The sequence below is a fragment of the Pseudomonas sp. DF5 genome, assembly GCF_058148225.1.
Map to the genome: position 1 here is coordinate 57,672 of NZ_JBYVYM010000003.1, position 56,538 is coordinate 114,209.

51 protein-coding genes and 1 pseudogene (2 of these 52 running past the window's edge) are annotated in these 56,538 nt (G+C 58.5%); 20 read left to right on the top strand and 32 right to left on the bottom strand.

Annotation, left to right across the window (positions count from 1 at the left end; translation table 11 throughout):
- The 3 genes in view from AC30D7_RS03680 to AC30D7_RS03690 are tightly spaced (at most 36 nt apart) and all read right to left on the bottom strand, a layout consistent with a single transcriptional unit that may run on beyond the window.
- Window positions 1-570 carry the 5' portion of a D-2-hydroxyacid dehydrogenase family protein gene (locus AC30D7_RS03680; protein WP_490133097.1) on the bottom strand. It extends 384 nt beyond the left edge of the window, so only the first 570 of its 954 coding nucleotides appear in the window; the start codon lies at window positions 568-570; its stop codon lies off the left edge, out of view.
- Between the two features lie 36 nt (window positions 571-606).
- Entirely contained in the window at window positions 607-1,053 is a 447-nt protein-coding gene (locus tag AC30D7_RS03685; RefSeq protein ID WP_028940491.1) for a YqaA family protein, read from the bottom strand.
- Window positions 1,053-1,499 (bottom strand): DUF411 domain-containing protein, encoded by a 447-nt coding sequence (locus AC30D7_RS03690; protein ID WP_123722935.1) that lies wholly within the window; start codon window positions 1,497-1,499, stop codon window positions 1,053-1,055. The genes AC30D7_RS03685 and AC30D7_RS03690 overlap by 1 nt, the downstream gene beginning before the upstream one ends.
- Window positions 1,500-2,061: 562 nt before the next feature.
- On the opposite strand from AC30D7_RS03690, the gene AC30D7_RS03695 reads away from it, so the two are divergent.
- On the top strand, window positions 2,062-2,595 hold the full coding sequence (locus AC30D7_RS03695; protein ID WP_019579250.1) for a hypothetical protein: 534 nt from the start codon (window positions 2,062-2,064) through the stop codon (window positions 2,593-2,595).
- A gap of 49 nt (window positions 2,596-2,644) precedes the next feature.
- Here the strand turns inward: AC30D7_RS03695 and AC30D7_RS03700 are convergent, their stop codons facing one another.
- On the bottom strand, window positions 2,645-3,640 hold the full coding sequence (locus tag AC30D7_RS03700) for an aldo/keto reductase (protein ID WP_490133098.1): 996 nt from the start codon (window positions 3,638-3,640) through the stop codon (window positions 2,645-2,647).
- A gap of 115 nt (window positions 3,641-3,755) precedes the next feature.
- Here AC30D7_RS03700 and AC30D7_RS03705 point away from each other — a divergent pair, with 115 nt between their 5' ends.
- Window positions 3,756-4,682, top strand: coding sequence for a LysR family transcriptional regulator (locus tag AC30D7_RS03705; protein WP_490133099.1), 927 nt, complete (start codon window positions 3,756-3,758; stop codon window positions 4,680-4,682).
- On the opposite strand, the gene AC30D7_RS03710 is transcribed toward AC30D7_RS03705, so the two are convergent.
- The 6 genes from AC30D7_RS03710 to AC30D7_RS03735 form a co-directional block, all read right to left on the bottom strand.
- Window positions 4,671-5,633 (bottom strand): GNAT family N-acetyltransferase, encoded by a 963-nt coding sequence (locus AC30D7_RS03710; protein WP_490133100.1) that lies wholly within the window; start codon window positions 5,631-5,633, stop codon window positions 4,671-4,673. The genes AC30D7_RS03705 and AC30D7_RS03710 overlap by 12 nt on opposite strands.
- Window positions 5,633-6,922 (bottom strand): phenylacetate--CoA ligase family protein, encoded by a 1,290-nt coding sequence (locus AC30D7_RS03715; protein ID WP_490133101.1) that lies wholly within the window; start codon window positions 6,920-6,922, stop codon window positions 5,633-5,635. Before AC30D7_RS03715 ends, AC30D7_RS03710 begins: the two co-directional genes overlap by 1 nt.
- Before the next feature lie 45 nt (window positions 6,923-6,967).
- Window positions 6,968-9,385, bottom strand: coding sequence for an aldehyde dehydrogenase family protein (locus AC30D7_RS03720; RefSeq protein ID WP_490133102.1), 2,418 nt, complete (start codon window positions 9,383-9,385; stop codon window positions 6,968-6,970).
- Window position 9,386: 1 nt separating this feature from the next.
- The gene (locus AC30D7_RS03725; RefSeq protein ID WP_490133103.1) at window positions 9,387-10,517 is read right to left on the bottom strand and encodes a LuxE/PaaK family acyltransferase; all 1,131 of its coding nucleotides are present in this window, start codon (window positions 10,515-10,517) and stop codon (window positions 9,387-9,389) included.
- Window positions 10,518-10,538: 21 nt separating this feature from the next.
- Entirely contained in the window at window positions 10,539-11,780 is a 1,242-nt protein-coding gene (locus AC30D7_RS03730; protein WP_490133104.1) for an MFS transporter, read from the bottom strand.
- Between the two features lie 298 nt (window positions 11,781-12,078).
- The gene (locus AC30D7_RS03735; protein WP_305412597.1) at window positions 12,079-12,216 is read right to left on the bottom strand and encodes a hypothetical protein; all 138 of its coding nucleotides are present in this window, start codon (window positions 12,214-12,216) and stop codon (window positions 12,079-12,081) included.
- Window positions 12,217-12,373: 157 nt separating this feature from the next.
- Between AC30D7_RS03735 and AC30D7_RS03740 the strand changes: the two genes are divergently transcribed.
- Window positions 12,374-12,562, top strand: a complete 189-nt coding sequence (locus AC30D7_RS03740) for a hypothetical protein (RefSeq protein WP_018926107.1) — start codon at window positions 12,374-12,376, stop codon at window positions 12,560-12,562.
- Here the strand turns inward: AC30D7_RS03740 and AC30D7_RS03745 are convergent.
- A complete protein-coding gene (locus AC30D7_RS03745; protein WP_490133105.1) occupies window positions 12,552-12,953 on the bottom strand; it encodes a fe2+ zn2+ uptake regulation protein in 402 nt (133 codons plus the stop codon). The genes AC30D7_RS03740 and AC30D7_RS03745 overlap by 11 nt on opposite strands.
- Before the next feature lie 234 nt (window positions 12,954-13,187).
- Between AC30D7_RS03745 and pvdQ the strand changes: the two genes are divergently transcribed.
- A complete protein-coding gene (gene pvdQ / locus AC30D7_RS03750; RefSeq protein ID WP_490133106.1) occupies window positions 13,188-15,524 on the top strand; it encodes a bifunctional acylase PvdQ in 2,337 nt (778 codons plus the stop codon).
- Window positions 15,525-15,581: 57 nt separating this feature from the next.
- Here pvdQ and AC30D7_RS03755 read toward each other — a convergent pair whose 3' ends face one another.
- Both AC30D7_RS03755 and AC30D7_RS03760 read right to left on the bottom strand, forming a co-directional pair.
- Window positions 15,582-16,583 (bottom strand): FecR family protein, encoded by a 1,002-nt coding sequence (locus AC30D7_RS03755; RefSeq protein WP_490133107.1) that lies wholly within the window; start codon window positions 16,581-16,583, stop codon window positions 15,582-15,584.
- 97 nt (window positions 16,584-16,680) lie between these two features.
- The gene (locus AC30D7_RS03760; protein ID WP_490133108.1) at window positions 16,681-21,504 is read right to left on the bottom strand and encodes a dermonecrotic toxin domain-containing protein; all 4,824 of its coding nucleotides are present in this window, start codon (window positions 21,502-21,504) and stop codon (window positions 16,681-16,683) included.
- 229 nt (window positions 21,505-21,733) lie between these two features.
- Here AC30D7_RS03760 and AC30D7_RS03765 point away from each other — a divergent pair, with 229 nt between their 5' ends.
- Window positions 21,734-22,774 (top strand): Ldh family oxidoreductase, encoded by a 1,041-nt coding sequence (locus AC30D7_RS03765; protein ID WP_490133109.1) that lies wholly within the window; start codon window positions 21,734-21,736, stop codon window positions 22,772-22,774.
- Between the two features lie 100 nt (window positions 22,775-22,874).
- Here AC30D7_RS03765 and AC30D7_RS03770 read toward each other — a convergent pair whose 3' ends face one another.
- Window positions 22,875-23,192, bottom strand: a complete 318-nt coding sequence (locus tag AC30D7_RS03770) for an ElaB/YgaM/YqjD family protein (RefSeq protein ID WP_019579237.1) — start codon at window positions 23,190-23,192, stop codon at window positions 22,875-22,877.
- Between the two features lie 166 nt (window positions 23,193-23,358).
- Here AC30D7_RS03770 and AC30D7_RS03775 point away from each other — a divergent pair, with 166 nt between their 5' ends.
- The gene (locus tag AC30D7_RS03775; RefSeq protein WP_007937833.1) at window positions 23,359-23,610 is read left to right on the top strand and encodes a hypothetical protein; all 252 of its coding nucleotides are present in this window, start codon (window positions 23,359-23,361) and stop codon (window positions 23,608-23,610) included.
- On the opposite strand, the gene AC30D7_RS03780 is transcribed toward AC30D7_RS03775, so the two are convergent.
- Entirely contained in the window at window positions 23,603-24,523 is a 921-nt protein-coding gene (locus AC30D7_RS03780) for a LysR family transcriptional regulator (protein WP_490133110.1), read from the bottom strand. The genes AC30D7_RS03775 and AC30D7_RS03780 overlap by 8 nt on opposite strands.
- Window positions 24,524-24,608: 85 nt before the next feature.
- On the opposite strand from AC30D7_RS03780, the gene AC30D7_RS03785 reads away from it, so the two are divergent.
- A complete protein-coding gene (locus AC30D7_RS03785) occupies window positions 24,609-25,532 on the top strand; it encodes a carbon-nitrogen hydrolase family protein (protein WP_490133111.1) in 924 nt (307 codons plus the stop codon).
- A gap of 248 nt (window positions 25,533-25,780) precedes the next feature.
- Window positions 25,781-27,343, top strand: a complete 1,563-nt coding sequence (locus AC30D7_RS03790) for an alkaline phosphatase D family protein (RefSeq protein WP_490133112.1) — start codon at window positions 25,781-25,783, stop codon at window positions 27,341-27,343.
- Between the two features lie 235 nt (window positions 27,344-27,578).
- Here the strand turns inward: AC30D7_RS03790 and AC30D7_RS03795 are convergent, their stop codons facing one another.
- From AC30D7_RS03795 to AC30D7_RS03805, 3 genes are all read right to left on the bottom strand, one after another.
- The gene (locus AC30D7_RS03795; RefSeq protein WP_026331693.1) at window positions 27,579-28,052 is read right to left on the bottom strand and encodes an LEA/WHy family protein; all 474 of its coding nucleotides are present in this window, start codon (window positions 28,050-28,052) and stop codon (window positions 27,579-27,581) included.
- Between the two features lie 55 nt (window positions 28,053-28,107).
- Entirely contained in the window at window positions 28,108-29,583 is a 1,476-nt protein-coding gene (locus tag AC30D7_RS03800; protein WP_490133113.1) for a nucleobase:cation symporter-2 family protein, read from the bottom strand.
- 212 nt (window positions 29,584-29,795) lie between these two features.
- Entirely contained in the window at window positions 29,796-30,689 is an 894-nt protein-coding gene (locus AC30D7_RS03805) for a LysR family transcriptional regulator (RefSeq protein WP_490133114.1), read from the bottom strand.
- 101 nt (window positions 30,690-30,790) lie between these two features.
- Between AC30D7_RS03805 and AC30D7_RS03810 the strand changes: the two genes are divergently transcribed.
- The 7 genes and pseudogenes from AC30D7_RS03810 (at window position 30,791) to AC30D7_RS03840 (ending at window position 36,331) form a co-directional block, all read left to right on the top strand.
- Complete coding sequence (locus AC30D7_RS03810) at window positions 30,791-31,882, top strand: polyamine ABC transporter substrate-binding protein (protein WP_490133115.1); 1,092 nt, start codon at window positions 30,791-30,793, stop codon at window positions 31,880-31,882.
- Between the two features lie 22 nt (window positions 31,883-31,904).
- Entirely contained in the window at window positions 31,905-32,864 is a 960-nt protein-coding gene (gene speB, locus AC30D7_RS03815) for an agmatinase (protein ID WP_490133116.1), read from the top strand.
- 197 nt (window positions 32,865-33,061) lie between these two features.
- Window positions 33,062-33,778, top strand: a complete 717-nt coding sequence (locus AC30D7_RS03820) for a helix-turn-helix transcriptional regulator (protein WP_490133117.1) — start codon at window positions 33,062-33,064, stop codon at window positions 33,776-33,778.
- A gap of 52 nt (window positions 33,779-33,830) precedes the next feature.
- The gene (locus AC30D7_RS03825) at window positions 33,831-34,172 is read left to right on the top strand and encodes a nuclear transport factor 2 family protein (protein WP_007897370.1); all 342 of its coding nucleotides are present in this window, start codon (window positions 33,831-33,833) and stop codon (window positions 34,170-34,172) included.
- Window positions 34,173-34,411: 239 nt separating this feature from the next.
- On the top strand, window positions 34,412-35,530 hold the full coding sequence (gene zapE, locus AC30D7_RS03830) for a cell division protein ZapE (protein ID WP_490133118.1): 1,119 nt from the start codon (window positions 34,412-34,414) through the stop codon (window positions 35,528-35,530).
- Between the two features lie 18 nt (window positions 35,531-35,548).
- Window positions 35,549-35,737, top strand: a pseudogene (locus AC30D7_RS03835) (DinB family protein); the annotation flags it as partial.
- Between the two features lie 102 nt (window positions 35,738-35,839).
- A complete protein-coding gene (locus tag AC30D7_RS03840; protein WP_490133275.1) occupies window positions 35,840-36,331 on the top strand; it encodes a GNAT family N-acetyltransferase in 492 nt (163 codons plus the stop codon).
- Window positions 36,332-36,554: 223 nt separating this feature from the next.
- Here the strand turns inward: AC30D7_RS03840 and AC30D7_RS03845 are convergent, their stop codons facing one another.
- Together AC30D7_RS03845 and AC30D7_RS03850 are read right to left on the bottom strand one after the other, a co-directional pair.
- Entirely contained in the window at window positions 36,555-38,300 is a 1,746-nt protein-coding gene (locus AC30D7_RS03845; protein ID WP_490133119.1) for a phosphoethanolamine transferase CptA, read from the bottom strand.
- A gap of 192 nt (window positions 38,301-38,492) precedes the next feature.
- Complete coding sequence (locus AC30D7_RS03850) at window positions 38,493-38,675, bottom strand: DUF6026 family protein (protein ID WP_490133120.1); 183 nt, start codon at window positions 38,673-38,675, stop codon at window positions 38,493-38,495.
- A gap of 271 nt (window positions 38,676-38,946) precedes the next feature.
- On the opposite strand from AC30D7_RS03850, the gene gnd reads away from it, so the two are divergent.
- Genes gnd through AC30D7_RS03865 form a run of 3 tightly spaced genes read left to right on the top strand, consistent with a single transcriptional unit; the run spans window position 38,947 to window position 42,268 of the window.
- Window positions 38,947-39,927, top strand: a complete 981-nt coding sequence (gnd, locus tag AC30D7_RS03855) for a phosphogluconate dehydrogenase (NAD(+)-dependent, decarboxylating) (RefSeq protein WP_490133121.1) — start codon at window positions 38,947-38,949, stop codon at window positions 39,925-39,927.
- Window positions 39,924-41,447, top strand: a complete 1,524-nt coding sequence (gene zwf / locus AC30D7_RS03860) for a glucose-6-phosphate dehydrogenase (protein ID WP_490133122.1) — start codon at window positions 39,924-39,926, stop codon at window positions 41,445-41,447. The genes gnd and zwf overlap by 4 nt, the downstream gene beginning before the upstream one ends.
- On the top strand, window positions 41,444-42,268 hold the full coding sequence (locus tag AC30D7_RS03865) for a Cof-type HAD-IIB family hydrolase (protein WP_490133123.1): 825 nt from the start codon (window positions 41,444-41,446) through the stop codon (window positions 42,266-42,268). The genes zwf and AC30D7_RS03865 overlap by 4 nt, the downstream gene beginning before the upstream one ends.
- Before the next feature lie 97 nt (window positions 42,269-42,365).
- Here AC30D7_RS03865 and nhaB read toward each other — a convergent pair whose 3' ends face one another.
- The 3 genes from nhaB to AC30D7_RS03880 all read right to left on the bottom strand — a co-directional run bounded on the left by nhaB (window position 42,366) and on the right by AC30D7_RS03880 (window position 45,775).
- Complete coding sequence (gene nhaB / locus AC30D7_RS03870; protein ID WP_490133124.1) at window positions 42,366-43,868, bottom strand: sodium/proton antiporter NhaB; 1,503 nt, start codon at window positions 43,866-43,868, stop codon at window positions 42,366-42,368.
- Window positions 43,869-43,935: 67 nt separating this feature from the next.
- Window positions 43,936-45,225 carry a hypothetical protein gene (locus tag AC30D7_RS03875; protein ID WP_490133125.1) on the bottom strand — a complete coding sequence of 430 codons (1,290 nt, stop codon included), beginning with the start codon at window positions 45,223-45,225 and terminating at the stop codon, window positions 43,936-43,938.
- A gap of 283 nt (window positions 45,226-45,508) precedes the next feature.
- On the bottom strand, window positions 45,509-45,775 hold the full coding sequence (locus AC30D7_RS03880; RefSeq protein WP_007937803.1) for a hypothetical protein: 267 nt from the start codon (window positions 45,773-45,775) through the stop codon (window positions 45,509-45,511).
- A 343-nt stretch (window positions 45,776-46,118) separates the two neighbouring features.
- On the opposite strand from AC30D7_RS03880, the gene AC30D7_RS03885 reads away from it, so the two are divergent.
- On the top strand, window positions 46,119-47,444 hold the full coding sequence (locus AC30D7_RS03885; protein ID WP_490133126.1) for a sigma-54 dependent transcriptional regulator: 1,326 nt from the start codon (window positions 46,119-46,121) through the stop codon (window positions 47,442-47,444).
- A 68-nt stretch (window positions 47,445-47,512) separates the two neighbouring features.
- Here the strand turns inward: AC30D7_RS03885 and fapF are convergent, their stop codons facing one another.
- The 9 genes from fapF to AC30D7_RS03930 all read right to left on the bottom strand — a co-directional run bounded on the left by fapF (window position 47,513) and on the right by AC30D7_RS03930 (window position 55,789).
- Window positions 47,513-48,817 (bottom strand): fibril amyloid transporter FapF, encoded by a 1,305-nt coding sequence (gene fapF / locus AC30D7_RS03890; RefSeq protein ID WP_490133127.1) that lies wholly within the window; start codon window positions 48,815-48,817, stop codon window positions 47,513-47,515.
- A 46-nt stretch (window positions 48,818-48,863) separates the two neighbouring features.
- The gene (gene fapE / locus AC30D7_RS03895) at window positions 48,864-49,610 is read right to left on the bottom strand and encodes a fibril amyloid subunit FapE (protein WP_490133128.1); all 747 of its coding nucleotides are present in this window, start codon (window positions 49,608-49,610) and stop codon (window positions 48,864-48,866) included.
- A 45-nt stretch (window positions 49,611-49,655) separates the two neighbouring features.
- On the bottom strand, window positions 49,656-50,336 hold the full coding sequence (gene fapD, locus AC30D7_RS03900; RefSeq protein ID WP_490133129.1) for a fibril amyloid maturation endopeptidase FapD: 681 nt from the start codon (window positions 50,334-50,336) through the stop codon (window positions 49,656-49,658).
- A 67-nt stretch (window positions 50,337-50,403) separates the two neighbouring features.
- Window positions 50,404-51,351 carry an amyloid-like fimbrin subunit FapC gene (gene fapC / locus AC30D7_RS03905; protein WP_028940514.1) on the bottom strand — a complete coding sequence of 316 codons (948 nt, stop codon included), beginning with the start codon at window positions 51,349-51,351 and terminating at the stop codon, window positions 50,404-50,406.
- Between the two features lie 64 nt (window positions 51,352-51,415).
- Window positions 51,416-52,006 (bottom strand): fibril amyloid subunit FapB, encoded by a 591-nt coding sequence (fapB, locus tag AC30D7_RS03910; protein WP_490133130.1) that lies wholly within the window; start codon window positions 52,004-52,006, stop codon window positions 51,416-51,418.
- 1 nt (window position 52,007) lies between these two features.
- On the bottom strand, window positions 52,008-52,460 hold the full coding sequence (fapA, locus tag AC30D7_RS03915) for a functional amyloid chaperone FapA (protein WP_490133131.1): 453 nt from the start codon (window positions 52,458-52,460) through the stop codon (window positions 52,008-52,010).
- Between the two features lie 362 nt (window positions 52,461-52,822).
- Window positions 52,823-53,347 carry an AAA family ATPase gene (locus AC30D7_RS03920; RefSeq protein WP_490133132.1) on the bottom strand — a complete coding sequence of 175 codons (525 nt, stop codon included), beginning with the start codon at window positions 53,345-53,347 and terminating at the stop codon, window positions 52,823-52,825.
- Window positions 53,344-53,907 carry a nicotinamide riboside transporter PnuC gene (pnuC, locus tag AC30D7_RS03925; RefSeq protein WP_490133133.1) on the bottom strand — a complete coding sequence of 188 codons (564 nt, stop codon included), beginning with the start codon at window positions 53,905-53,907 and terminating at the stop codon, window positions 53,344-53,346. The genes AC30D7_RS03920 and pnuC overlap by 4 nt, the downstream gene beginning before the upstream one ends.
- A 247-nt stretch (window positions 53,908-54,154) precedes the next feature.
- The gene (locus AC30D7_RS03930; protein WP_490133134.1) at window positions 54,155-55,789 is read right to left on the bottom strand and encodes a methyl-accepting chemotaxis protein; all 1,635 of its coding nucleotides are present in this window, start codon (window positions 55,787-55,789) and stop codon (window positions 54,155-54,157) included.
- Between the two features lie 295 nt (window positions 55,790-56,084).
- Here AC30D7_RS03930 and AC30D7_RS03935 point away from each other — a divergent pair, with 295 nt between their 5' ends.
- Window positions 56,085-56,538 carry the 5' portion of an undecaprenyl-diphosphate phosphatase gene (locus AC30D7_RS03935; protein ID WP_019579207.1) on the top strand. Its footprint extends 377 nt past the window's final position, so the window shows 454 of its 831 coding nt (coding positions 1-454); the start codon lies at window positions 56,085-56,087; the stop codon falls past the right edge of the window.

Sequence of the window (56,538 nt, forward strand, 5' to 3'; positions counted from 1 at the left end):
ATAGGTCACGCCGACTTCGGCAGCTCGTTCACTGGTGAGGTTTTCGCTCCACGCAATGACGCGCATGCCGAACACCTGGCCGAACCGGGCGACCTTTTGGCCGATGCTGCCCAGGCCGAGGATCCCCAGCGTCTTGCCCTGCAAGTCGCCGCCCAGGCCTTGTTGCCAAAGGCCCGCGCGCAAGGCGTTGGCTTCGGCCACCAGGTTGCGGGTCGCGGCCATGATCAGCGCCCAGGTCAGTTCCGGCGCGGCATGTTTGTAGCTGTCGGTGCCGCAGACCTGGATGCCCAGCTCGGCGGCGGCTTTCAGGTCCAGGGCTGCGTTGCGCATGCCGCCGGTGACCAGCAGTTTGAGGGTGGGCAAGCGGCGCAGCAGGTCTTCGTCGAAGCGGGTGCGCTCGCGCATCACGCAAATTACCTCGAATGCACCCAGACGCTCGGCCAGGGTTTCGTTGTCGGCCGGGTAGTCATGGATAAAACTCACCTGGCCGATGCTGTCCAGCACCGACCAGTCCACCACGTCACGCGCCACGTCCTGCCAGTCATCGATCACTGCAATCTGCACCGCCATCAGCCTTACCTCATCAACGAACGGGATTGGTTTTGTTCAGCCAGTCGGGAAACCCATCCAGCCTAGTGTGGCCATTGCCAGCACGCCATAGCGGGCACCCTTGGCGAGGGTCACGATCATCAGGAAACGCCCCAGCGGTTCGCGCATGACGCCGGCCACCAGTGTCAGCGGGTCGCCGATGATCGGCACCCAGCTCAGCAGCAAGGACCAATGACCGTAGCGCTGATAGTGTTTTTGGGCTTGTTGAAGATGACGAGGGCTGACCGGAAACCAGCGCCGCTCGCGAAACCGCTCGATGCCGCGCCCCAGCCACCAGTTCAGCAGCGATCCCAGCACGTTGCCCAGCGTTGCCACTGCCAACAGCGACCAGAGCCAATACCGGTCGCTGAGCAACAGCCCCACCAACACCGCTTCGGACTGCAAGGGCAGCAGGCTCGCGGCGCCGAACGCCGCGAGAAAAAGCCCAATGTAGGCGCCGAACATCAATGGGCGGGGTAGTCCGCCACCACCACGTCAGTGCCGTCCTTTTTCAGGCCGATCACCTGGTAGGCATCGCTCATGCCGTCCATTTCCATCCCGGGCGAGCCCATCGGCATGCCGGGTGCGGCAACCCCCAACAGATCGTCGCGCTTGCTCAAGGCCAGCACTTGATCGGCCGGCACATGGCCTTCGACGAATTTGCCGTTGATCAAGGCGGTGTGGCACGACGCCAGGCGAGGCGGCACACCGTGTTGTTGCTTGAACTGGCTCATGTCGGCTTCGACGTGGTCTTCGACCTTGAAGCCGTTGGCTTCCAGATGGCTGACCCATTTTTTGCAGCAGCCGCAATTGGCGTCGCGGTGAACTTCGATCGGGATCAGGTCGGCGGCCTGGGCCAGGGAGGAGATGAAGAGGGCGCTCAGGGCGGCCAGACGTAGGTGGGTTCGCATGGGATTATCGTCTCGGGTTGCGGCCAAAAAGATGCATTTTGACTCTTTTATCCGACTGGGCATTGCGCGAGTGTTTCTAAGTTATACAAGGTCGGCTGGCCAGATCATCACAGATCAATGCTGTCAGCTGAATGAGCGCGCAATGACAAAATTGTCAGGTTTGCCTCCTGAGCGTCGAAAACCGGTGCTCAGTAGGCAACAGTCAACGCACCTTGAACCGATCCGCATGTTCGTTGACGCGCTGGGTGACGGGCGGTGTAAGGCGGTAAGTGTCGAGGCTGATACAAACGAACTAACTAACGCGTACATAAAGTTGTTTTTAGTTGTCCGCTGCCCTATTTGCAAGGTCATCTGGGCCAATGAAAAAAGGCGTTTTTTGATAAGTATCGTAAATGTATAAAAATTGTTAAAAAGAGGAAATATTAGTTGGTGACACTAGTTTGCGCGTCGATACTCGCCCGCACCTAACTCGGTCAAACAAGGAACTTTTTATGGTCGCCTCACAAGGACGTCTGTGTGTTTTGGATGATGGTCATCCGGTCACGCAGTCGGGAGCCCGGTCATGACAATCGGTTACACAGGTAGCTGGACGAGCAAGGCAGGATTACTGGTCAGGGATGCGGGCAGCAGCAAGCCTGTCACCCATAGTGCCAGGGTCAAGCAGATGCTGGCAATGGTGGGAAACAATCCCAATGCGCTGAACACGGCGAAAATGGATGAACAGAAACTGCACCGGAACATCAAGGGCTTCGATCCGGAAAATGTCTCCGCCAAGCAACTGGGCAATCTCAGTGCCTTCTTGAGAAGCAAAGGACTGATTTCCGATATTACTTCGATGACCTTGTTGAATGCCGGTGACAAGTTCGACCGGTTTGGCGTACAGAAAGATCCGGATGCGAAGTTCAATGCACTGGAGTATTTCGCCACACAACTGGACGCCATCCAGAGCAACAGCATCAAGGGTGACAAGTACGCCGCTGGCTTGATCCCGGAATACAAGACGGCGATCTACGTACTGCAGAACCTGCAAACTTACGGCAAGGGCAACGGAACAACGGTGGCGCCCAATGACAAGGGCGTCAAGTCCAGGGCCTGACGTTTGGCTGCATTGGCCCGCTCGAGCTGTCGAGCGGGCCAGGCAACGGCTACCGGTCGAGCAACTTCATGACCTCTTCCGGATAGCGCAAGCCAGCGGTGGCATTGGCCGGGAATATCGCTTCCAGGGCCTGCAACTCTTCGCGGCTCAGTTTCACCTCCAGCGCGGCCACATTTTCTTCCAGGTATTTACGCTGTTTGGTGCCCGGAATCGGGATCAGGTAATCCCCTTGAGCCAAGACCCAGGCTAAGGCCAGTTGGCCGGCCGTCACGCCCTTGTCGGCGGCCAGCGTTTGTACCTGCTGCACCAGCAACAGATTTTTGGCGAAGTTTTCCCCTTGGAAACGCGGGCTGAAGCGACGGTAGTCGTCGGCGGCGAAGTCATCCGGGCTGTTCAGTGCCCCGGTCAAAAAGCCCCGACCCAACGGGCTGTAAGGTACAAAGGCAACGCCCAGGCGCCGGCACGCCGCGAGGCAACCGTTTTCTTCCTGATCGCGGCTCCACAATGAATATTCACTTTGCAGGGCGCTGATCGGATGAACCTTGTTCGCTCGCTCCAGTGTGGCGACCGATGCCTCACTCAACCCCAGGTAACGCACCTTGCCGGCCTTCACCAGTTCGGCCATGGCGCCGACGGTTTCCTCGATGGCCACCTGCGGATCGATGCGGTGCTGGTAATACAAATCCAGGGTTTCCACGCCCAGGCGCTTGAGGGTGCCGTCGATTGCCGCGCGAATGTATTCCGGGCGACCGTTGACACCCCGTGCACCAGGGTTGGACGGGTCTCGGACAATGCCGAACTTGCTGGCCAAAAACACCTGGTCGCGCTTGCCGACAATCGCCTTGCCGATCAGCTCTTCGTTAGTGTGTGGGCCGTACATGTCTGCCGTGTCGAGCAGGTTGATCCCCAGCTCCAGCGCGCGATGCAACGTTGCCGTGGCTTCTCGGGTGTCTACGCCTGTGGTGTAGAAATCGGTCATGCCCATGCAGCCCAGGCCGATGGCTGACACCTGTGGTCCGTTTTTGCCCAGTTGACGTGTTTGCATGAAATGAACTCCCTGTGGATGTAGGCGCTGAGTATCGATCTGGACAAAACGAAGATAAACCGGCTAAAAGTGCTATCACTGTTCGTTATTTCTAAATAATCATCGAGTCCCGACCATGGATCGTTTAAACGCCATGCGTGTATTCACGCGAATCGTCGAGTTGGGCGGCTTCGCCAAGGCGGCGGACAGCCTGCAATTGCCACGTGCTTCCGTGACCATTCTGATCAAGCAACTTGAGGCGCATCTGGGCGTGCAACTGCTGCAACGCACCACCCGGCAGATCAGCCTGACGCTTGATGGCGCTGCCTATTACCCGCGTTGCGTGCAGTTGCTGGCGGATCTGGAGGAAACCGAAGCAGTATTCTCCGCTGCCCGCCACAACCCCAAAGGGCTGCTGCGAGTGGATATGCCGGCGGGAGTGGGGCGTTTGATCGTGATTCCGGCATTGCCGCAATTCACTGCGCGGTATCCCTTGATTGAGCTGGAAATCGGTTTGAATGACCGGCCGGTGGATCTGATCCGCGAAGGGGTCGATTGCGTGTTGCGGGGTGGCTCGGCCCTGGACGACTCATTGGTGGCGCGGCCGCTGGCCACGCTGGATCAGGTCACGTGTGCGAGTCCCGAATACTTACAGCGCTGCGGGACTCCGCGGTGTCTGGAGGACCTGAAGGGGCATCAGATGGTGGAATACTTTTCCAATAGCACAGGCAAACGCTACGGATTGGAGTTTGTTGTCGATGACCACTTGCGCTTGATCGACCTGCCCAAGCACGTTTCGGTCAACAGCTCTGATGGTTATCTTGCGGCGTGTGAGGCGGGATATGGTTTGGTCCAGGCCCCGTATTATCACGTTGCCCGCCAGTTGAAAGAGGGACGTTTGATCGAGGTCCTGAGGGACGTGCCGGCACCGGGTATGCCGCTGACGGCACTCTATCCTCCTCATCGCCAGTTGTCCCGGCGGGTGCGGGTGTTCGTCGACTGGATGGTGGGGCTCTGTGCACAGTCGGACAATGGTTTTTACAGAGAAGACTCACGCGGCTGAGCGGGCTCCAATGGGTGCATTGGCGCAGCGTTGGCTTCTCGTGGCGCTGGCGTTCTGCTGTAAATCGTCATGCAACTGTTGCATGTGCGCGCAGCTCAGGCTCAGGGATCGAGACTGGACACCTCGATGAAACAAGGCGAACCAGCCATTGTCGTCCGACATGGGCATCAGGCCGGTGAAGGCGAAGCCCAGCGCCGAAAAGCTTCGCAAGTCTCGCGTGAAGTGCCGGGACAGTTCGAGTCTGGCGCAGATCGTCCACTGCCTGGGCAGTTGCCAGAGCTGTTGGAGCAAGTGTCTGTTCAAGCGCTGAATGACAATATCGAACCGATGCTGGTGCTGCTTTATTTGCAAAGGCATCTCTGACCGCGACGTTATGTCCTGCCGGGTTCCGAACACCGAGCACAGGTGCTTCATGAACGCCTGGTAGCGTTCGGGCCAGAGGATGTCGGGCAGCGGGCGCTCGCGTCCTTCGACCATGCGACACCCCATCACGATGGTTTCCGGGAGTGGTTCAGCGAATGGCGAAGGGACATAGTCGGGAAGCAATCCAGTGCTGTGGAAACCGATCTTTTCTGCCATGCGTTGAGTGTAGGGATGGTGGGTTACTTGCTTGATCGAGACGCTCGTGAGCCCCAGAGAACCCGACTGCCTCAATAACTCGCGGCCCAGGCGAGTTGCGATACTTTGTCCTTGTGCGGCGGGATGCACCACGCTTAGGGCCAGTTCCGCGGTATTCGAAAGCGTGTCGCAACACAATGCGGCATGCCCCAGAACGCGTGTATCGTCCACGGCCAGCATCGATTGCCAGCGCCCCGCGGCGTGGTGTTGACTGATCATGTTCGGCAGGTAGACATCCGGCTGAACGTAATGATCGCCGTAGACCTCTCGAAACAGTTGGCTCACGGCACCTGCGTCGGAGGGGCGGTAGGCGCGAAATATCAACCGGGTCATCACACAGCCTCCAGCGAGGGAGTGTCATACACTCGCAAATCCACCACCCTGAGTTGTTTGCCCGAACGAGGGTGAAGCTTCAGATCGGTGGTTGCGCAGGTCAGCACCCGCAACTCCAGCAGATCTTCGTGGATCAGTTCGTCGATGGCAGGATAGCGGGCCAGCAGTGCTTCACGCAGTGCGAGGCGATCCGGTTCGACGGTTTGCAAGTGGGGTTCGGGCACCCACTTCACGCTCAACAGATCCTTGTGGCCAGCCTGCTCGATCAGCAACTGCCATTGCTCAGTGCGTGCTGTACGCTGAACAATCTCGTGTATTTCTTCGGTAAACAGCGACAGCACACCGACTCGTATTCGTTGACTGTGGGCGCTGCGCCCCTTGAGGGCGAATTTGCGCATCGGGGTTGCGGTCGGTTCACGCCAGCAAGCACGGTCGCCTACCGGGTAACGCAACAGCGGCATGAGCTGACGCGTAAGGTTGGTCAGTACCAACAACCCGATGCGATCGCATTCTTCAATCACTTCACCAGTGTGTTCATCGACGATTTCCAGCAGGGTTTGTGGTTCGAATACCCGATGCTCGCCCAATGCACAGTCGCGATCGCTGGCGCCTATGAGTCCGGCGTCTACGCTGGCATAGCCAATAGAGGCGATACGGGCGTTGGGGAACACTTCTGCGAGAATTGCCAACTGCGGAGCAAACAGGCTTTCACCGCCATACAGCAACGTCTCGACCCCGCACAAGACACGCTGATGCTGCGCCAGGTAGGCTGCGAATCGCAGTAACTGCGCCGGTACGCCGGCCAGAACGTTGATCCGATGTCGCGCGATGGCATCTGCCAGTACGTCCAGCTCGACGCTGCCGGTAAACGGAAACTCACAGATGGGTCGCCCGACATGAGCCAGGGCGTCGTGAATAAACAGAAAGCTTGCGTAGAGATCCCCTGAAAAGAAAAGATTGGCGACCCGGTCGCCGTTGTTCAGCTGAGACGAAATACCGGCTCCGAACGTGCTGACCAATACTTGCCATTCCTCGCAGGAATACACCGCCAGTTTGCCTTGACTGGTTGAGCCTCCGGTTTTAAACACCAGCCCATCATCGACTTTTCCGGTCAGGACAGGCCAATGACTCAAATCATTACTGTCGACCCAGTAATCGACCGCGTTGGTTAACGGTAAGTCTTTTAAAGTAATACCCTCCGCTGGCAGGTGTCTCAGGGTTTTTTCGTAGAAGTTGGAGTGCTGTCTTATATAACGCACGAGTTGTTCAAGCGAGTAAGTTGATTTCACGGAATGCTCTTTTTATCAAGTGTGGTCATCAGAACGCAGTGTTATTTAAATGCTCTGCCTTTGTTTTCTTTGATCGATGATTAATGGAGTTTTGCCACTGTGATTGTTTCGGGTGAAGGCGTGTTCAGCGCATGCTGTCACTTGCACAATTAACAGTGCAGCACTCACCGCATTCGCCAAAGCTTCATGGGTCAGCAGTTTTTCGTGGACCCAGGTGGAATCTGCATCAGCTCGCACGTGCATTCGTTCGACTCCGTCGGTGGCGTGGTCCAGAACGATCTGAATGGGTACTCCCACGCTCTGTTCCAGCGCTGACGGGGAAATTAATTCCGTTCCAATCCGCACCAGCTTGCCGTGTCGCTTCAGCAGTTCGAAACGCGGCGACTCCAGTCCGCAAGGGCAAGCCCCGAGTACCCAGCGGCCGGTGTCGCCGATGTCATATCGGTGCACGCGCTGACCTTGTCGGGCGCGAGAGGTAAACAACAGACGGCCGACCTCGTCAGCCTGCACTGGAACATCCTGTTCGAGATGAACGATTTCCAGGTGCTGGGTTTCACACATCAAATGAAACACGCCATCCGCCGTCGCCGGGCAGGCATGCCCCAGGGGGCCTGCATCGACGGAACCATAGAGGGCAGAGCGAATCGTCGACACGCCGCAGCTTTCCATCAGGCGTCGACTGGCCTCTCCTTGATGCTCGCCGCCAAGAAACACTTTGCCGATACCGGCGTAGGCGCGAAGTCGGGTCTGCTCTTTGAGAAACAGGCGATGCAGCGTACTGGGCATACCGATCAGCACGGTGACGCGCTGCTCCACGATCAGTCGGGCGACTTCGCTGAAGTCATCGTCCTGAGGCGCTCCCATCGGTAAATGCACAACGCCCATCTGTTCAAGAATGTTCGAAAAACTGAAAAAACCACCGTACAGGTTGCCGCCGTAGAACAGGTTCATCACCCGGTCTTTTGACGGATCCAGCCCGACGCAGAACATGCCATCCGCCGCAGCGCGCATCTGTCGTTGAAAGTCCCGATAGCTGAAACCCGCCAGGGCCGGGATCCCACTGCTTCCGCCAGAGCGGAAATAGAGTTGTGCTGTGGAGTCGATCGGCTGGGCCATGAAGGTGTCTTTGTCCATGATCGGGCCATGGGCTGTGTCGGGAGCGGGCGGAACCGGGTCGAGGATTGCACGACCTGTCGAGGCATCCGGGGGCAGACTCACTGAGATACGGCGACTCAGGCGCGTCAGTGCGTAGACTCCGTCGTGAGGCTCACCGGCGTAGCCGTCATGAATCGACGTGCAAGGCGTGATGCGGCTGACGCCGGCGTTGACCAATGTTCGAACGAGCGCGGGCGTTTCTGCGCAGGGGCACATCAACGCGCAGCTTTGCAGGAAGTTGCGCCAGGGCTGCAGTGTCTCGGCGAGCAGATGCTGCGGAACTGGCTTGAGCAGAATCGTACGAAACAGCGGTGACGGCGCGAGCGTCTGATGGTGCTCCCAGATGACGCGCCATCCGGGGCCGGTCCAGACCTGGCCGGTCTGGTTCTGGAAACATTGACTCAACTGCGCAATGGCGGTGCGGGTGGTGATTTCCGCTGCTTCCTGATCGGACGGCACCAGCGCTGGCCAGTGTGGGGCACGACGTTTGAATGCATCGGCCAGACGTTCCCCCATTTTGTGCAGGACCGCTGGATCGTTGCTGTCCACCATCACCCACTGAGGGCTGGAACAGGCCTGTTGATCGAGTCGACAGACTTCATCCACTAATGCATCGAGTGCCGAGGGAGTTGCCGCGTCAGGTGACAAATAGGCGAAGCTGACCTTGTGCCCCCAATCGATCCAGCGACAGCCGGCCGGGATCTGCTGACGGATTGATTTGAGCGCTGTTTCCCCACCCCAGGCGGATACCCCGTCGGCCTTGGCGCAGAGTTCAGTGATGCCAGAGGTGTCCACCGGCAGAACCGCTACGAATTCGGCCAGTCTGCCACTGTTGTCGCACCGCACAAGGGCCGCGAGCAACTGCGCGGTCAACCCCCGATCGCTGGAACTGGGACGAAGCCAATTGATGTTGCCGGCCAGCAGGCTTTCGAGTACCGCACAGAATGCCAGCATCGGTGCATTGCCTGGGGTGATATGCACCACCAGCCCCAACGGGTGCCAGCTTTCGAAGCACGGCTGCCGGTAGTCGATGCGTCGCAGCGAACGCGGTTGCATGCCCAGTTCCCGCTCAAGCTTGGTGCTGAGGTGAGTGCGCTGACAAAAATCGACAAGCGCCAGACGTTGCTCCTCTTCGAGTACCAGGTCCAGGCTGCAAGCTTGTAATTGTGTGGCGAAACGAGCGGCGGATTCGATGACCGTCTCGCTATCGATCGGTGCAGAAAGCAGTTGGGGTAATTGTTCGTGAAGGCGTTTGAGAGCACTTTGCGGGGTAATGTCCTCACGCAGTCGGCCATTGATCAGGTACATATCAAGCCCCCCCGATAAGTTCTGAAGCCGCCATGGCACAGCTGCGACTGGCGGAAGTGCCGGCACGTCCATGCAGCTCGAACCAATCGGTCGTCAGGCCGCATCCGCAACTGGACCCGGGGTGCAACGTGGCCAGATCGCTCATGACCACCGCATGAGCGGGGCTGGATGAAATGTATGGGGAAACGAACTCCAGCAAGCCGCGCTTGCCGTAGGGCTGGACAGTGAAGTCGGATGGGTTGCGCATGAAAACCTTCGAGTAGATCGGGACATGGAAATGATGGTGGGCGCACTGGATATAGGGCACGGCATGCTCTACGGCACCGTAGCCGTCCCGGCAGCGGGACAGGTCGATACCCAATTGCCGGTTGATGCGGGCATACAACTGGTGCAGGGGAATCTCCTGTGCCGCCTGGGTTTTCCAGCCGCCGCCCAGAAACACCAGTGACTGGGCAAGCAACTGCAAGTCGGCCACGCCGGTGTCTTCCATGTGTTGCAGTGCATGGGAAAGGAACGCCGGAAAACCGAGAATGCGAACGGGCAATCCTTCCTCGGCAAACTCCTGCAAGGCACGAATCACACCGAAAAGGTCGAATTCGTGGCCTTTTCCGGTCAGGCGCAAGCCGTATACGACTCGGTTGACGGGGGCATAACTGCACAGAAACCGATCGGTGTAGGCCGTGCCCAACGTGATGGCCGCCTCGGGCTCATAGCTCAGGAGCAGGTAATTGCAGGGGGTGTCCGGGGTATCCCAGCCGTAATGCCGGAAGATGTGGCTCACCATGCCTTGTGCCGCAATCATGCTGCGATGGTCATAGCGCATGCGACTCTTCTGGCCGCTGGTGCCTGACGACGTCAGCTCCAGCGCGTCTTCGCCTGTGGGGCCAAACAGCAAATGACGCTTGAAGTAGCTGGCGAAAATCGGCGGCAGCCTTGACCAGTCATCCAGAGCGTCCAAGGCATTGGTATCAAGCCCATTGGCGTTCAGCCAGCGTTCGTATCCGGGCGTGTGATAACAATGAAACAGGCTGATTTCACTCATTGCCTGATCGAACAGGCCTTCTGGCATGGATTCCAGGCAATAGGGTTGTGCTAACGCGCAAAGCGCATCGGTGTGAGGTAGATGGATCATCAAAAGACCTGTGGGGTGGTGTCAGACGGCAAGCGTGATATGAGAGCGGCGCAGAAACAGTCGTAAAGGCGCCAGGCACAAGAGTCCCGTGAGACCGGCCATCAGGGCGAAAGCTTCAAGGCTGTCACCGGCACCCAGTGCGGCGATAATCGAGCCGCCGCCACCCATGATGGCGATGGAGATCATGCCGATCATGGCCGAGACCAGGCCTTTGCTGTCGTCGCTGGAGAACAGGGCGAGCCGGTACAGCGCGGCATTGCTCATGCCTAAACCGATGGCGTAAAGCGATAGGCAACTGACCAACAGCACCGTTGAAGCACCGGTGAACGTTATGGTGATCAATGCAATGAGCCCGCCGCAAAATGGCCAGAGCGCATATCGAATCAGTTGGGGCAGTTCAGTGTTGGCAATCAATCGGTTGAGTATCAGATTGCCGAGAATGACGGCCGCAAATACCGGGATTTGCCACAGGCCATACTGCAGAGGAGGAAGTCCCTGGCTCTGGATCAGCAAGATTGGCGCCAAGCCGATCCAGGCAATCAACGGCAGGCTCATTAGTCCCAGGGCGACGGTAGCGCTCAGGAATTGTGTGTTGGTGAGCAACGCGCCGTATCGGCGCACGGTGCCGTTCCATTCGAAGGGCACTGCAGCCAATTGTTGACCGTCCTGGCGCGCGGTGCCCACGGTTTCCGGCATGAACAGGTAAAGCCCGAGCCAGACCGTCGCGCCGCCGACACCCAACACTAAAAACAGCTCCCGCCAGGAAAGCCATTCCAGAGCCAGGCTACCGAGCAGGGGGCCGAGCAGCGGGGAGAGCAGCGCAACGTTCCCCAGCAACGCCATGATTTTTACCGCGTCGGCTTCGCAGAAGACTTCTTGCAGGGCTGGATAACTGACTGCAATGACAAATCCCAATCCAACGCCCTGAATCAGGCGCAAGCCGTTGAAGGCAAGAATGCTCTGCACGTAGAACGCCATGGCACAGGCCAGGGCGAACACTGCACAACCGATGAGCAACAGCCTGCGACGACCGAAGTGATCGGACAATGGTCCGATAAGCCACTGCAGCAGAATGCCGCCAATCAAGTAAAGATTGAAGGCATATGGAACGTGACTCGGACTGGCATCCAGTTGATGGGTGACGGTCAACATGGCCGGCATGATCATATCGCTGGCCATATAAGTCAGCAGCTCGAAAAGAGTGATTGCAAGACAAAATCCAAATAATCGAGGCGGACTTATATCTATCAAAGGTTTGCGCATGGTGTTCCCGTTGGTGCTGGAGTTTGATAAGGCAGCAGAACAAGAGTAACCACGGCTCATGAATAATTACATGTGCTTGCGGGAGGCTAAGAGTTACAAGACTTGTCGTTGTGTGTCTAGCGTGGGGGGTAGGGGAAAGATGAGTGGGGTTCTGTAAATAAAATTACAGTGAGATAAGAATAATCCTACACAGAAAATGCCCGCCATAGGGCGGGCATTTGTACGTAACTTGTAGGATAAGTTCTTCGTCTTGTGAGTGAACAGTAAATTGTTCACTGGTCAAGAAAGTAATTTAACGTTATCGACGCTGATAGTAGCCGTGTCCGTCACGGTCGTAATGGTGGCCGCCATGCCAGCCGTTATTAGGAAAAATGATGCAGCCACTCAGGGTCAGGAGGGCGAGCAGTGGAATCAGCCGTGTGATTCGACGGAACATTTCAAAAATCCTCATGGTTATCGCCGCAATGAAGTCAAAACTCTTCATCGGCTGTAACATGAGACCCCGTTTGCAGCCCCTCATTCGCACAGAACCGTAGAGGTTTGGTATGTAAACGGATACAAACCGGATACATTTTTTGGTTCAGGAACCCGTAATGACCCAGTCGCAACGTTTGAAATACTCGATTCTGATTTCCCTGGTGGTACTGGGGATCATGTTCGGCCTTTCCTGGCTGCAAAACGCAGGGTTCATCAGCGAGAAGCTGTTCCAGTACATCGCTATTGGCGTGGCGGTGGTTGTGGTGGTGATCAATGGCGTGATGCGTCGCAAGGTCAAGCCTTGAGCGACGCCTTCTGACTTGATTGCTCACCGTGAAGGACGGCGACAGCCTGTGGATGCAGGCTGTAGCTTTTGTCTGGGTTGAGCGTGATCACGCCTTCGCTACACAAACGTTTCAACACTTCGCGGACACTGAGAAAGGACAGGGGAATGTCCAGGTCCAGCAAATGACTGTGCACACCGCGCACACCCAGGCAGCGGTCGCCTTCGGCGGCGCTTAGCAAGGCGTCGATGACTTTCAGGCGAATCAGGCTGGTCCGCAGGCCAAAGCACTTGAGCAAAAACCTGATCCGTTCGTTGCCCTGGCGTTCGGTCTGTTGATTGCAAGCACCGGAGCTCATGGCGCTGCCCTTTGATGCATGGCTACCATCCGTTGGCAGTTGCGGGTTATGCATGCAAAAACTCCTTTCCAGAGCCTGATCATGAAAATGTGATGGGTGCTCTTGATCAATAAGACGAACGAGCCGGGAAATAATGAAGACCTGCATGTAGAAAATTTGTCGCCGCGACGTCAGCGCTCTGTGAGAAGGGCATTGGGGATGCCCTCAAAGACCTAATTTTTTTGGTGTTTGCTTCGTTTTTCTGGAAGGCGCATTGCGTGTCATACGTCTTTTCGATCAGGAGCGAGCGTGATTATTTCCAGGCAGTTAACCAGGTTGAGCCTTGCGGGTGTGTTTCTGGGGCTGAGCCTTGCGGCAAACGCGCGCAGCCAGCCAGAGCAGGCGACGGCCGACATCCGCCGTACCAGTTTCGGCGTACCGCATATCCGTGCCGAAAACGAGCGCGGGCTGGGCTATGGCATTGGCTATGCCTACGCTCAAGACAACTTGTGCTTGCTGGCCAATGAGATCGTCACTGTCAATGGCGAGCGTTCGCGGTATTTTGGCCCGGACCAGGTGACGGTCGAAGAGCGCGGCAACCTGGCCAGCGATCTGTTTTTCAAATGGCTGAACACCCCCGAAGCTGTTGCCGTTTTCTGGCAGGCGCAAACACCTGAAGTCCGTGAACTTATTGAAGGTTATGTGGCGGGTTACAACCGTTCGCTGACAGAACGTCGGGCACAGGGTTTACCGCAGCAATGCCAGGGTGAATGGGTGCGCGCGATTACCGCCCAGGACCTGGTCAAGTTGACTCGTCGTTTGCTGGTCGAAGGCGGTGTGGGGCAGTTTGCCGAAGCTCTGGCCGGCGCGACTCCGCCTGAAGCCGTCGCGCATGCGGCAAGCAACCCGGCATCGTTCCAGTTGGCGGCTTCGCGCATGCAACGATTCGCTCTGGATCGCGGCAGCAACGCCGTTGCGGTCGGCAGCGAGCGTTCGTTCAACGGTCGCGGAATGCTGCTGGCCAACCCGCATTTTCCTTGGGTGGGCGGGATGCGTTTCTATCAGATGCACCTGACCATTCCCGGCAAACTGGATGTGATGGGCGCCGCGTTGCCCGGTCTGCCGATGATCAACATCGGGTTCAACCAGCATCTGGCATGGACCCACACCGTAGACTCGTCCAAGCACTTCACCTTGTATCGCCTGCAACTCGATCCGAAGGAGCCGACCCGCTACCTGCTCGATGGCAAGTCTTTGCCAATGAAAAAGCAGACGCTGACAGTCAGCGTGAAGCAACCCGATGGCCAGACCCGGCAGATTTCCCATGTGGTCTACAGTTCGCAATTCGGCCCGATTGTGCAATGGCCCGGAAAACTGGACTGGAACAATCAGTTCGCCTATAGCCTGCGCGATGCCAACCTGGATAACGACCGGGTCTTGCAGCAGTGGTACGCGATGAACCGGGCTGTCAGTCTCAAGGATTTACAGGCTTCGGTGCACAAAATTCAGGGGGTTCCATGGGTCAACACCCTGGCGGTGGACGATCAGGGGCAGACCCTGTACATGAATCTGTCGGTGGTGCCGAACGTCAGCGCGGACAAGTTGGCCAAATGCAGCGATCCGCGAGCCGGTTTGCAGATGATCCTGCTCGATGGCTCCAACAGCGCCTGCGCCTGGGACATCGACCCGCATGCCGCACAGAAAGGTATTTATGCGGCAGATAAATTGCCGCAACTGCTGCGCAAGGATTTTGTGCAGCATTCCAACGATTCGGCCTGGATGGCCAACCCGGCAGAGCCGCTCACCGGTTTCTCGCCGTTGATCAGCCAGGACAATCAGCCATTGGGGCTGCGTTCGCGCTTCGCCCTGGACTTTTTGAACAAGACGGGGCCTATAGCAGCGACGGATCTGCAGCACATGGTGATGGACGATCAGGTGTATCAGGCAGCCTTGATAATGCCGGACCTGCTGCAATTCTGTGCCGCGGATCTTGGCCCCGATGCGCAGACGCTGACGTCGCTGTGCGCGAGTCTCAAGGCTTGGGATCAGCGAGTGAATCTGGACAGTGGGCTGGGCTTTGTGCATTTTCAGAATGTCATGTTGGCGTTGCAGCAAGTCCCTGACCTCTGGCGTGTGGCGTTCGACCCCAAGGATCCGCAACACACCCCGAGTGGCCTGGCAATCGAGCGGCCGGAAGTCGCCAAAGTGGTTCGGACGGCGATGCTGGCCTCGGTTGAAAAGGTCAAGACCCTTGGCCTGAGGGCCGATAGCCGCTGGGGCGATATTCAGGTGGCCAGTAGTGGCGGGAAGCAAACGCCGATCCACGGCGGGCCGGGTACGCTGGGGGTGTATAACGCCATTCAAAGTGTGCCGAGAACCGATGGCAAACGTGAAGTCGTCAGTGGCACCAGCTATTTGCAGGTGGTGACGTTCGATGACAAGGGGCCGCAGGCTCAGGGTTTGCTGGCGTTTTCGTTGTCCAGTGACCCGGCGTCGAAGTATTCCCGGGACCAGACACAAGCCTTTTCGAAGAAACAGTTGAGTGTGTTGCCGTTTACCGAGCAGCAGATCACGGCTGATCCGCAGTACCAGGCTCAGACGATTCGCGAGCAGGATGAAACGATGGGGAAGATCGCCGTGCAGTAACAGCGATAGCATTTAAATGAATAAAGTGAAGGCCGCACCCCGCAAGGATGGCGGCCTTCAGCTTTTTGGCGCTTGTTGTGGCATCGAATTGAGGACTGGATTGCCGTCCTTGTTGCGGGTCAGATAGACCGGCAGCACTTTGGGCAGCGAAGCCACCAGGTTGTTGAGTTCTTTGATGTTGTAGATGCCACCGAGGCGAATCGAGCCGGTGCTGTGGTCTGCAAGCATCACCGGTTTGTCCAGATAACGGTTGATCAAAGGCAGGGCGTCGGTCAGCGCCAGATTATCAAGCACCAGTTTGCCGCTGCGCCAGGCCAGCGATTGGTCGTTGGCATAGGTCTGGCTGATTTGCGGGGTGAAATCGCCGTGCCTGTAACGCGCCTGCATCGCAGGTTCCAGACGTAGACCGTCGCCGGGCAGGGCATCGTTGCTGGTTACCAGCACGGAACCCTCGATCAGGTTCACGCGCACCTGGTCTTCATACATCCAGACATTGAATTGGGTGCCCGTGACGCGAATACTGCCGTCGCCCGCCCTGACAATGAACGGGTGCTGCAGGTCATGGCTGACACTGAAGAAGGCTTCGCCTTTTTTCAGCGTGACTCGACGTTGATCCTTGTAATTGCTGAACGTCAGTTCACTGCCCAGATTCAGCTCCACCTGGCTGCCATCGCTCAGCGTGACCTGACGCACATGATCGCTCGCCTCGAAATGCTGGTAGGCGTTGGGCAGCCAACCCAGGTTCCATCCGGTATACGCCGCCAGTGGCAGCGCCAGGGCGCAAACAGTGGCAGCGATGCCGAAGGTGCGCCAGGGCGAGGTCGGCTTGACCCGAACGGCCGGTGCAATGGATTCGGAACGAGGCAAATCCCCCGCAACATCCCAGATATCCAGCATGGCTTCGTATTCGAAGGCGTGCAGCGGATGAGCATCACGCCATTGCTCGAACGCCTGGCGTTCCTCGTCCGTGCAGTCGACAGCGTGCAAACGCATGCACCAGTGCGCAGCGGCATCGGTGATGGCGTCGTATTGGGCTTGCGAGAGAGAGTGATCGGTCATTGACTCATCCTGATTTCCTGCATTCTAACCTTGAGGCAAGTCTGCGAGAACAACGGTCATGGCATTTCCCCATCAAAGTGGCACATATTTTTAGGGTTTAAGGAGTGCTGGTGTGCAATTGGCGCCCTAACTGAGCGACTAACCAGGACACGGTATCGGCGTTGCCGAGTTGCACTGCCAGCCTGGCCGTTGAGTCCGTCATGAAGCGTTTGCGGGCATCGTCCAAAGTCCGTTCACCCGTTAATCTCAAAACATGTTGCCGCTCCTGATCAGTGTTCTCGTACGTGGTACTGCCAAAGTCTTCCCATAGCCCGGAATCAGCATTCTGGAGCTTGAACAGTTGATTCAAGGGCGACTGGCTCGATAAGGCGGTTCGCTGAACATCCGTCAATGCATTTTTGAGCTCTCTGGCCCGGGCGCTCGACGTTTCTATCAAGTCGGCAAAAGGCCTGAAAGCATCGAGATAACCAAGGTCTTCTGTGTCACACACAATGTGCGAGAGCTCGTGGATCAAGGTGGAGGCACGGGCATGAGGCCGGATGGGGAAGGATGCATCAGACATATAATTGCGGTAATGGTCTAGATGCGGGAGAAAGAACTTCTCTGCCAGGTAGACTTTCCGTTGGAGGTCATTAGGAATGGTGAAGGCGAAAGTATTTTCCCTTTCTTCATGGGCTCTCCCGACCACAAACCGCCTGGATTTGGCATCCCTGAGTGTGGGATCCAGCAACGCACCAAAAATATCGCCGACGACTTTTTCAAGCATCGTCATGTGCTCGGGCAGCACTGTCGGTACATCGAGAAACTCCATAATGAGCTGATGTACAGGAGTGACCTTGTTACCCGACGTTCTGAGTAGTTGCAGGTTGCGAAAAGCGTTCCAGGCATAGCTGGTCGCATGGTCAAGACTTTCGTCGATCAATCGAGCCCTGATGGGAAACAGCATGCGGATTTCTGCCATCCCATCGGCTTCGACATTCATGCCTCCCCTTACTGCAAGTGCTGTCTCCAATCGGTTGCGCCTGCTGTAGCGCGGAGCCAGCGCTTCCAAATCCAGCACCCATTGTCTGGAGGTGTTCTGGCGTAGAGTCGGACCATGGGCATCGTCGCCGCCGATGCACCAATGCGCGCCCCGTTTTTTGAGTGGATACACTTTGCCTTCAACCGGGCCGTAGTGTTTTTTTGTCGTCGGATGGGTGTAGAGCCCAAGCGTCGGATTCAGCGTCAACGAGCTCAGGTCGATATCGGGACTCTCATAGCGCTGCAAATGAGTGCGTTCGGGAGCGGTGATGTCGACATCTTTCCATTTGAACCGGGTGTCGGGTGTAGCGGGTGTCGGCTCATTCACGGCCAAAGATGAGGGTGTCTGGTTTTCCATCGATTGACGCAAGTTGGCGAGTTGCGCAATGCCGCTGATGAACGCCTTTATCGCGGTGCCCCACTTGTGCGTTTGCAGGGCTTCGGCGGACTCCTTGATGTCCCGGTAACTGCGCCATACCGTAATTGGATAAGCGAGTTTACCCATGAAGAATGTGAAAGCCTGGTGCAAGTCCTCACCCAATACATGCTTGATGGTTGCCCATTCGCCCTGAGCATAGTTGTCCGACTGACACCCCAGTAAGCGGGCGAGTAACGCTGCATTGTCTTTGAACAAGTGCCCGAACAGGTTTCCCTTCACCGGGCTGGACGCCAGAGTGACTTCGCCGAGGCGATGCCTGGTTTGCGCCATCCGGGTTTCCAGCAGGATTCGATCAGGCTGCGGCAGATTCTTGAGTACCCAGTCGTGCAGCGCACCCCGGGTCTTCATTTCGGTCACCAGTTGTTGTTCATTCTCATATTCTTTCACCCCATGCCGAGGACTATAGGGTGCTATAAGGACCTGTGGTCCTGCGGTGTCCGACGTTGAGCCGATCAAATAGAGGCCTGGCACTTTGATCGTCTGCCCGCTCTTGATACCTATGAACTCAAGTGGGCGGATGATCGCCTTTGCGCCGTCAACAGCTGCACGGGCGATGGCGTCGGGCATGTCCATGACTTGCCGGATCAGATCAAACCCGGCCTCGCTCAGGCGTTCCTGCAGTTTTTCCGAATGGGCGTAGTGCATCAATTGCCAGGGCAATTGTTTGGCGAACCGCTTTCTGCGATCCGCCGCGCTGACGTGCGTATCGGCAAACGCTGTGTTCAATATCGCTTGCTGATGCTCGCCCAACTTCAAATTACGTATCAGCTCTTTGATGTAACTCTGGTCCATGTCGTCAGGAATGGCGGTGGCATTAAGCGACACCAGCTTGAAGAAGGTTTGCTCCAGATCCTTAATGTGGGTCAACGCAAACTCGGTCAGGGTTTGTATCACTGCCCCGGACGTCGGACGTGGGCTGATATGTATCTCCACATTGTCTGGGTCAATGTCAAAGGTGTCTGCCTTGAGTTGCTTCTGCAATTGATGGTGTGCCGTGCGCGCCAACGTGCGAATGCCGCTCAGGTAGTCCTTGTCATCGGTGGCGCTATTCAGATATTGCTGAAGCAGCTCGCCGTGCAGCATCTGGTCTGCGATAGAGGCTTTTGCCAGCCATGCGGGAAGCATTTGCTGGGTTGTCAGGGACCGGGCGATGTCCGTTGCACGTTGCAATCCCGTCTTCGGTTCGCGCAGTGCCACCAGGTTCAGCAGTCTGGATGCGTTCATGACAGGAAGCGGTGTTTTCAGTGCATTCTCGATGGACGTCAGGTCCAGGTGGACATTGGGCTTTTGTACATGATCGAAAAAATTGTCGTGCACCCGTTGCAGCGGCGCCAGGTTCACTATCTGTTTAAGCAATCGCTGGCCGCGTTCGAGGTTTTCCAACAGCGTGCTACGTTCATCTTCGTCTTGCAGGCGTCGTTCAAGTTCGGTCAACAAGGGTTTGAGTGACGGGAATGCTTCGAAGCCAAGCGCCGGGGTCCATACAATGGCCTTACCCGAATGCGTCGGGTCCAGTCCGCCTCGTTCAGTCAGCACAAAACAGCTGGCCGGTTTAAATAAGTTGGTGGAGTCGCCCACCTTCAGTGCTAAAGAAAACACATCGGGCAGAAATCCGTTCAGTGCAGTACGTTGCAGGCGCACAGGGGCATCGAGCACCGTTTTGATGATTGCCTGTTCAGTTGCACCTAGCGTATGGGCGACGGTACGTAATTTAAGTTCGCTGCGCAGTGCCGTTGACAGGGTATGAGTGAAGCTCGATTGCAAGCCTTCCAGCGATGAACCAACGATACGTTGCGCTTCAGCGACAGTGCGGGTTGCGGCGGGAATGGCGGGGTGGTTTTCAAGACGTTGTGCCAGCGCCTGTTCGACCGTGGAGAGCAGGTTAAGCTGTTCTTTGGCCGATTCGGCGCGCACGGTGGCCGGTTGCGCGCTCCAGCGCTGGTCCGCTTGTGTACTCCAGCGCCCTGCGGCGTCGGTGGCCAACAGTCGATCGTCGATCAGGCCTCGAACATCCAGTGCCTTGTCGAGCAGGGCGTGGGGATTGAGCGTGCCTTCGCTTTCTCGGTACCGGCTCAAGGCGTAGGTCAGGTTTTGCAATTGCTTGGCAAGCACGTCTGCCATCAGTTGTTCAAATACCGGACCAACAATCGGCTTGCCAACTATCACTGGGTCGTGGGGTTTCAGCTCAAGAAACGTGCCGCGCTCATCCAGCGACATGAAATTGAGCAGCGTGTCTTCATGGCCTTCGCTTTTCAGCATGCGCAACACGATGCTCTTGATGGCGGGCAGGTCGCTCGTGGCCTCGATGCCTCGGGATTGGGTGTACAGAAAACCGAGAGTATCGTCACCGCCGATCATCAAGGTCGAGGCCAGTTCCGCGTAATGCTTGTAAGGGGCGGTGACGCGCACTTTTTCGATACGCAGAGAAGCGCCCGGGGTGGGCGTGAGACTGACACTCATGAGCCGCAGGTATTGCGGCGTGGATAGAATGCCTTGTTGGCGTTTGAGCAATAGATTCACGTGATAGGCGTCGCGCAGGCACTCGGTTAAAAACTCCGAGCGTGATCGCCCGCCACTCATGGGCGTGTTCCAGAACGTCTCGAGCAGGCTTTGCAGGTGTGGTGTAAAACTATGCGAGATTTCAGTGATCGCGCATTCCCATGCCTGGTTATCGGCATCGCTGCTCACGCCGTGTCGGGGGTGAGAAAAAATCCGGTAATCGCCAACGGGCCATTGATTGGTCAGGTAATACTGCAGGAGGGCGGTGCCCAGCGGTAGCGCGGACATCTTGTGGCTGTATTCGGTATTGTCGAAGGCGGAAACGGTGTTGATAAAGCTCTCCAGTCGCGTGTGACGCTGGTCCAATCCAGGAAACGACTTGGCCAAGGCAATCTTGAGGGTTTCATCGAGCATCGCCTGCAGGGTCGGGGTCTTTATCAGTTCGCCCATCATCGCCTGGATGTTGTGTGCCCCATTGCGTTCGAGGACAGCCTCTTGATCCTGAAATACCGCCCCTTCGATGGCTTGTAGGGTGATGTCTGGCGTGGCGGCTGCCAGCACAGCGGTGCGTTGTTCGATTGAGAGGTAGCGCAGTAATTCTCGCTTTCCGGTGTCCTGCACCAGCCACTCCATGAGTTTGCTTTTCACGTCGTCCATGTCGGCGAATTTGATCAGACCTTTCCATGGCGTATAGAGCGTTACCTCGCCGTCATTGGGCCGGCTTATGGCAAAGGCACCGGCCAGTGGAATGTCGGCCATGCCGGTCTGGCTTAGAAGCAATTGGTCGACGTGCATAGGTTTGCTGTGTTTCGTGCACGCTGCCTGGGTAGGGAGGTAAACGCTCCTCAACCATTTCAGATCATCAAGGGTGAAATTCAGCGCTTTCTCGCGATCACCGGGTTGTCTGGCATTGGATGCACGTTCTGCCTCGTCGAAAAAATACGGCAGTGCTGGGGTAGTCATGATTTTTCCTCGATGGGCTGCAATCGATGGCGATCGCAGGTTGTTGGGTCGAGGGAAAACAGTAGGGCCAATGGAAAGCCTGGGGGCGGTACATATTGCTTGAGCTTATCCTTTGTCGCAGGCTTGACAGGACGCCGGTAAAACAGCGCTTAATCGACGACTTTTTTCGGTTGCCCTGCAACCTCGCTTGACCTGTTGCCCATACCCAATAATAAAACCGGAGCTTCAGATGACTGCATCGCCTGAAATGGCCGTCAACTCGAACACACAAAACCTCGATTTCGACGCGCTCGTTCAATTGCTCGAACAGATTTTCCTGCGCCATGGCACCTCAGCCGATGTCGCCAGGACCCTGGCCCTCAACTGTGCCGGCGCCGAGCGCGACGGCGCCCACAGTCACGGTGTTTTCCGTATTCCCGGTTATGTGTCAACGCTGCAGAGCGGCTGGGTCAACGGCCAGGCCGTGCCGGTGGTCGAGGACGTTGCCTCGGGTTTTGTGCGGGTTGACGCCGGTAATGGTTTTGCCCAACCGGCCCTCGCGGCGGCGCGGCCCTTGCTGGTGGAAAAGGCCCGCAGTGCCGGCATTGCGGTGTTGGCGATCCGCAACTCCCATCACTTCGCCGCCTTGTGGCCGGACGTCGAGCCGTTTGCCGATGAAGGATTGGTGGCGCTGAGTGTGGTCAACAGCATGACCTGCGTGGTGCCGCACGGTGCCGATCGCCCGCTGTTCGGTACCAACCCGATTGCCTTCGCTGCGCCCAGGGCTGATGGTGCGCCGATTGTCTTTGACCTTGCCACCAGTGCCATCGCCCATGGCGACGTGCAGATCGCCGCGCGCAAAGGCGAACGCTTGCCTGCGGGCATGGGCGTGGACAGCCTCGGCCAGCCGACTCAGGACCCGAAAGCCATTCTTGAAGGCGGCGCGTTGCTGCCGTTTGGCGGACACAAGGGCTCGGCGCTGTCGATGATGGTGGAGTTGTTGGCGGCGGCGTTGACCGGTGGCAATTTCTCGTTCGAGTTCGACTGGTCGAACCATCCGGGGGCCAAAACCCCCTGGACCGGGCAACTGCTGATCGTGATCGATCCGAGCAAAGCGGCGGGGCAGAATTTTGCCGAACGCAGTCAGGAGCTGGTCCGGCAGATGCACGGTGTCGGGCTCAAGCGTCTACCGGGGGATCGGCGTCACCAGCAACGCGCCAAAGCCAATGTTGAAGGCATTGCGCTCGATGTCCAGACGTTGGCCAATCTGCGGGAACTGGCCGGGCTTTGAGCCCATGTGTGAGCGGGCTTGCTCGCGAAGACGGCGGCACAGTCAATATTGATGTCGCCTGACACACCGCTTTCGCGAGCAAGCCCGCTCCCACAGTGGTTCAACGCCGACCCAACAACAGACCAACCACCAGGCCGAAACCTGCAGAAATGGCCACGGTTTGCCATGGATGACCGCCGATGTAGGTTTCGGTGGCGTCGACTGCGGGTTGGGTTCGATCGCGGACGCTGGAAACCGAGCTTCGGGCTTGCTGGAGTTTCTGGGCGATTTGTCCACGTAGGGTGTCCGCTTCCTCGCCGACCAGTGAAGCACTGCTTTTCAGCAGTTTTTCCGATTCTTCGATCAGGGCCTGAAGTTCGCTGAAGACCTGATCCTTGATTTGATCCTCGGCGATTTGATCGGTGTATTTGCGGGCCATTGGTGTACTCCTTACAGATGAATGGACAGTGAGCAATGGAGTCTGCGGCGATTGAAAAAGTTGCAGCAGTTTTGCGCGGTGGCGTAACCCTGAAGAAAAATCCAGCGCAGGACATTTCTTCCTACAGTGTAAGATGTCGCCTATTTTACGCAGCAGGTAATTCCCCATGAGCTTCAATCTGGCCGACAAACCCCTCGCCGAGCGCGCGGCGCTTGAAGATGAAAAATCCCGTCTGTTCGAACTCTGGCAAAACAACCTGGGCAAAGCCAAGGGCGAAGCCGCTCGGTTGTTTGGTGAGCGCGCCAAGCGCAAAGGCAAATGGGCGGAATGGGTACGCTCCGAACTCGACGGCATGTCGCCGCCGGAATTCGCGAACATGGTGCGCAGTGAAGTCAATCGCTTGATGGCCGCTAAATAAACGCCCCGGAAAAAATCGCGGCAATCGCTTCACGCACTTTCAACACCACCGGATCGAGCGGCGTGCTGGTACGCCAGCCCAGCTCGATCGGGTAACGCGGCAGTGCCAAAGGGCAGGGCAGCAGTGCCAATCCGCTGAGCGCGGCGATACTTTGCGCCGCATGGGCCGGAATGGTCGCCACTGCCTGACTGCCCTTGAGCAGATAGGGCAGTGCGGCAAAGTGGGTGGTCGATGCGCATACCCGCCGACTCAATCCCAGCGCCGCCAGACCTTCATCGGTAATCCCGATAAAACCACCCGAGGACACCAGAATGTGTTCGCGGGTGACGAATTCTTCAAGACTGAGACTCTGTTGTCCCTCGGCCAGACTGAGGGGATCCACCAGGCACAGATAACCCCCTTCACCCAGCACCTGACGGCTGAGCAAGCGCTCGGCAAACCCGCCTGCCGTGATCGCCAGATCGATACTGCGTTCCATCAAGGCCCGGGCGACGATCTGGCTGTGGGTCTGACGAAAGATCAGGCGCAGTTTCGGCGCACGGTGAGCGATCGCTTCGATCAATCGTCGTCCGTAGGCGATTTCGAAATCATCCGACAAGCCCACGGTCACCGAGCGCCCGTCGTATTGATGGGCCGCCGGATCAACCATCGCCAGGCTCTGCCGGCATTTGTTCAGTGCATCGCTGACCACCGGTTTGAGCTGGTTGGCCTTGAGCGTCGGCGCCAGACCTCGGCCGGTGCGCACGAACAACTGATCGCCATACACCTCGCGCAACCTGCGCAACGCCGCGCTGACCGCCGATTGCGTCACGCCAAGACGCAGCGCGGCACGGCTGGCGCTGGACTCCTCATGCAGCGCTTCGAAGACTTTGAGCAAGTTGAGATCGACGGTGGCGATATTCATGTGGTTCATATCATTCAGCAGTGAGTCGGGCTTTATTCATGATCGTGTGGCGCCGGAGAATGAGCAACACCTCATTCCTGACGGAGCCACCCTAATGCCCAAGTCAATCGTTGCTGCCCTGCAAATCGGTGCCTTGCCCGGCGGCAAGGCCGACACCCTCGATCAAATCCTCTCTTGGGAAACTGCCATTATCGAATCCGGTGCGGCGTTGGTGGTCATGCCTGAGGCGTTGCTCGGTGGCTACCCCAAAGGCGAGAGCTTCGGCACGCAACTCGGCTATCGACTGCCGGAAGGTCGTGAAGCGTTTGCCCGGTATTTCGCCAACGCCATCGATGTGCCCGGTGTCGAGACTGAAGCTCTGGCTGGATTGTCGGCCCGCACCGGGGCCAACCTGGTGATCGGTGTGATCGAACGCACCGGCAGCACCTTGTACTGCACCGCGCTGTATTTCGACCCGCAGGCGGGGCTGGTTGCCAAGCACCGCAAACTGATGCCCACCGGCACCGAGCGACTGATCTGGGGCAAGGGCGATGGCTCGACCTTGCCAGTGATCGACAGCCAGGTCGGGCGGATCGGCGCGGTGGTGTGCTGGGAAAACATGATGCCGTTGCTGCGCACCGCGATGTACGCCAAGGGCGTTGAGGTCTGGTGCGCGCCGACCGTGGACGAGCGCGAGATGTGGCAGGTGAGCATGCGCCACATCGCTCATGAAGGACGCTGCTTCGTGGTCAGCGCCTGTCAGGTTCAGGACTCACCGCGAGCCTTGGGCGTGGACATCGCCAACTGGCCGGCGGAGCGTCCGTTGATTGCTGGCGGCAGTGTGATTGTCGGGCCGATGGGCGACATTCTCGCCGGGCCGCTGCGTGGCGAGGCGGGATTGCTGACCGCCGAAATCGACACCGAAGAGCTGATCCGCGCCCGTTATGACTACGACGTGGTCGGTCACTATGCGCGCCCGGACGTGTTTGAGTTGACCGTTGATGAGCGGGCAAAACCGGGTGTGCGTTTCAACGCATAAACCCAGTAGAAGGGCCAATGCAGTTCACTTAAGAGTGTCTCGAGTCAGAGAAACCTGTGGCGAGGGAGCTTGCTCCCGCTTGAGTGCGCAGCACTCACAAAAACTCGCAGCGGTTGTCAGATTTTTGGGGCCGCTACGCAGCCCAGCGCGAGCAAGCTCGCTCGCTCGCCACAAGGGTAGGCATGACTGATGAGTGCGCTTCGTCTAGTCTTCAGGTGTTCACACCCCTGTCAACGGATGGACTGTCCATGAGTTTGTTACTAGGCCCGATTCTGCAGTTTCGTGGCATCACCAATAATGTCTACAACGTGTCTGCCCTGGTGGTTTTACCCTTGGGCGGGCCTCCACCCACGGTAAAAGTGCCCAAGGATGTGACTGCCGACACACCCTTGGCCATCGCCGATATCCCGCTGCTCAACCCTAATTCCCGGGTCTGGCGCATCGATTTCAAAGCGGCGCAGGATCAGGCCGTTGCCACCAGTTACACGGTTGCCGTAGACGGTGCGCAGGCCAACTTCGTCGTTCCGGCCGAGGGCCAGTCGCCGCGCATTGCCTATGTGTCATGCAACGGCTTCTCCGACCTCAGGGAAATGGAGAAGGTGGACCGGAACAACGAGCGCTGGGAACACATGTGGGGCGTGCACCAGAGCGAGCCCTATCACTTGCTGTTGATGGGCGGCGATCAGGTTTACAGCGATGACATGCGCAGCAGTGTGCCGTCGATGAAAGCATGGTTCGCCAAACCCTTTGCTGACCGACAAAAAGCCACTTACACCAAGGCGATCGAAGCCGATCTGGACAAGTTTTTCACCAGGCTCTACCTGGAATGCTGGAAACAGCCCGAGATGGCCAAGGTCTTCGGCGCCATTCCGACGGTGATGATGTGGGATGACCATGACATCATCGACGGCTGGGGTTCCTACGATGAAATACTGCATTCAAGCCCGGTGTTCCAGGGACTGTTTGCCACGGCCAAACGTTATTTCAGGATTTTCCAGCAGCAACTGATCCAGACCCATCCTCACCTCAAACCGTCCGCTGATATCCATCCTTGCGCGATTCCCGGCACTGCCGACGGCTTTCACCTGGGATTCACCGGTCTGGGCGAGCTGGCCTTGCTGGTTCCCGATCTACGCAGCGAACGTGCGCCGGACTTGACCACCCCGCAGGCCCAACAAACCCGGGTTATTTCCCCGGTCAGTTGGGATGCGATTTATGCCTGGCTGGACAAGGTCCCTGCGCACAAGCACCTGTTGCTGATGTCGAGTATTCCGGTGGGCTACCTTGATTTGCAGGCGGCCGAAAAGGCGCTGGACGTGATGGTGGGGCAACAGGAGCTCGAGGACGATTTACGCGACCACTGGCGAAGCCTGCCGCACCGCAGTGAACGCAAGCGCTTGATCATGCGGCTGCTGGATTTCGCCAAAGCCCAATCATGCAAGGTCACGCTGGTGTCTGGCGACGTTCATGTGGCCGGGGCCTGTGTGATCGAATCGAAGTTGCCCCGGCATGGCAGCGATGGCGCGGGGAAAATCTACCAATTGATTTCCACCGGTGTGGTGCATCCTTCGCCACCGGTGTTGGCGGTGCACTTTCTGGAGTCCATCGGTGCGAACCAGGAACAGATCGACTACGGTATCACCGGAACCATGTTGCCCGTCGGCGCAAGGGGCCGTTACCTGATCGCCGCACGAAACTGGCTGGCGATAGAACCTGACGAAGGCGGCAACGGCAAGACCCGACTGTGGGCCAACTGGCACGTAGAAGGTTTGAAGCATAGTGTGACGCAGGTGATCGATCCCGTTACCTAGCGTGCTGCGGTTCACTTAAGCAATTTCAGCCGCGACGCATTCCTTGTAGCAGCTGCCGAGCTCGCGAGGCTGCGTTCGGCTGCGCAGCAGTCGTGAGTCCGGCTGCCGTGGTGTATCTGATGCACCGCATTGTCTTATTTGACGACTGCTTCGCAGCCGAACGCAGCCTCGCGAGCTCGACAGCTGCTACAGATCGCACTACGGCGTAAGTGAACAGAATTACGTTACTAGCGCGTTACCAGGTGCCGGAGATCGAACCCGGCAGACTCAGCTTGCCGCTATCGACAAAACGCATGGTGCCGAATGCACCACCCGCCAGTTTGCCGCGCAGTACGTAGGGCAGATTGTCCAGTGTCTGCGTCTGACTCAGCCCGAGGGTCTGACGCAGCACCGAGAAGGCCGAAACACTCACCGGCACCACGATCACTGCTTCGGAGAATCGTGGGATCGAGCCCGACTGGTCGCTGACGCCGGAAGCTAGCGGCTGGCCATTAACCTCCAGGTCCAGCGCCACGCCGTTGTAGGCGATCGCGGTTTCATTGGGGTTTTGCACGCGCAGTTTTACTGCGAAGCGCACTTCCAGCTCCTGGCTTTGCAGCGGCTCGATACCGACCACGTTGATGTGCAGCGGGTCGCGACTGGGGAATAGGGCGCAGGCGCTCAGGGAGAGCAATAGAAGGGATAGGGACAGGGCTAGCAATCTGCGCATGAACATATTCTCGTAAAGAAAAAGGCCGAACCGCTCAAAGCTCGGCCTTCGAGCATTACGGACGGTTCAACTGTGCGACAGCCACAGGTGACGCGGGTTCACCCTTGGCCGCAACATCCGGGTTCTGCATCACCTGAAGCACCGAGGCTTCCGGGTCGAACTCGTCTTCTTCCAGCTCGATGAACTCTTCGGGCAGGAAGATATTCAGCACGATAGCGCACAACGCACCGACAGTGATCGGCGATTCGAAGATGTTGTGCAGCGCCTTCGGCAGCTCGCGCAAGACTTCAGGCACCGCCGCGACACCCAGGCCCATGCCGAGGGAAATCGCCACGATCAGCATGTTGCGCCGATGCAGGCCGGCCTCGGCGAGGATCTTGATCCCGGCCACGGCCACAGTGCCGAACATCACCAGTTCGGCACCGCCGAGCACCGGTTTCGGCATCAATTGCAGCACGGCGCCGATCATCGGGAACAAGCCCAGCAGCACCAACAGACCGGCAATGAAAAATGCCACATAACGACTGGCCACGCCGGTGAGCTGGATCACCCCGTTGTTCTGGGCGAAGGTCACCATCGGCATGCTATTGAACACTGCCGCCATGGCCGAGTTGAGGCCATCGGCCAGCAGCCCGGATTTGATCCGACGGATATAGACCGGGCCTTTGACCGGCTGCCGGGAAATCATCGAGTTGGCCGTCAGGTCACCGGCGGCTTCCAGGGGCGACACCAGGAAAATCACTGCCACCGGCACGAACGCGACCCAATCGAAGGAGAAACCGTACTTGAACGGCACTGGCACGCTCATCAGCGGCACGGTCGGCAGGCTGGTGAAATCGACCTGGCCCATGAACCACGCGACCGCATAGCCGAGGGCGAGGCCGATGACGATCGCCCCCAGGCGCAGGAACGGCACATCCACCCGGTTCAACACCACGATGGTCCCCAGCACCAGTGCTGCCAACGCCAGGTGGCTGGCCGCACCGAGATCAGTCGCACCGAAACCGCCGGCGATGTCGGTCATGGCGACCTTGATCAGCGACAGGCCCATGAGGGTAATGATGGTGCCGGTCACCACCGGGGTGATCAGCATCCGCAGTTTGCCGATGAACTGGCTCAACACCACTTCGATGAACGCGGCGAAAAAGCACACGCCGAAAATCGTTGAAAGGATTTCATCGGTGCCGCCGCCCCGCGCCTTGACCATGAACCCGGCGCTGAGGATCACGCTGATGAACGAAAAACTGGTGCCTTGCAGGCACAACAGGCCGGAGCCGACCGGGCCGAACCGCCGCGCCTGCACAAACGTGCCCAGCCCCGAGACGAACAGCGCCATGCTGATCAGATAAGGCACTTCGCTTTGCAGGCCCAGGGCACTGCCCATGATCAGCGTCGGGGTGATGATGCCGACGAAACTCGCCAGTACGTGTTGCAGGGCGGCGAAGACCGTGGCGGTCAGGTGAGGGCGGTCGTCGAGGCCGTAAATCAGATCGTTGTGGCGTGGGGAAGCGGTTTGTTCAGCTGCGGTCATGGTCAGGTGCGTGCCAGAAGGCGGGCCGGTCAGAAAAGGGAGCGCAGGATGCCAGAACGGTCTGGCCACGGCAAAAGCAAGGTCAAATGATTGCAGCCTTCGGCAACTGCGCGATGAAAGTACTGTAGGAGCGAGGCTTGCCCGCGAAGAATGCGCCGCGGTTTTTCAGGTATTACGCGTCATCGTTCTTCGCGGGCAAGCCCACTTGCTCTTCAAGCAAACGCCGCAAGCAGATCCTCTTCAAACGCCTTTTGCGCATCCCCCGGCACCTGTGCGCGATGGCGCGCCAGGTGGAACGCTACCTCGAAGCTCATATCACCCTGGCGCACGGCACGCAGTAACCCTTTGTCTTCCCAGCTCCGGGCGAAGTGATCGGGCAAGTAGCCAACGTGCTTGCCGGACAGAATGAAGGCGAGGGTGCCTTCGACCTGCTCGGATCGCGCGGAACAGAGCTTCCCCTGAAACGGCTCATCGCTGCGCAGGAAACGATAGGGGTGATCAACCCGGTCGCAGGCCTGGAGCGCTTGATCGTCAGGTGCGTCATCGGTGAACAGCGGATGCCCGGAGGCGCAATACAAGTGCTGGGTTTCGGTGAACAGTTCGCGGTAGTCAAAAGCACGCTGCGCCTGTGAGAAATAGCCGATCGCCAGGTCCAGCCGTTGTTGCAGCAACAGCCGTTCCATTTCGCCGGGCATGGCGCTGATCAACTCGATGCGCACCGATTCGTCCCGATCGCGAAAGCGTCGGATCGCCTCGGCCACCCGTTGCAGCACCGACTGATCAAGCGCTTCGGACAAACCCAGGCGCACTTCGCCAATCAAACGTCCGGCCACACCGTTGGATTGATGACGGAACGCTTCAATCGATTCGAACAAGGCGCGGGTGGCAACGAGCAACTGTTCGCCCTTGGGCGTGATCTTGAACCCGCCCTTGCCGCGACTGCACAGGCGATAACCGAGCCGGGTTTCGAGCTTGGCCATCTGCTGGCTGATGCTCGACTGGCTCAGCCCCAGGTCACCCTGGGCCGCGCTGAAGCCCCCGCATTCCACCACGCTGACAAACAGGCGCAGCAGGTGCAGGTCCAGATCATGCAGTTGACCGAGCATCAAACATTACTCCGCTATAAAGTCAGGATAACTAACTTGGTATTTTTCCAATGTAATCGACGAAGCATCCTGCAACCACTTCCTCCGGTCAGGTGTTCGTCATGGCTCCGCTCTTCAAGCTGTGTTTACCCGCACTGTTCCTCGCCATGGCCGTGCCGGCCCAGGCTGAGGAAAAAGTCCTCAATCTCTACAGTTGGGCCGATTACGTGGCGCCCGACACCTTGCAGCGGTTCGAAAAGGAAACCGGCATCCACGTGCGCTACGACACGTTCGATACGCCGGAAGTGCTGGAAACCAAACTGCTCACCGGCGGCAGCGGATACGACGTGGTGGTGCCGTCGTTCAGCGTCCTGGCGCGCGGCCTGGCGGCGGGAGCTCTGAAGGAAATTCCTCACGATGGCCTCAAGGGATACGCCAACCTCGACCCGGACATGCTGGAAAAACTGGCGGCGGTCGATCCCGGCAATCGGTATGGCGTGCCTTACACCTGGGGCACGCTCGGGCTAGGGATGAATGTCGAAGCGGTAAAACAACGCTTGCCCAACGTACCGCTCAACAGCCTGGACCTGCTGTTCAAGCCCGAATACGCCAGCAAACTGAAAGACTGCGGCATCGCGATTCTCGATTCGCCGCAAGAGGTGATTGGCCTGGCGCTGCATTATTTGGGTAAAGATCCCTACAGCACCGACAAGGCTGATCTGACAGCCGCCGACGCCCTGTTGCGTCAGCTACAGCCGTCGGTGCTGTACGTCGCCACCGGGCGGCAGATCAATGATCTGGCCAATGGCAGCGTTTGCCTGGCACTGACCTACAACGGCGACGCGAGCATGGCTGCCGATCAGGCGCGCAAGGCCAATAAACCGTTCGAGGTGGCTTACCGTATTCCACGTGAAGGCACACTGGTATGGCAGGACAACCTGGCAATTCCCAAGGACGCGCCGCACCCCGAAGCCGCCCGAGCCTTCGTCGAGTTCATGTTGCGCCCCGAATCCGTCGCCGCACTGACCAATACGCTGTTCTTCGCCACGGCCAATCAGGCGGCGACGCCACTGGTAGATGAGGCGGTGCGCAGCGATCCCGACATCTACCCGCAGGCCGAGGTGCGTGAGCGGCTGTATGCCGACCGCAGCATGAGCCTCAAGGACATGCGTCAGCGCACCCGCCTGTGGACCACTTTCCGTAGTCGCCAATAAACCAACAATAAGGAACACGCCCATGGACGTCCCTGCACAGAACGATCAGGCCATGACCCGCGACAGTCTTTACGGGACTGCCGCCGAAAGCACCTACGCCGGTATCACCAGTTTCATGCGCCGGCGCTACAGCCGCGACTTGCGTGGCGTCGACGTGGTGGTCAGCGGCGTGCCGTTCGACACCGCCACCAGCAACCGTCCCGGCGCGCGTTTCGGACCGCGTGGTATTCGGGCGGCGTCCACTGGTATTGCCTGGGAACGCCATTGGCCGTGGACGTTCGACCCGTTCGATCACTTGGCTGTCATCGACTACGGCGATTGCGCTTTCGATTACGGCGCGCCGCATTCGGTGCCGGAAAGCATCGAAGCCCACGCCGGGCACATCCTGGATAACGGTTGCGCGATGCTGACCTTCGGCGGCGATCACTTCATCAGTTATCCGCTGCTCAAGGCTCATGCCCGCCAGCACGGCCCGTTGTCATTGATTCACTTCGACGCCCATAGCGACACCTGGCCGGATGAAGAGGGCAAGCGCGTGGATCACGGCACGATGTTCTGGCATGCGGCCAGGGAAGGGCTGGTGGATCCGTCGCGTTCGGTGCAAATCGGCTTGCGCACCACTAATGACGATCATCAGGGCTTTCAGGTGCTGGATGCGCGGCAGGTGCATCGGCAAGGGGGCGAGGCGATCGTCGAGGCGATTCGTAAGCGGGTCGGCGATCACCCGGTGTATTTGACCTTCGACATCGACTGCCTCGACCCGGCCTTCGCGCCGGGCACCGGAACGCCGGTGTGCGGCGGCTTGAGCACGGTGCAGGCGCTGGAGATTCTTGGCGGTTTGCGCGGGATCAACCTGGTGGGGATGGACGTGGTGGAAGTGGCGCCGTCCTACGACCACGCCGACATTACCTCACTGGCTGCGGCGACCCTGGCCATGGAAATGCTGTGCTTGTATGCGGCCAGGCATAAGGTCGATCGATAGCCCTGATTTGTGCTGTCTGGTATGACGACTTCGCGGGCAAGCCTCGCTCCTACAGGTTTTGTGTCGTGCCCAAATCGCTGTACCTGTAGGAGTGAGGCTTGCCCGCGAAGCTTTTCAAACCGACGGATCGCTACTGCCACTTTCTGACAGCAGCCTCTGCTAAGCTCCGGCGACTTCCAGAAAGGAGCCTGCCGACCGTGTCGCGAACCACTCGTTTACTGACCTTGTTACAAGTGCTACGCGGCAAAAGTCGTCCGGTGACTGCCGCGACATTGGCCAGCGAGCTGGAGATTTCCGAACGCACGCTGTACCGCGACATCGCTGAACTCACCGCACTCGGCGCGCCGATCTTTGGCGAGGCGGGGATCGGCTATGTGTTGCGCAGCGGTCTGTTTCTGCCGCCCTTGATGCTCAATGCCGATGAGACCGAAGCCATCGTGCTCGGTCTGCGCTACGTGGATCAGCGGGGCGATGAGGTGTTGAGCAAAGCGGCGGCCGATGCCCTGGCAAAAATCGCCGCGGTGCTCGACCCGACGGCCCAGGACGCCTTGCGTAACCCGACGGTGTTGCCGGGGCCACCGGGTTATGGCTATCCGCAAAATGCGGTGCCGTTGAATGTGTTTCGCCAGGCCATCCGCGATCAGGCCAAGCTGCACATCGATTATGCGGACGCCAACCAGGTGCCCAGCCAGCGGCTGATCTGGCCCCTGGCCCTGGGGTTTCTCAATGAGGTGCGGATCATCGTCGCCTGGTGTGAGTTGCGCAGTGCCTATCGCACGTTCCGCACTGACCGGATCTCGGCCGTCAGTGAACAGGGTGAGCGCTACCCGGGGCGGCGCAGCGACCTGTTGCGCACCTGGCGCAAGCAGATGCAACTGGACGAAGCAGGGCGTTTCACTCCTGACAAGAACTGACACTGGCTTGTTTTAGCATGGCTCCAGAATCAACTCACAAGGAGTCGTAAACATGTCCAATCCAGCCTCTTCACTGGCCCCCGCCATTGCCGCCTACATTGCTGCCGCCAATGCTCGCGACACCTCGAGAGTTGCCAGTTTTTTCGCTGAGGATGCCAACGTGTTCGATGAGGGACAGCATCAGGTTGGCACACAAGCCATCGCCCAATGGATGCAAGACACAGCACAACGTTATCAGCCCCGGGTCGAGGTGCTCGATGTTCAACTGCGCACCGGCAAAGTGCTGGTGCACAACCTGATCTCCGGCACCTTTCCCGGCAGCCCGCTGGAATTGCGCTACATGTTCCGCCTCAATGAACAGGGCAAGATCGCCCGGCTGGACATCTCGCTGTAACCATCGGCCTATGTAGCACCTGTCGAGCACCGCGAGGCAGCGTTCCGCCGTAGCAGCTGTCGAGCCTGCGAGGCTGCGTTCGGCGGCGAAGCCGTCGTAAATCCTGAATGCACAGTGCGTCTGACGGACCGCTACGCCTGATATCACGACGGCTTCGCCGCCGAACGCAGCCTCGCGGTGCTCGACAGCTGCTACGGCCCAGGCTTGGCGAGCCGCTATAGAGACGTATACTGCCGCGCATGAATGTCGACTCTCCCTTAAGCGCCTGGCAACACGCCATCGAACAGAAGGGCTTCGTCCAGGACGAAGCCCAGGAACATGCCGTGTGGGCGCTGCAAAAATGTCACGAAGCCTTGCAGGAAGGGCGCGCGCCCATCACCGGCGTGTACCTCTGGGGTCCGGTCGGGCGGGGCAAGACCTGGTTGATGGATCAGTTCTATCAAAACCTGCGCATCCCGGCCCGACGGCAGCACTTTCACCACTTCATGGGCTGGGTGCATCAGCGCTCCTTCCAATTGACCGGCACTGCCGACCCGCTGAAGGCCCTGGCCCGCGAGCTGAGCCAGGAAGTGCGGGTGTTGTGTTTCGATGAACTGTTCGTCAACGACATCGGTGACGCGATCATTCTCGGGCGCTTGTTCCAAGTGATGTTCGAGCAGGGCGTGGTGGTGGTCTGTACCTCCAACCAACCGCCGGATCAGCTATACGCCGATGGCTTCAACCGCGACCGCTTCGTGCCAGCGATTAGCGCGATCAAGCAACACATGCAGGTGATTGCGGTGGATGGCGGGGAGGATCATCGTCTGCACCCTGGCGCTGCTTTGCAACGTTACTGGGTGAACATTGCGGGTCAGCCCGATGCCCTCGGCGACGTGTTCAAGGTCTTGACCGTCGGCCAATCGCTGTCCAGTGATCCGGTGAACATCGGCTACCGTTCGGTCAATGTCATTCAGGCCAGTCAAACCGTACTCTGGTGCCGGTACACCGAACTTTGCGAGCAGCCTTTCGCCGCCATGGACTTCATGGCTCTGTGCGACACCTTCAGCGCTATTTTGTTGAGTGACGTGCCCAATCTCAGCGCGCAAAAGCGCGAAGGGCGCATCGCCCGTGGCACTGAGGACGGTGTCGAGCGGGTGGCGGCGGGGGATCGCGAGTTGCCGCAATTGTCGGTGCATGACGACGGCGTGCGGCGGTTCATTGCCCTGGTGGACGAATGCTACGACCGCAAGGTGCCGCTGTACCTCGAAGCGCAGGTACCGATGGAGGCGTTGTACACCGAGGGCTATCTGGAATTCCCGTTTCGCCGCACCCTCAGCCGTTTGCAGGAGATGCAGCTAAAACGTTTTGCCGAGGCTTGATGTCCGGGAGCAGTGAACATGAATCAGCCCTTGTCCCACCATTTGCTGACCATGGCCTATCAGAACGCCTGGGCCAATCACCGACTGGCCAAGGCCTGGATGCAACTGAGCCCGGCTGAGTTGGCGGCGCCGCGCGTCAGTTTTTTCCCCAGCCTGCGCGCAACCCTCAACCACATTCTGACGTGCGACTGGTTCTATGCGGATGCCTCAGGATCCAGTTGTCGGCACCCCGGCGCTCGCGATAAGGTCACTGGACCTTTCAGTGCGCAAGAAGCGAACTGGGGCAATTTGTGTGATCGAGGGTGGGAAATGGAATCCGCAGAAATTCTTGTGCTTCAGGCCAGCTACACCAACCCGGTGCATGCCGAGGCGATTTGTCTTGCATTAAATCACTACGCCGAAGATCCGATGGGTAGCGGTCAATCGTTGCCCGACGCTGTGTTGCGACAACTGCCGGGGGAATTGGCCAAACGGCCCCATGCTTTCAGTGTATTGGCGTTTGTCGGGGGCGAGCCGGCGGGGTTGGTCAATTGCTTCGAAGGCTTCTCGACCTTTGCCTGTCGGCCATTGGTCAACGTGCATGATGTGGTGGTGGTGTCGAAGTTTCGCGGGTTGGGGTTGAGCCAGAAGATGCTGCACAAGGTCGAGGATATCGCACGTCAGCGCGGTTGCTGCAAAATCACCCTGGAGGTGCTGGAAGGCAATCCAGTGGCCCAGGCGTCTTATGGCAAATTTGGTTTTTCACCCGGCATGTTCGACCCGGCGCATGGCCGGATGCTGTTCTGGACCAAAGCGCTTTAGTCCGCAATCCATGCGGGGGTAGGTGGCGAGAGCGCTTGTGTGGCGAGGGAGCTTGCTCCCGTTGGGTCGCGCAGCGACCCCGGTATTTCAAGGTTAAACCGCATGTAAAGGGTTTACGACTGCTTCGCAGCCGAGCGGGAGCAAGCTCCCTCGCCACAGAAGCCCCTCGCCACGCAGGCACTCTTTGCCACACAAGCCCACACCCACAGGGGGTGCGCCAGAACTACTGCTTAACCACCGTCGGAGTGACAGGCGCGACCTTGGGTTTTATCAGGCTGAAGTCGATCAACGGCCGCTGCTCACGCTCATAAGGGTTGCCGATCATCAATGGCCGAGGCTTGAAGTTGTCACTGACCAGGCTTTTGCTGCTATCCAGCTCATCGAAGCTCAAGCCGGCCAGATCCGCCCAGGTGTGAATCAGCTGGGAACTGCTGTACGGCCGACCCAGGTCAGCAGCAAAACTCCAGTCATGGCTTTCGCGCCATTTCGGTGAAGCCCAGGCTATGAACGGAATGGTGTACATCGGCGCGGTCGGCTTGTTCTCGTTGCGGCCCAGGGTGTTGTGGCCAGCGGAGTCGAACACGTCTTCGCCGTGGTCGGAGAGGTACAGCAGGAAGCCGTTCGGATCAGTCTTGGCGTAGTCCTTGATCAGGCTCGAGACCACGAAGTCGTTGTACAGCACCGCGTTGTCGTAGCTGTTGTACGTCGGCACCTGATCATCGCGCACGCCGTCCGGTACATCTTTACGGTCGGTGAACTTGTTGAACGTCGGCGGGTAACGGTACTGGTAACTCATGTGTGTGCCGAGCAAATGCACGACGATCAGCTTGCGTGGCGCCGCATCGGCCAGTGCCTTGTTGAACGGCTCGATCACATCGCCATCGTACTGGGCGGCGTTCTGGTTGCGGTTGTTGTTGAGGTACACCTGTTCGTCGGCCTGCTCGGAGAAGGTCGTGAGCATGGTGTTGCGCTTGGTCATGGTCTGCTGGTTGGTGATCCAGAAGGTCTTGTAACCCGCCTGCTTCATCATGCTGACCAATGACGGCGTCGTCAGGTAGAGGTCCGGGTTTTCTTCGTCGGCGAATGTCAGCACCTGCTGCAACGCTTCGATGGTGTAGGGGCGCGGGGTAATGACGTTATTGAAAACCGCCAGTTGGTCCTTGAGCTTGTCCAGTTCCGGGGTGGTTTCCCGCGCGTAGCCGTACAGGCTCATGCGCTGACGGTTGGTGGACTCGCCGATCACCAGCACCAGGGTCGCCGGCTGATTGGCCATCGAGTCGGTGAAGTTCTTCAGCGGCGGGATCTTGCTGGCGCTGTCGAGCATGTCTTGCATGCCGGCCAGGGTACCGAGGTAACGGTGATAGGCCACGGCCATTTGCCACGGCACCGCAGGCTCGATGCGGGTTTCGAACTTATCGAAGCCTTCCGCCAGGCTGCCGGTGTGCGCGGTCTGCTTGATCAGCGGGTAACCGATCACGGCCAGCACAATCGCCGTCGCGGCAATCAGCGCCTGGGCGCGTGGCAGGTACACCGGACGCACGCGGGTCCAAAGGAAATACGCGAACGCGGTGTGGGCGAGGAACGCCAGTACCATCCACCAGGCAAAGTATTGCGTCATGTACTCGCCGGCTTCAGACACGTTCGATTCGAACATGATGAAGATGACGCTTTGGGAGAATTCCTGCTGATAGATGAAGAAATAACCCAGGCTGGCCATCGAACAGGCCCACAGCACCACGCCGATCAGCGCGGACATCACACGGGTTTGTTTGGGGAACAACAGCATCGGTGCGAGCCAAATGGCGCTCATCACAAAAGCCTGGCGGAACCCGGTAAAACCGGAGGTGCCCGTCAGTTGAATCAGCAGTTGGGTGATACCGGAGAAATACCAGAAGAACAGAAATAACCAGAGAAATCCTGCCCAGTCGAAACCATTTGCAGACGTTTTTCTGCGTTTAAGCAAAGCCATTCAACACTCCAGCCAGATGATCGGCCGTCGGCACTCTCCTTGTTACAGACGAACGTATGCCGCTCGCAAAGCAAGCAGCCACAAGGGCCGGAGTATCGCCAAGCAAGTGTGAAAACTTTGTGAGATGTCGCAGCGGACAGGATTGCAGCGAGTCAGAAACAGCAGTGACTGTTTCTGACTCAAGCGAGGAGGTCAGACGTGGGGAACACGTTGGGTGATGGACAAGGGCTGAGCCTCATTGCCTTGGGTCAGCAGGCGCAACTGCGCGACTTCCCGCTTCAACTGATCACGCTCGTCTTTCAACTGGCGCAGTTCATCGCGACGGATCGTGACGTAAAGGGTTTGTGTTGGCAGTGCTGTGTGTACGGTGCCCATTGCTCACCTCGCAAATGGCGATATCAACTATAAGTCTGCGCCCTGAATAGGGTGCTCACTTACTATCGGCGCCAATTTTGATTTCTTTTGCCCCCGAAGGGAACTTTTTTATTTTTCATGGTCGTTGTGTCTTCGGTACGATTCCCGACGTTATCAGTCTGGATCGGGCACAATGCCCGGAAACTTCATCCCGCCGCTCTGGACTAACCTTCACTAGTCGCGTTGGGCTATACCTTTGACACACTTTATTTGTAGTAGGGAGCATCAGTACATGCAACTCGGGATTATTGGACTGGGCCGCATGGGCGGTAATATTGCGCGGCGCCTGATGCTCAACGGGCACACCACCGTTGTTTACGACCGCAATGCCGCCTTCGTCGAGACCTTGGCTGAAGAAGGCGCCACCGGTGTCGCCGACTTGCCAGCCCTTGTCGCTGGGCTGGCCAAGCCACGCGCGGTATGGGTCATGTTGCCCGCCGGTGCACCGACCGAAGACACCATCGACACACTGAGCACCTTGCTTGAAGCGGGCGATACCATCATTGATGGCGGCAACACCTTCTATAAGGACGATATCCGTCGGGCCAAAACCCTGTCGGAAAAAGGCCTGCATTACATCGACGTCGGCACCTCCGGCGGTGTCTGGGGCCTGGAGCGTGGCTACTGCATGATGATCGGCGGCGATGCTGAGACGGTTAAGCGTCTTGACCCGTTGTTCGAGTCCCTGGCCCCGGGTATGGGCGACATTCCGCGCACCAAGGATCGCAAGTCCGATGACGATCGCGCCGAGCGCGGCTACATCCACGCAGGCCCCGCCGGCGCCGGCCACTTCGTCAAGATGATCCATAACGGCATCGAGTACGGAATGATGCAGGCCTTCGCCGAAGGCTTCGACATCCTCAAGACCAAAGCCAGCACCAACCTGCCGGAAGATCAGCGTTTCGACTTGAACGTGGCGGACATCGCCGAAGTCTGGCGTCGTGGCAGCGTAGTCTCGTCGTGGCTGCTCGACCTGACCGCCGATGCCCTGGCGTCCGATCCGAAACTGGACGGCTACTCGGGTGAAGTGGCCGACAGCGGTGAAGGCCGCTGGACCATCGAAGCCGCCATGGAACAAGCGGTGCCGGTACCGGTGCTGTCGAACTCGCTCTTCTCTCGCTACCGTTCGCGCGGGCAAGGCAACTTTGGCGACAAGATCCTCTCGGCCCAGCGCTTCGGCTTCGGCGGTCATGTGGAGACTGCGAAAAAATGACCCACGTGATCCGCAGGAAATCCAAGGCAGAACCCGCACCGCCCACCACGCTGTTTTTGTTCGGTGCCCATGGTGATCTGGTCAAGCGCCTGTTGATGCCGGCGCTGTACAACCTGAGTCGCGATGGTTTGCTGGGAAATGGACTGCGGATCGTCGGTGTTGATCACAACGCCATCAGTGACAAAGACTTCGCCAGGAAACTCGAAGATTTCATTCGGGCGGAAGTGGCGGCCAAGGTCGGCAAGGGCGATCAAGCCCTTGATCCGGCGTTGTGGGCCAAATTGGCGAAACACATCAGCTACGTCCAGGGCGATTTCCTGGATGAACGCACCTATGACGCATTGGCGGCGAAAATCGACGCCAGCGGCACCGGCAACGCCATTTTCTATCTGGCCACCGCGCCGCGCTTTTTCAGCGAAGTGGTGCGGCGTCTCGGTGCGGCCGGATTGCTGCAAGAAGCCCCTGATGCGTTCAGAAGGGTGGTGATCGAAAAACCTTTCGGTTCCGATCTGTACACCGCCGAAGCCTTGAACGCCTGCTTGCTCAAAGTGATGACGGAAAAGCAGATATTCCGGATCGATCACTATCTGGGCAAGGAAACCGTGCAGAACATCCTGGTCAGCCGGTTCTCCAACAGCCTGTTCGAAGCCTTCTGGAATAACCATTACATCGACCACGTACAAATCACCGCCGCCGAAACCGTCGGCGTGGAAACCCGTGGCAGTTTTTATGAGGTCACTGGCGCCCTGCGGGACATGGTGCCTAATCACCTGTTCCAATTACTGGCGATGGTGGCCATGGAGCCACCGGCCGCTTTCGGCGCCGATGCGGTTCGCGGCGAGAAGGCCAAAGTCATCGGCGCGATTCGCCCCTGGTCGACCGAGGAAGCGCGAGCCAACTCGGTGCGGGGCCAATACACCGCCGGCGAAATCGATGGCAACTCGCTGCGCGGTTATCGTGACGAAGCCAACGTAGCGCCCGACAGCACCACCGAAACCTATGTCGCGCTCAAAGTGATGATCGACAACTGGCGCTGGGTCGGCGTGCCATTCTACCTGCGGACCGGCAAACGCATGAGCGTGCGCGACACCGAGATCGTTATTTGCTTCAAGCCGGCGCCGTACGCGCAGTTCCGCGATACCGAAGTTGAAGAGTTGCAGCCGACTTACCTGCGGATCCAGATCCAGCCCAATGAAGGCATGTGGTTCGACCTGCTGGCCAAACGGCCGGGGCCGGCATTGAACATGGCCAATATCGAACTGGGTTTTGCCTACAAGGATTACTTTGAAATGCAGCCGTCCACCGGCTACGAAACCTTGATCTACGATTGCCTGACCGGCGATCAGACGCTGTTCCAGCGTGCCGACAACATCGAGAACGGCTGGCGTGCCGTGCAGCCGTTTCTCGACGCCTGGGAGCAGGACGCAACTCTGGAGAGCTATGCGGCCGGCGAAGACGGGCCACAGACCGCTGACGAGCTGCTGACCCGCGACGGTCGCGTCTGGCACAGCCTCGGATGAGTGACGTCACGCAACCCCTCATCCGTTTTCTGCTCAGTGACATGGACGGCACGTTGTTGCTGCCCGATCACACCCTCAGTCAGCGCACCATCGAGGCGGTCCGCGCCTTGCGCGATGCCGGTGTGCTGTTCAGCCTGGCCACCGGGCGTCCGCCCAAAGCCATGTTGCAGCAGATCGAAGCCTTGGGCATTGATCTGCCGACGGCGGCGTTCAATGGCGGCACGATCGTCAACCCGGACGGCAGTTTGCTGGTCGCGCATTATCTGCCGGCAACGGCGGCGCTGACGGCGTTGGCGCTGTTTGCCGATCAGCCGGACATAGAAGTCTGGGTGTTCAGTGGTGGCGACTGGCTGTTGAAGGACGCGGACGGCCCGATGGTTCCGCGAGAGCAGCATGGCCTGGGTTATCCGCCGGTGGTGGTCGAGAGTTTTGAGCCTTGCCTGGCACGTATCGACAAGATCGTCGCTGCCAGCAACAACACCGAACTGTTGATCGAGCTGGAGGCGCGATTGTTGCCCAAGGTCGAAGGGCAGGCGCAAGTGTCGCGTTCGCAACCGGTCTATCTGGACGTGACTGCGGTGCAAGCCAACAAGGGCGCGGCACTGGCGACGCTGGCCGAGTTTCTCGGGGTGTCACTGGAACAGACCGCCGCCATGGGCGACGGCGGCAATGACCCGGCAATGTTTCACCGGGCCGGACTGTCGATTGCGATGGGGCAGGCGGAAGAGGCGGTGAAGCGTCAGGCCGACGTGGTGACCGGGGCCAATACCGAAGACGGCGCGGCCCAGGCGATCGAGCGATACATACTGAGTTCAGTCTGAACCGCGTTGTCGTTCTTCGCGGGCAAGCCTCGCTCCTACAGGTTTTACACATTCCGTAGGAGCGAGGCTTGCCCGCGAAGGCGTCAGACCTGCCACCTCAAAGCCAATAGCTTACGGCGTACCAGCCAAGCCCTCCCATCACCACGGTGTATGGCAGCGCCATCCACACCATCCGCCCGTACGACAGGCGAATCAGCGGGGCAATCGCCGAGGTCAGCAGGAACAGGAACGCCGCCTGACCATTAGGCGTCGCCACGCTCGGCAGGTTGGTCCCGGTATTGATCGCAATCGCCAGGGTTTCAAAGTGCTCGCGGCTCATGTGGCCGGAGATGAAGGCCTGTTTCACTTCAGTGATGTAAATGGTCGCCACAAATACGTTGTCACTGATGGCCGACAGCAAGCCATTGGCAATAAACAGCATGCCCGGCTGTTGATCCACCGGCAGCGTCAACACCCAGTGGATCAGCGGCGCGAACAGTTGCTGATCATGAATCACCGCCACCACGGCGAAAAACACCACCAGTAGCGAGGTGAACGGCATGGCGTCCTTGAAGGCATTGCCCAGGCGGTGCTCGTCGGTGATACCGGTGAACGCGGTGATCAGCACGATCACCATCAAACCGATCAGGCCGACTTCGGCGATGTGAAACGCCAACCCGGCAATCAGAATCAGCGCCGCCGCCCCTTGAACCAGCAGCGCAGCGCGCTGACGCGAAGTGCGCTCGGCGTTGTCTTCGGCGGCGTAGTTGGCCAGCACCGCACGCACGTTGTCCGGCAGCAGCGTGCCATAACCGAACCAGCGCAGTTTCTCCAGCAGCACGCAGGTCACCAGGCCCGCTGCGAGCACCGGCAACGACACCGGGGCGATTTTCAGAAAGAACTCGGCGAAGTGCCAGCCCATTTCATGGCCGATCAGCAGGTTTTGCGGCTCGCCAACCAGCGTGCAAACACCACCCAACGCTGTGCCGACCGCGCCGTGCATCAGCAGGCTGCGCAGGAAGGCGCGGAATTGTTCGAGGTCGGCATGGTGCAATGTCGGCAGCTGCCGGTCATCGCTGAACTCACTGTCCTGCCGCGGATCGTTGCCCGAGGCGACGCGGTGGTACACCGAATAAAACCCCACGGCCGCGCTGATGATGACCGCGGTCACGGTCAATGCATCGAGAAACGCCGAGAGAAACGCTGACAGGAAACAGAACATCAACGCCAGCAGTGCCTTGGAGCGAACTCCCAGCAGCAGGCGTGAGAACAGAAACAGCAGCAGGTCTTTCATGAAATAGATGCCCGCCACCATGAACATCAGCAGCAGGATCACCGGGAAGTTGTGCACCAGTTCGTCATAGAGCGCCTGGGGCGTGGTCATTTTCAGCAGCAGTGCTTCGATCAGCAGCAGCCCACCGGGCATCAGCGGGTAACACTTGAGCGCCATGGCCAGGGTGAAGATGAACTCCAGCACCAACAACCATCCGGCCGCCACGGGACCGATCGTCCACGACACCAGGGCGTTGAGAATCAGGAATCCGATAATGCTTGCTTTGTACCAGCGGGGTGAATGCCCAAGAAAATTGTGTGCGAAGGCCTGGGCCATTGAGCCGGACATCGGCTACTCCTTGTATTAAGAAGCGCGCAACTTGCCGTAAGCGGAAGGGAAGATCAAGTGCAGGAAACTAGTGTTGATAACGGGCGACGACAGCGCGGTAGTTGCCATCCAGTGAATAGCCACCGACGACGATGCAGCCATCGGCCTGCACAGCCAGTGAAGTGGCGGTGTCCGGGCCTCGACTCAGGCGTGTGCGGACCCAGCCCAGGCCATTGGCGAAGCTGCGATCCAGCGCCCCGCTGGCTAAGTACCGGGCGAGAATGAAATCGCCTTCGAGCCCGCCGACTGTCGCTCCGACCGTCAGTACACAGCCGTTTGGTTGTACCTGGGCGGCGGTCCACTGGCAGCCGCTGTGGCCGATTTTCAACAGTCGTGGTTGGCCGCCATTGCAATGCATGTCAGGCCGGCCATTGCTGTGAACGCTCAGTGCGAGACAGTGCATCGGGTCGCGGCTGCTGCCAAAACAATGCAAATCACCATTTTCGTGCTGGACGATCTGGCAGACCTGAGCACTGCGACCCGAGACCTTGAAGGTCATGAACCCATCCACGGCGAAGCCGTCATCCAGCTGGCCATCGGTGTGATAACGCGCCAGCAAACCTTCCTCGGGGAAGTTGATCGATCCGCCCACCAGGATTCGGCCGTCATGTTGCACCATCAGACTGTTAAGCCAGGTGTTCATCAATAAGTGCCGGACCATGACAAAACCGCGACCGTTGAAGGTGCTGTCCAGCGAGCCGTCGGCATTGAGCCGTATCAGCATGCCGACGTGATCGGCCCGTTCAAAGTGGTGATTGGCCAGCAGCAGGATTCGACCGTCGTCCTGCACGCAGATATCACAGGCCTCGGTCCCCGGTACACCAGGTGGTAACCAGGCGTCGCGAGCGCCTTGGGAAAGATTCGCCGGCAGGCGCACCACGCAGCGGCCATGCTCGCCAAAATTCTGTACCGGGCAGCCTTGGCGATCAAACATCGCCAGGGCGGGCAGCGTGCGGTGAGCATTTTCGTAGTGCAGGCCGGCCACCAGAATGTGCCCGTCGGCCAGCACCCGCACCGTGCCCGCCATGGCCTCATAGCCGTGGGCGAACTGCCCGATGATGCTGCCTTGTTTACCGAATGCCAGATCCGCCGAACCGTCCTCGCGCAGGCGCGCCAGGCCAAAACGGCTGCCACCTGGGGTGCCGACCTTGGCTGCCACCAGTATTCGGTCATTGTGGTCAATCGCGACACCATTGACCCTGCTGAAGGTACTGCCGGCGAAATACACTTGAGTCTTGCCGCTGCCGGCGAAATGACTATCGAGTTGTCCGGCGTCATTCACCGTTGCCGGTATGGCAAAAGCAGTCTGGAGTGACATGCACGCATCTCCTTGCCAGTCGTCCTTGTCCGGGTGCCCGGAGGTTGACTGTCTGAGCAGAATATTCAATCCCTGAATGCGATGATGCACAACTGCCATTACGCTCAGGAGGAGGGGCGTTTTGTGCCAGAACAGTGTCTTTTCGAACCACTGACAAGCCTGCCAAGTAATCTGGCGGATCAGAAGTTGAAAAATGGCAATTGTGCCGTGCAGCTGACCGTAGAAAACCGTCAACTAAGGTGAAGAAGGGACGCGGATTACCGGGCGGTAATCCGCGAAAAAATTAATGCGGCATGGACCACGATTGCAGTGTGTAACCTTCCTCGCTCAGCTCGGCGCGGGCTTGTTCCAGCAAGTGTGCAAGTTGCTCCGGATCGGAATAGGCACTGCTGGGGATTTGTTTGCGGCTGATGCGAGTGTTAGTGCGATCAATGATGGCCAGGCTGAGCTCGCCATTACCGTCTTGTGGAGCCCAGGCCACGCATTGAAAGGGTTGGAATGCGCGGTCGGCAATCAAAAGAGCTTCGTTGATACGGAGCGGGGCGTTCATGGGATCTTCTCTCTGTATGCCCAATCAAGTGATGTGCCGTCGGTTGGGCTTACCGTTCGGCTGGTTACTTGTACTGATGTCCGCAACCGGGGGTTGGGTCACACACAATCAAAAGAAATTTCAACTTTCTTTGATTCGCCTGCGATTCAGGCAGTTGCTGAAAGCTGAATGAAAGGTTCAATTCGTTAGGCAACTCATTAAATGACTTTTTATAACTAATAAGCCAACGTCCCTATAAGCAATCGATACAAGCACGCGTCAAATTCTTGCTAGTGTTACAACGAAGCCCGCCAAATGACTGTTTTTAATAATATTTCCTAAAATTTGGCGCCAAGGAACAGTCATGATCGAAGCGCCTGCTTTACGACGTCTTTTAGTAGTGGATCCTTGCGACGACTGCCACCGTTTGTTACCGGGTTTACGCGCTGCTGGTTGGGATGTTGATAGCTGTACCCTGGGAAGCGCCGCCGAACGAACCTGCGACGTGGGCCTGTTGCGCTTGCAGCCCTTTCATCTGGAGCGCCCCGAAGCCGTCAAGGAAGTGATCACCCGCAGCGGTACTGAGTGGATCGCCGTGCTCGATCAGGATGTTTTGCGAATGCAGAACGTCGGAGATTTCGTCTGCGAATGGTTTTTCGACTTCCATACCTTGCCGTTCGACGTCTCACGGGTTCAAGTCACCCTGGGCCGAGCGTTCGGCATGGCACGCCTGCGCGGTCAGGGCACGGTGCATATCGATCAGCCTGAACACGAGTTGCTTGGCGACAGTAAACCGATTCGTGAACTGCGCAAATTGCTGAGCAAACTGGCGCCCACCGAATCGCCGGTGCTGATCCGAGGCGAAAGCGGCACCGGCAAGGAACTGGTCGCCCGTACCCTGCATCAACAATCCCAGCGTCACAGCAAGCCATTCGTGGCGATTAACTGCGGCGCGATTCCCGAACACTTGATCCAGTCCGAATTGTTTGGTCACGAGAAGGGGGCTTTTACCGGCGCCCATCAGCGCAAGATCGGGCGGATAGAAGCGGCCAATGGTGGAACTCTGTTTCTCGATGAAATAGGCGATCTGCCTCTGGAGTTGCAAGCCAATCTGCTGCGTTTCCTGCAGGAAAAACACATCGAACGGGTAGGTGGCCATCAGCCTATTCCGGTGGATGTGCGGGTACTGGCGGCGACGCACGTCGACCTTGAAGAGGCCATCGAAAAGAAGCGCTTTCGCGAAGATTTGTACTACCGCTTGAACGTCTTGCAAGTGGTTACCGTGCCGTTGCGTGAACGCCATGGCGATCTATTGATGCTGGCCAACCATTTTTCCCATTTCTACAGCAGTGAAACCGGCCGTCGTCCGCGCAGCTTCAGCGAAGATGCGTTGGTTGCCATGGGCAAGCACGATTGGCCGGGCAATGTCCGCGAGCTGGCCAACCGGGTACGCCGCGGCCTGGTGTTGGCCGAAGGACGGCAGATCGAGGCGCGAGATCTGGGGCTGCTTAGTCAACACGCCTTTGTCACGCCGATGGGCACCCTTGAAGACTACAAGACCCGCGCCGAACGCCAGGCACTGTGCGATGTGCTGAACCGGCACAGCGACAACCTGAGTGTCGCCGCCCGAGTCCTGGGTGTGTCGCGGCCGACTTTTTACCGATTGCTGCACAAGCACCAGATCCGCTAGGGCGGTGCAACAAAAAAGGCCCGCTGCGACATCCATCGCAGCGGGCCTTTTCCATTGGGGTGAAGCGATCAGAAGTAGTACGGGAATTTCAGGCTGAAGGAAAAGTCCGGCGCATCGTCCGTTATACCGATGGACAGGTTGGGAACGATGGTCAGATTGTCGGAGGCCGCGATGGTCATGCCGACGTTGAAGTAACCGGCGTTGGCATCACTGGACACCACAGACTCCCAATCCCCGCCATCCTGCTTGAGCTTGCTTTTGCGTTGCACCAGGTCAGACATCGAGAACGACATACTCATTTTTTCGTTCAGCGCAAACGCGATCCCCGCGCCAATCTGGAAACTGTCGCCGATCCTCACCTTGCCCGGGACTTTCTGATTGACGGTGGCGCTGATGTCGTCGAAGGATTCTTCGAAGTTGTGGGTATAGGACAGGCTTCCGAACAGAACCGCCGGATCGTAAGTCTTGACCAGCGAGATACCGGGGCTGATCGACCAGACGCCGTTGCCGGTCGGCAAGGTGTCAGGCACGAACAGGTTGGTATTGGCGTCGGTCTGGCGCAGCTTGATGCCGAACGGGTCCTTGCCGGTCGGCGCCTTGACCCGGAAGGTGAACACGGCATCCGGGGTGTTGACCGATTCGTCCATGAATTTGTAGGCGATCCCGAAGTTGACATCGCCGAGCGTCGGATCCCGGGTGACGGTTTCTTCGCTGGTCACCCCCGCGGCACCGTTGTTGGCGCCACCGGACTGATACGTTGATTCGCGGTACACCACCGGCACGTTCAGGTCGAATTGCCAGCGATTGTCGAAGTTGTAGCGCCCGGTGAGGTCCAGCGTCCAGGTGTCAGCCTTGATCCGATCCAGGTTGATGTTGCCCAGAAAGATCGAGTCCAGTGCGAGGAAACCGTTGAGGATCAACTGGCGGCTGTCGTAACGCGAATAGGTCAGTCCGGTTTCGAGGCTGAATTTGCCGCCGCCGAAGAATCCGCTGGCCTCGTCATACAGGTTGGAAACACTCTGTGCCGGTTGAGAGTCATCAGCCAGCGATTGTCCATAGGAACTGCCGCTGCCCGCAGCGCCTCCTGAAGCAGCGGCCGCTCCCGTCCCCGACGCTACTTGCTGGTTGCCTTTCATGTCGGCTGGCGACTTGGCCAGACGTTTAGGCGGTGCCGCCGCCGGTTGTTCCTCCACTTGACGGACTCGTTGTTCGAGTACTGCCAAAGCCTTTTGCTGTACTTCGTATCGTTGCTTGAGCTCCATGAGTTGTTGCTTCAAAGCTTCCACGTCCGCATCGGACGCTGCTTGCAGCAGCGCCGACGGGAACAAAGTGCTCAGACAAACGATCGCGCGCAGTGGTACTGACCGATACATGATAAGTCGTCCCCCATGAAGCCCGATGATCGAACATCAGCGTAGTTCAATATCCCAGGCTGCGTAGTGCATTGAGTTGACTCAGATTGCAGTTGACTGCTCCGGCATTTCGGCCATTGTTATTCAGCACCACATTAAGCTGCGTCAGGTTATTGACCCTGTTGCTGTTGCCCAGAAGCCGGGTGTTCTGCACCAGCCCCCCCTGAGCCACTTGTTGCATGGCGGTGCCTTGGTTATTGCTGGCCTGGATGGCCATTTGCACGCCACCACCGGTGGCCGCCACTGCGACGCTACCGGCGGCATTGCTGTCGGTAATGGTTTGCCCGCTGGTCAGCACCTGCCCTTGGGCGGGGCTCGGCGCCGGTGCTTGGTTGGCCTCCTGGACGTTGATCGCGACATTGTTGTAGGCGCTATTACCGTCACCGGCGGCGCGCACAGTTTGAGTGACACCTTGGGTGGTGGTCAGTCCTGCTCCACCGATCACATTCCCGGTGCCCAATGACGGCGTACTGCCGTTACCGGTTTCTTTAATGGTCGACACGTAAAATTGCGGTTTTACGGTGGCGGCCTGGATCTGCATGGACGTCGCCACCCCGATCAGGTCGCCACTGGCATTGCGCCAGGTGCTGCTCATGACAATGCCGAAGCTGATGATCCGCCCTGGCATGACATAACGACCGCGTAGCTCGGCGAGCTCCTGGTCCTTGAGTTCGATGGGTTTGAATCCTGCATTGGCATAGCCCGATGCGCTTGCTGCCAGGCAAGCGGCGGCCAGCCAGTATGAGGTTTTCATCTGCTGCTCCCGGGGCATCCGGCCCTCTCTATCATCAGTGGGCGATTAGAAGAAGTCGCTCTGTATGAAGCCAAAGTCCATCAATTCGGCATCTTTGACCGGGTTGAACGTATCCAGCTTGTTCTTGGCCGTCAGCGGTTCCGGTGGACTGCGCAATGCATTGGTTTTGTCGTAACCGGGACCCACGATTGCGAAGACAATGCCGTTCCAGCCTTTGGCAAAGTCATCATGGGAATAGCGTTTGTGCCCTAGCACCGGGTCGCCGATATAGACCCAGTTCTTGTCCGCCCGCTGCATCACCACGAAATGCTTGTAGCCGCGAATTTCCATCAGCACCACCACCGGAATGGTCACCGCTTCGAGTTTCTCGGACGGTATCCGGTAGCCACGCGCGCGCATGCCGATCGCTTCTATGTAGCGCTTCATGTCCAGCATGGAAAAACCTTGAGTACGGACAAGGCTCTGATCAGCGTTGACCAGCATGCCTTTGATGATGTGTTCCTCATCGACATCGAGCCAGTATGCCTGGCGCAACACCGTAGCCAGTGCAGCAGCGCCGCAGCTGAAGTCGGTTTTTTGTTCGACGATGTCGCTGAACTTGCGCTCACGCACGCTTTGCACCTGCTTGTAAACCAGCGTGCCGCCCGGCAAGGCGGCCACCGGCATCTGCGCCGCCTGAGTCAGGCCGCACAGGCACAGCAGGGCGAAACAGGCTGTCGTACGCATGATCGATACGCCTTTGGTGAACCGTGGAAAGAAAGCCCCGTTGCCGGGGCTTTCATTTCGATCGCGATTACATGCAGGCTCTGCAGCCAGCAGCAATGGACAGAGAGTTGCTTTGTTGGTTGCCCACACCCGCCGACACGTTGGCACCTCCGTTGCCGGAGAAGCTGTTCATCGAGTTGGTCATGGAGGCGTTGTTCACAACAGGGTTTTTCCAGCCGTCTGGAGTCAGCACTTGATGGGTGGTGACGCCAGCCAGATCGAAGGTGCCCACAGCGCTGAATTTGAACTTGTCATCGCCTCTGTGACCCCAGCCACTGTCGTCGATCGTCCCGGTGCCTTTGGCCTTGAAGGTGCCCGAGGACGTGGTGGTATCGGTGAGGGTGGTGGTGACGTGGGTCCGGTCAGCCTTGTTGTCGACATCCAGGCCGGTGGTCGATTGGTAAGCGTCAGCCGAGGCTGTTGCTACCCGTCCGCCAGACACGGCAATCGCCAGGTTGTTTTTCTGTTGGTTGAAGTTGCCGGCAGTCACGTTGATACCAATGTTGCCGGAGCCGTTATTGCCAGCGTTGTTGAGCGTGGCGTTGTTTTGAGTAGAGCGGTTTTTGACGTAGTTATTGGTGTTGTACTGATACGCGGTGGAGGTTGCCTCGGCAGAACCGAAGATGAAACTTTCATCAGCGGTAGCCAGCGCGGCGGCGTTGTCTTGTTGGTTGCCGTCGCCACCCGCGACGTTGGCGCCCATGTTGCCGTTGGAGCCATTGAGCGAGTTGTCAGCCTCGGCGGTGTTGTTGGTGCCTTGGTTGAGTACCGAGTTGCCGCTGCTGTCCTGTGTATCCCCTACATAGGCGCTGGCGGCGGAGTCGATTGACAGTTGCTGTTCCCAGGTTGGGCCTTTGGGGCCGTGATGATGGTGGCCGTGACCACCGTCGTGATCGTTATCGTTGGCTTGCGCAGCCATCGCCATGACGGCTGCCAGGGCGAAGACGAGAGGCTTGAGAGCCATTGTGGGTTTCATGGTGTTTCTCCGTGCTTATTAGTTGGTTAAGTGTTGGTTACTTTCTAATCGCACTGCGTTCGGGTCAGTCAGCGACCCGTATGCTCAGGGTGTTAGCCATTCGGTTCCCCACCCCGGCACTCTGGTTCACCTGAATCACTCCTCGGCTGCCGGTGAAGGCCTGGTCGCTTGTCACGACCTGGCGACTGCCTTTTGAAGCGTCAGTTGCCCCTGAGCTTGGTAGCAACGCCACGTTCTGTTGAGAAAGGGCGCTATCGTCGACGCTTTGCGGCGCAGCACTGATGCTGATGCGCATTGCGTTGGCCATCTGGTTGTTGGCCCCGGCGCCCTGGTTGACACCCAGTGCACCGTTGCCTTGACTGAAAGAGTTGCCGCCGATGGTGGCCGTCGCGTTCATCGACGGATTGGCGGGGTTGTCGAGTTTCTGGATGACGCGAGTGGTCGCCGAGGCATCGGTGCCGATGGCGATAGCGCGTGTGTTGGCCTGTTGTTGTTGATCGCCGGAGGCCTGGTTGACGTTGAAGTTGCCTTTGTACCGGGCGCCGGAATCCAGGATGCTGGCGGTGTTGACCACCGGAACGCTGGAGTCGGCCATGGCGACTGGATTCACACTGGCACTGGCGAGCAAGGCGAGCAGGATCAGGGAGCGGCTCATGTCATTGACCTCCCGCCAGCCTGCCCAACGGCGCGAGGCCGGAGCTCATGGCATGGTTAATCGTTCCCGAAATCGCGCCACCGCTGCCGCCGCCGTGACCGGCGCTCATGCCGGGCATGCCATTGGGATTGGTCACGACATTGAGGCTGCCGGGTATGTTGCCGTTCTGGTTGATGCTGTTGCTGATGGATGAGCCGCTGGCCACGCTGGCGAACTCACCATCGCTCAACTCGGTGTTGCTGAGTGTCGTGTTGACACGATCCGAAGGGTTGGCGTTGACCGTGGTCGGGTAGGGGTCTTTCTGAAACGGCGGCCTGCCGACGGTGTGGGGCTGTACATCACGAGTGAGTACGATGACGCCATTGCCTTCAGCTTGAACGTCAAAACTGAGTACCGAGATGGCGGTACATCCGAGCAGCAACAAGCGCGTAAAGCCTTTATGAAAAGTCCCCACGACGGCGATTCCTTCTGTTGTGCGCTGGCCCTAAACAGCGTTGTGAAGGTGATAGCTAAAGCCGTGCCGGTTTTTGATTTTTGTTTTGATTCAATGGGTTATCGATCAAGGTAAATGGATCCTTGATTGAGCTGTTTCAGGCCTGAGACAAAAGCGGGGGGCTATAACGGGGAAAAGGAGGCGCAACGCTCTGGATCCATAGCTTGCGTTGTGATGTATCAGCGCTTTAACACATGCCATGACAGAACGATGAATGACGCTGAAACGGGGTTGTTGAGCGCAAAGGCATGTTTCACAAACGGACGTATTTGCAAGAATATCGCAACAAATGTTGGGGATGGGCTGCTACAGCCGGATTCAGGTCAGCGTTCGAGCAGCAGAGTGACGGCCTGCAATGCCTGGGCACGGCGTTCGGCCCAGTCGCCCTGGATCACTTGTAAGGGCTGCCGATATTGTTCCAGCCACGTTTGAGTCGCGTTGAAAAAAGCCCGGCGTTGATCCAGCTGCGGCTGACAGCGCTGGCCATCATCGGTCCAGTCGACAAGTTCAGGCGACAGCAGCAAGTGCAAGTCGTAATGTCGGGCCAGCAGTGCCTGTTCGAGCCAGGCCGGGCAGGCGTCAAACAGGGTCTGACTCCAAAGCATGTTGCTCAGCAAGTGCGTGTCGAGAATCAGCAGCGGGGGCTGAAGGGCGCGGGCGTCATCTTCCCATTGCAGCTGACCGCGGGCGATCTCGGGAATATCGGCCAGGCAGGTGTCTCGCGCCTCCTGCTCAATGAACCAGCGCACGTATTCGCCCACCAGAACGCCGCCGAACTGCTGTTGCAGCTCAGCGGCCAGCCAACTCTTGCCACTGGATTCGGGCCCCGTGAGCACCAGCACTTTCATGTGCGTAACGCCGGGTCGGCACGCCACGTCCGCCAGCCTTGCACGGCCAGCAGGGCAAATACCCCATAGAGGCCTGCGGTCAGGTACAGCTCTTTGTAGATAAACAGGCCGACGAAGATCACATCCAGCGCAATCCACAGCGGCCAGCATTGCAGGCGTTTTTGCGCCATCCATAACTGCGCGACCAGGCTGAAACCGGTCAGTGCGGCATCGAGCCAGGGCTGGGCGGCATCGGTCCAGTGAGCCATCGCGGCTCCAAGCAGCAGGCTGCCGACCGCACCCACGGCCAGACCGAGCGCGACGGATTTGCCATCGAGCACGCTGACATGCCGCCCGTCATGCGTCACGCCCGCGCGAGTCCACTGCCTCCAGCCGTAAAGCTGCAACGCGGCGTAGATCACTTGCAGCAACATGTCCGAATACAGCTTCACCTCGAAAAAGATCCAGCTATACAGCAGCACCATGACCAGACCGACCGGCCAGCACCAGGGGTTCTGTTTGACCGTCAGCCAGACGGCAATCACACCGAGGGCGGCGGCAAACAGTTCAAGCCCGGACATGGAGGTTCCTTGGTGAAGACGAGTAGGGGGGGCGGATTGTAGCGGCAGGCGCTGCCAAGTAGAAACGGCTTGCACGGTCCGGTGTAGCAGCTGCCGAGCCTGCGAGGCTGCGTTCGGCGGCGAAGCCGTCGTGAAATCAGGCGACGCGGTGTTCCAGATGACCGCGTGCTCAGAAATTACGACGGTTTCGCCCGAATGCGGCCCACACCGAACGCAGCCTCGCAGGCTCGGCAGCTGCTACAAGTGATCAGACCCGAAACTGCTTGAGCAACCCGTTCAACTGTTCGCTCAATTCCTTGAGATGAACACTGGCCACGCTCGACTGCTCGGCCGCCAATGCCGTGCTGTGGGACAACCCGGCGGCCTGGGTGACGTTCTGATTGATGTCTTCCACCACATGCGCCTGCTGCAAGGTTGCACTGGCAATCGAGGCATTCAAGCCGTTGAGGTTGCGCAAGGCCTGGCCGATGGCATTCAGACTGGCACCGGCCAGACCGGCCTGCTCGATGGTCAGTTGCGAGGCGCGGCTGCTGTCGCCAATGACCTTGACCGCCGCTTCGGAATGGCTTTGCAGGCGTTCGATCATCGACTGGATTTCTGCCGTCGACTTCTGGGTGCGCTGGGCCAGCAGGCGCACTTCATCGGCGACCACCGCAAACCCTCGACCTTGCTCACCGGCCCGGGCGGCTTCGATGGCGGCGTTGAGGGCCAGCAGGTTGGTTTGCTCGGCGATGGAGCGAATCACTTCCAGGACACTGCCGATTTGCGTGCTTTCGTCGGCCAGCGTACGAATCACTTCTACCGCTTGATCGATGGTCGAAGACAGCTTGTCGATCTGCTGCAGGCTGCCATCAATATTGATCTGTCCCTGCTGCGCCTGAGATTCGGCATCGCGCATTTCACTGGCCGCGTGTTCGGCGTTTTTCGCCACATCCTGCACGCCGTAGGTCACTTCGTTGATCGCGGTCGCCACCAGTTCCATTTGCTGGGACTGCTGCTGGCTGCGTTGCTGGGCTTGCGCAGCGTCGTTGCCCAGTTCATTGGAAGACTGTCCCAGCGCGCCGGCGGATACTTGCAACTGACTGATCACCATGCGCAGCTTGGCGGTAAAGGCGTTGAAGTGCCGGGCCAGTTGCGTGACTTCGTCCTGGCCGTGGGTATCGAGGCTGCGGGTCAGGTCGCTTTCACCACTGGCGATATTGGCCATGGCATCCACGGTTTCCTGCAATGGGCGCACGATGCTGCGAGCAATCATGATCACCAGCAGTGCCATGATCAGGGCAATCACCAGACCGACGAAAGACGCCTTCCAGACCTGCGCATTAAACTCGGCCTGCATGTCATCGATGTACACGCCGGAGCCGATCACCCACCCCCAGGGCTCAAACAGTTTGACGTAGGAGGTTTTTTCCACCGGTGCACTGGCGCCCGGTTTCGGCCAGCGATAGTCGACCATGCCGGCGCCTTTCGCCTTGGCGATGGCGACCATTTCGTTGAACAGCGCAAAACCGTCCGGGTCGCGGATCGTCGAGAGGTTCTGGCCTTCGAGTTTCGGGTTGGTCGGATGCATGACCATCACGGGCGTCAGATCGTTGATCCAGAAATAGTCATTCTGGTCGTAGCGCAAACCACGCACGGCGGTCAGCGCCTGCTGTTGCGCGGCGGCGCGGGTGAGGGTGCCGGCGGTCTCCAGGTCGTGGTAGTAAGTCAGGATACCGCTGGCGGTCTGCACCACATGCTGGGTCTTCTGGGCTTTGGCGTGATAAAGGTCGTCGTGAATCTGCTTGAGCATCAGTACGCCCAACGTCAACAGCATCACCACGGCCACGATCAAGATAAGCCACAAGCGTCGGCTGATCGACACACTGCGCAAGCTGTTCATAACGCTGTTACTCCGTTTTCTTGTTCTTGTCATAAACGATCGCCAGCATCCAACCACACTGTGCCGATCGGAGCCTATACGACTCAGGTCCTATTACACGGCAGCGCAAATGAGGCTTGTCTGATAGGATTTCGGCCCCGCGCGGAAAAACCTGAGTCCAAGTCGATTTTTCACGGAATTTTTACGGTTTTGTGTGGATCTTGTGCGCGCGGGGTTTCAGCGCACGCTGATCGCGAATAACGCTCTACAAATTATTAACGGGGCATGCCTGGGGGCATGGCTTCTTGGGGGAACGATGGATCTTTGGACAGCCTTTCAGGCATTGATTTTAGGCGTTATAGAAGGGCTGACCGAGTTCTTGCCCATCTCCAGTACCGGGCACCAGATCATTGTGGCGGACTTGCTCAATTTCGGCGGTGAACGAGCGATGGCCTTCAACATCATCATTCAGCTCGGCGCGATCCTGGCGGTGGTCTGGGAGTTCCGTCGCAAGATCCTCGACGTGATCATCGGTTTGCCGACGCAACCCAGCGCTCGACGTTTTACCGCGAACCTGTTGATCGCCTTCCTGCCGGCGGTGGTATTGGGGGTGATTTTTGCCGACCTGATCCACAAGTACCTGTTCAACCCGATCACCGTGGCCAGCGCATTGGTCGTGGGCGGGATCATCATGTTGTGGGCTGAGCGCCGGCAGCATGTCGTGCATGCCGAAAGCGTCGATGACATCACCTGGAAAGAAGCCCTGAAAG

What these genes read in the sequence shown, in the direction of transcription:
- AC30D7_RS03685 (WP_028940491.1), bottom strand. Translation starts at nt 1,053, where the DNA reads ATGTTCGGCGCCTACATTGGGCTTTTTCTCGCGGCGTTCGGCGCCGCG.
- AC30D7_RS03865 (WP_490133123.1), top strand. Translation starts at nt 41,444, where the DNA reads ATGAGTGACGTCACGCAACCCCTCATCCGTTTTCTGCTCAGTGACATG.
- AC30D7_RS03710 (WP_490133100.1), bottom strand. Translation starts at nt 5,633, where the DNA reads ATGACCCGGTTGATATTTCGCGCCTACCGCCCCTCCGACGCAGGTGCC.
- AC30D7_RS03735 (WP_305412597.1), bottom strand. Translation starts at nt 12,216, where the DNA reads ATGTTCCGTCGAATCACACGGCTGATTCCACTGCTCGCCCTCCTGACC.
- nhaB (WP_490133124.1), bottom strand. Translation starts at nt 43,868, where the DNA reads ATGTCCGGCTCAATGGCCCAGGCCTTCGCACACAATTTTCTTGGGCAT.
- fapE (WP_490133128.1), bottom strand. Translation starts at nt 49,610, where the DNA reads ATGAAAACCTCATACTGGCTGGCCGCCGCTTGCCTGGCAGCAAGCGCA.
- AC30D7_RS03785 (WP_490133111.1), top strand. Translation starts at nt 24,609, where the DNA reads ATGCCCAAGTCAATCGTTGCTGCCCTGCAAATCGGTGCCTTGCCCGGC.
- AC30D7_RS03780 (WP_490133110.1), bottom strand. Translation starts at nt 24,523, where the DNA reads ATGAACCACATGAATATCGCCACCGTCGATCTCAACTTGCTCAAAGTC.
- AC30D7_RS03805 (WP_490133114.1), bottom strand. Translation starts at nt 30,689, where the DNA reads ATGCTCGGTCAACTGCATGATCTGGACCTGCACCTGCTGCGCCTGTTT.
- AC30D7_RS03810 (WP_490133115.1), top strand. Translation starts at nt 30,791, where the DNA reads ATGGCTCCGCTCTTCAAGCTGTGTTTACCCGCACTGTTCCTCGCCATG.
- AC30D7_RS03850 (WP_490133120.1), bottom strand. Translation starts at nt 38,675, where the DNA reads ATGGGCACCGTACACACAGCACTGCCAACACAAACCCTTTACGTCACG.
- AC30D7_RS03840 (WP_490133275.1), top strand. Translation starts at nt 35,840, where the DNA reads ATGGAATCCGCAGAAATTCTTGTGCTTCAGGCCAGCTACACCAACCCG.
- AC30D7_RS03755 (WP_490133107.1), bottom strand. Translation starts at nt 16,583, where the DNA reads ATGACCGATCACTCTCTCTCGCAAGCCCAATACGACGCCATCACCGAT.
- AC30D7_RS03845 (WP_490133119.1), bottom strand. Translation starts at nt 38,300, where the DNA reads ATGGCTTTGCTTAAACGCAGAAAAACGTCTGCAAATGGTTTCGACTGG.
- fapD (WP_490133129.1), bottom strand. Translation starts at nt 50,336, where the DNA reads ATGCGTACGACAGCCTGTTTCGCCCTGCTGTGCCTGTGCGGCCTGACT.
- zwf (WP_490133122.1), top strand. Translation starts at nt 39,924, where the DNA reads ATGACCCACGTGATCCGCAGGAAATCCAAGGCAGAACCCGCACCGCCC.
- fapF (WP_490133127.1), bottom strand. Translation starts at nt 48,817, where the DNA reads ATGTATCGGTCAGTACCACTGCGCGCGATCGTTTGTCTGAGCACTTTG.
- AC30D7_RS03880 (WP_007937803.1), bottom strand. Translation starts at nt 45,775, where the DNA reads ATGAACGCCCCGCTCCGTATCAACGAAGCTCTTTTGATTGCCGACCGC.
- AC30D7_RS03930 (WP_490133134.1), bottom strand. Translation starts at nt 55,789, where the DNA reads ATGAACAGCTTGCGCAGTGTGTCGATCAGCCGACGCTTGTGGCTTATC.
- pnuC (WP_490133133.1), bottom strand. Translation starts at nt 53,907, where the DNA reads ATGTCCGGGCTTGAACTGTTTGCCGCCGCCCTCGGTGTGATTGCCGTC.
- fapB (WP_490133130.1), bottom strand. Translation starts at nt 52,006, where the DNA reads ATGAGCCGCTCCCTGATCCTGCTCGCCTTGCTCGCCAGTGCCAGTGTG.
- AC30D7_RS03745 (WP_490133105.1), bottom strand. Translation starts at nt 12,953, where the DNA reads ATGCATAACCCGCAACTGCCAACGGATGGTAGCCATGCATCAAAGGGC.
- AC30D7_RS03690 (WP_123722935.1), bottom strand. Translation starts at nt 1,499, where the DNA reads ATGCGAACCCACCTACGTCTGGCCGCCCTGAGCGCCCTCTTCATCTCC.
- speB (WP_490133116.1), top strand. Translation starts at nt 31,905, where the DNA reads ATGGACGTCCCTGCACAGAACGATCAGGCCATGACCCGCGACAGTCTT.
- zapE (WP_490133118.1), top strand. Translation starts at nt 34,412, where the DNA reads ATGAATGTCGACTCTCCCTTAAGCGCCTGGCAACACGCCATCGAACAG.
- AC30D7_RS03730 (WP_490133104.1), bottom strand. Translation starts at nt 11,780, where the DNA reads ATGCGCAAACCTTTGATAGATATAAGTCCGCCTCGATTATTTGGATTT.
- AC30D7_RS03770 (WP_019579237.1), bottom strand. Translation starts at nt 23,192, where the DNA reads ATGGCCCGCAAATACACCGATCAAATCGCCGAGGATCAAATCAAGGAT.
- AC30D7_RS03825 (WP_007897370.1), top strand. Translation starts at nt 33,831, where the DNA reads ATGTCCAATCCAGCCTCTTCACTGGCCCCCGCCATTGCCGCCTACATT.
- AC30D7_RS03700 (WP_490133098.1), bottom strand. Translation starts at nt 3,640, where the DNA reads ATGCAAACACGTCAACTGGGCAAAAACGGACCACAGGTGTCAGCCATC.
- AC30D7_RS03760 (WP_490133108.1), bottom strand. Translation starts at nt 21,504, where the DNA reads ATGACTACCCCAGCACTGCCGTATTTTTTCGACGAGGCAGAACGTGCA.
- gnd (WP_490133121.1), top strand. Translation starts at nt 38,947, where the DNA reads ATGCAACTCGGGATTATTGGACTGGGCCGCATGGGCGGTAATATTGCG.
- AC30D7_RS03795 (WP_026331693.1), bottom strand. Translation starts at nt 28,052, where the DNA reads ATGCGCAGATTGCTAGCCCTGTCCCTATCCCTTCTATTGCTCTCCCTG.
- AC30D7_RS03695 (WP_019579250.1), top strand. Translation starts at nt 2,062, where the DNA reads ATGACAATCGGTTACACAGGTAGCTGGACGAGCAAGGCAGGATTACTG.
- AC30D7_RS03705 (WP_490133099.1), top strand. Translation starts at nt 3,756, where the DNA reads ATGGATCGTTTAAACGCCATGCGTGTATTCACGCGAATCGTCGAGTTG.
- AC30D7_RS03800 (WP_490133113.1), bottom strand. Translation starts at nt 29,583, where the DNA reads ATGACCGCAGCTGAACAAACCGCTTCCCCACGCCACAACGATCTGATT.
- AC30D7_RS03740 (WP_018926107.1), top strand. Translation starts at nt 12,374, where the DNA reads ATGACCCAGTCGCAACGTTTGAAATACTCGATTCTGATTTCCCTGGTG.
- AC30D7_RS03775 (WP_007937833.1), top strand. Translation starts at nt 23,359, where the DNA reads ATGAGCTTCAATCTGGCCGACAAACCCCTCGCCGAGCGCGCGGCGCTT.
- AC30D7_RS03790 (WP_490133112.1), top strand. Translation starts at nt 25,781, where the DNA reads ATGAGTTTGTTACTAGGCCCGATTCTGCAGTTTCGTGGCATCACCAAT.
- AC30D7_RS03720 (WP_490133102.1), bottom strand. Translation starts at nt 9,385, where the DNA reads ATGTACCTGATCAATGGCCGACTGCGTGAGGACATTACCCCGCAAAGT.
- AC30D7_RS03875 (WP_490133125.1), bottom strand. Translation starts at nt 45,225, where the DNA reads ATGTCACTCCAGACTGCTTTTGCCATACCGGCAACGGTGAATGACGCC.
- AC30D7_RS03920 (WP_490133132.1), bottom strand. Translation starts at nt 53,347, where the DNA reads ATGAAAGTGCTGGTGCTCACGGGGCCCGAATCCAGTGGCAAGAGTTGG.
- fapC (WP_028940514.1), bottom strand. Translation starts at nt 51,351, where the DNA reads ATGAAACCCACAATGGCTCTCAAGCCTCTCGTCTTCGCCCTGGCAGCC.
- AC30D7_RS03765 (WP_490133109.1), top strand. Translation starts at nt 21,734, where the DNA reads ATGACTGCATCGCCTGAAATGGCCGTCAACTCGAACACACAAAACCTC.
- AC30D7_RS03725 (WP_490133103.1), bottom strand. Translation starts at nt 10,517, where the DNA reads ATGATCCATCTACCTCACACCGATGCGCTTTGCGCGTTAGCACAACCC.
- AC30D7_RS03885 (WP_490133126.1), top strand. Translation starts at nt 46,119, where the DNA reads ATGATCGAAGCGCCTGCTTTACGACGTCTTTTAGTAGTGGATCCTTGC.